The following is a 57,671-nucleotide window of genomic DNA, read 5'->3' as shown; positions in this document are numbered from 1 at the left end:
GGGGAACAATCCCTTGCCATCCGAGTGGAAGACCAAATAATCGCAATCCTTTAAATTCAAGTGGTGAGAACATCATTTGAATGGCAATGACCTTGGTTACATAACCAATAAAGCCACTGATAAAGGGGATTGAAATATATAACCAGAAATTCTGTTGAAAATCCGCAATCATTTCTTGAAACATTATTTTATTGGTCCTTCAAGTCCTAATTGTTGCTCGTGGTCGGGCAAGCGCTAGATGATAGTGAAATATTTTCGGTCATTGATGAAACACCAAGACCATTAATTTTTGAGTTACCCTTTTATTTTTCCTTTGAATCAGGACATCACAATCGTATAAAAAGGCAACGATGCCGTCGATTGAATACCTTTCCATGGTAATACATATCTTGACTCGTCATCTTAGCACCAATTTTTGCTTTGTGTTGAGCAGAATGGGCAAGAATTATTGATTTAGCGCTCCTTATTTTGTGCTTTGCTATGAAATTTTAGTTTAAATATCAGTGTTGATTCAGCTACTCAATGAAAAAACAAGATAGATGATGAATTGCGATGCGCCAAAGCGTGAAAAATGTTAGAATATGGCGCTTAATTCATTTGCCTTTATGATGAACCATGACGACCAATACTCAAATTACTGAAGATCGTATCCTTATTTTGGATTTCGGCTCTCAATATAGCCAGCTCATTGCACGTCGTGTACGTGAAGCGGGTGTCTATTCTGAAATGTATGCATTCGATATGTCTGAAGAAGACATTCGTGCGTTTAATCCGAACGGGATTATTTTGTCAGGTGGCCCTGAGAGCGTACATGAAGAAGGCAGCCCACGCGCGCCGCAAGTTGTATTTGAATTAGGCGTACCAGTGTTGGGTATTTGCTATGGTTTACAAACCATGTCTGAACAACTTGGCGGTAAAGTAGAGCCAGGTACAGTGCATGAGTTTGGTTATGCAGAAGTAGACATTCTAGTACGTGATCATTTAATTGGTAACTTGCAAGATCGCGAGAACCAGCTTCACGTATGGATGAGTCATGGCGATAAAGTAAGTGCGATTCCAGAAGGTTTCCAAGTCACAGCAAGCACACCTAGCTGTCCATTTGCTGCGGTGAGTGATGAAACACGTCGTTTCTATGGCGTTCAGTTCCATCCAGAAGTGACTCACACGGCAAAGGGTGCTGAATTACTGTCTAACTTCGTACATCAGATTTGTGGTTGTCGCGGTCTGTGGACACCAGAACACATTATCGACTTACGTGTAGAGCAGTTACGCGCACAAATTGGTGATGAAAAAGTTCTGTTAGGTTTGTCTGGTGGTGTGGATTCATCTGTGGTTGCAGCGTTATTGCATAAAGCTATTGGCGATCAGTTGACCTGCGTATTCGTAGACAATGGTTTACTTCGTTTAAACGAAGGTGATCAAGTGATGCAAATGTTTGCAGAAAACATGGGGATTCGTGTGATCCGTGCTGATGCTGAACAGCGTTTCTTGACTGCGTTGGCAGGTGAAGTTGATCCTGAGAAAAAGCGTAAAATCATTGGTCGTGAGTTCATCGCAGTTTTTGCCGAAGAAGCGCGTAAACTTGATGGCGTAAAATTCTTGGCACAAGGTACGATTTATCCAGACGTAATTGAATCTGCTGCAAGCAAACAAGGTAAAGCACACGTGATTAAATCACATCACAACGTGGGCGGTTTACCTGATGACCTAGAATTTGAATTGGTTGAACCATTACGTGACTTGTTCAAAGACGAAGTACGTAAATTAGGTACAACCATTGGCTTACCGCATAGCATGATTTACCGTCATCCGTTCCCGGGTCCAGGTTTGGGCGTACGTATTTTGGGTGAAGTGAAAAAAGAATATGCAGATATTCTTCGTCTTGCTGACGACATCTTTATGCAAGAACTGCGTGACAGCGGTTGGTATGACAAAACTGCACAAGCATTTGCAGTATTCCAACCTGTAAAATCAGTGGGTGTGGTGGGTGATGGTCGCCGTTATGCATGGGTGATTGCACTTCGTGCCGTAGAAACCGTTGACTTTATGACAGCACGTTTTGCGCACTTACCGTATGACTTGGTTGATAAAATCTCAACCCGTATCATGAACGAAATTAAAGATGTTTCACGCGTCGTCTACGACGTGTCATCTAAACCACCAGCAACGATTGAGTGGGAATAAGACCAAGGGCAGGATGAAAATCCTGCCTTTTTTTATGCGCTTGAAAAAGAGGTCAAGTATGTCCGAAACCTTGCAACTCGAACAGTTAACCGAATCTTTGCAACAGCTTTTGGGTGGATCCCTCTTCGCCATTTATCTGTATGGTTCAGCCGTTGATGGCGGGCTAGGTCCAGAAAGTGATCTGGATGTTTTGGTTGTGGTGCGTCAAGCCCTGACACTCCAGCAACGACAGCAACTGGCAGAAACCTTATTACACATTTCGCATCCGATTGGTGCTGCACAACGTGCACTTGAAGTCACCATCGTACGCAAAGACCATATTCTTTCGGGAAGTTACCCACTCAGCTACGAACTACAGTTTGGGGAATGGTTACGGGATGAATTAAGTCAAGGCGATATGCTTAGCGAACATGCAGACCCAGATCTGAGTATTTTGCTGAAGAAAGCACAAATGCATCATCGTACTTTGTTCGGGCCAAGTTTGACACAGTGGTCAGCTGAGATTCCGGTACAGCAACTCTGGCAGGCGATGGCAGACACCTATCCATCGATTGTGGCGCATTGGGATGAGGATGCCGATGAGCGTAATCAGATCTTGGCCTTATGCCGTATTTATTTTAGTTTGGTGACGAATGAGATTGCACCTAAAGATCAGGCTGCGCAATGGGTGATGACTCAGTTACAACCGCAATATCAGCCTGTTTTGCAGTGCATGGTCCAAGAATATAAAGGTGAGATTGGAAAGCAAAACTGGCAACAACAGCATCAGGCTTTAGTCCCTGTTGTTGATTTCCTCAGTATGAAAATAAAAGTGCTTTTAGAACAAAAGATACATAAATAATAAACAGTAAAGGACATTGTTTGGATTGTTGCATGGATAAGACTTAGTATTGCAATAACAGACTATTCAAGCAGGCGCGATTAGACCTAACATCAGTCTACGACTAAACCCTGATGGGGAGTGCCTTTTGAACCAGATTGTTGAAATGCAAACTTATATCGCAGTGGTTGAAGCAGGCAGTATTACCCACGCTGCGAAACGTCTGGGCATTACTAAATCGGTGGTGAGTCAACGGATTCAACAATTGGAACAGCGTTTATCGACTGCACTGATTCATCGTGGTCGGAGTGTGTTGCTCACTGAGGCTGGACAGGAATTTTATCGACAGTCGACCAAGATTCTGGCGGAGTTAAATGACTTGGAAGAGTCCATTCGTGCTCGGCATGAGCATTTAAGTGGCAGTTTTCGTTTATCGGTACCCCAAGCGTTTAACACTGAATATCTCGCTCCTTATTTGGCAGAATTCATGCAGCTGTATCCTGAACTCAAGCTGGATATTGAGTCGAGTGATCATTTCGTCAATTTGAATAATGGTCATTATGATGCAGCGATTCGGATGGGAGAATTGCCGGATTCCAACCTGATCAGTCAGACCATTGCACCGAATCATCACTATATTTGTGCAAGTCCAGACTACTTAAAAGCATATGGAAGACCAACACATCCCAATGAACTGTTGCACCATCGTGGTCTGCTGTACCTGCCTCGAGAACCGCACGGTATGTGGCAACTGCCTGTCGAAGGTAAGAAAGCATTTTTCCGAATTTCACCTTATCTACGTACAGATAGTGGCCATCAATTATTGGAAGCTGCCAAGCTGAGCTTAGGGGTTGCGATTTTACCAAGCTTTCTTGCCGCAGACGCGATTTGCCAGCAGCAACTTACGGTGATCTTGCCTGAGTTCTCACCCTCGGGAGGCAATATTTCTGTGGTTTACCGCTTGTCGAATCGAGCTTCACCTAAAATTCAAGCTTTGGTTGATTTTCTATCCACAAAAATTGGCCATCCTGCACCTTGGGATAGCCAGATTCAGAACATTTTGCGGCAGTCGTGATAAGGGAATGTTCGGAAAAAGCGAATCATAGTTTTGTTTTTTGTGGTCTAGCGAACAAAAAACATCATTTGGTAGGGTGTTTGCCTCGCTTTAACCCTTGTTGATATTGGGTGATCTCAGAAGATCGAGAATTCAATCAGCATTTACGCTAGCAATGAGTCGCCATCACAAGTCGAACCCATGAATCCAAAGTAACTTGCAAGTGTTGTTTAGAAATAGCATGGGTTGCAGTCTGACCATTGCTTAGAGTGTCGATTGTGTGAGTGAAATATGATGGTGAACATGATAGCAAACAGATATTTGATTGAGGATTCAGCCGATCTTCTCTTATTTTCATTTTAGGATGTGCAGATGAATAGACTAGCTAAAAACTGGATTAATGGTGAGTGGGTAGACTCTCATCAGCATATACAGTCGATTAATCCAGCAACATATGAAGTGATCGGGCAATATGCCAATGCGACAGTAGCGCAGGTGGAAACTGCCATATGGGCAGCAAAGACCGCATTAAAAAAAACCGATTGGAAACGTGACCGTCGTTTACGTGCAAAAGTACTCAATGAAATGGCCGATGCTTTTGAACGCCATGCAGATGAGTTGATTGAGATCCTTGCCACTGAAAATGGAAAAATTAAAGCAGAAGCCAGCTTTGAAGTGACGATGGTTCCGGCCAAATTACGTTATTACGCAGCATTAACCTTGACCGAGTATGGTCGAGCATTAGAACCAAAGCCAGGCAGCTATTCGATGGTTTTGCGTGAACCGATGGGTGTGTCTGGAATTATTGTGCCGTGGAATTCTCCAGTGGTTTTAATGATTCGTTCACTGGCACCTGCATTAGCGGCGGGCACCACAACAGTAATTAAGATGCCGGGTCAAACCGCACAAACCAATGCCGTGATCTCCCGAATTTTTTCTGAGCTTCCTTCATTACCACAAGGGGTGATCAATCTCTTTAGTGAGTCGACTGGAGGTGGATCGCGTTTACTGGTTGAATCTCCAGATGTCCCTGTGATTAGCTTTACCGGCAGCACGGCAACGGGTAAGGCCATTTCGGCAACAGGTGCACAACATCTGAAACGATTTGGCTTAGAGCTAGGGGGTAAAACCCCGATGATCGTGTTTAAAGATGCTGATCTAGATCTGGTCTTGCCGAAGTTGGAAAAAGCCTTAACCATTTTTGCAGGTCAGTTCTGTATGACTGGTTCACGTTTATTGGTGCAGCGTGAGCTGGCAGATGAGCTGAAACAGAAACTGGCTCAGCGTTTGGAAGCAGTTAAAGTTGGCCCTGCCGCTGATCCAAGTAGTGATATGGGACCATTGATCGACAAAAATAATGTAGCACGTGTAGATGCGGTGGTTGAAAAAGCGATTGCCGAAGGAGCGAAGGTCATTGTTCGTGGTGGGCCGATCACTGAAGGTGAGTTGGCCAAAGGGGCTTTCTACCGCCCAACCTTGCTCGAAGTGAATGATAATTCGATGGAAATTATTCAGGAAGAAACGTTTGGGCCAGTACTGACCTTGCAAGTATTTGATACTGAAGCGGAAGCGATTGCGCTCGCCAATGACAACCAATATGGTTTAGCCGCTTCAATCTGGAGTCGTGATGTGGATTTACCGTTGCGGGTGGCGACGGAAATGGAAGCGGGTACGGTTTGGATCAATGATTGGGCCGTGGTGTATGACGAGTTTGAGGAAGGTGGTTTCAAAAATTCTGGACTCGGCCGAATGAATGGTATGGCGGCAATGGATGACTTTATTGAATATAAGCACATTACCATTTCAACAGGTGTTTCTAGAACGGACTAGATGTTCTGTCAGCCATTGAATGAGATATCAAATAGCGCATCAATTTCGATGCGCTATTTTATTTTAACCTTGCTCAGCATTAAGCCGAGAACAGTTTAAAGCAAATCTGTCTCAACCACTGATTACTTGGGGTCTGATGGACACGTGAATGCCAGTGTTGTTTGACACTGAATTGAGGGAAATTATAAGGCGGTTCAAAAGTTTTGAGTCCACCTTGGGTCATAAAAACCTGTGCCAGATAGTGAGGGATTGTCGCAATAGTATCTGTATCTCGGACAATCAGACCAACTCCCAAATAGCTGGGTAAACGCACCAGAATATTTCGATTGACGCCGTGTTTTTGCAGCTCATGTTCCACCACATAATGTCCCCCCGTTGCCAAGATATCGACATGTAATTCCTGAGCAAACGCTGAAGCCGATAGGCTGGTTCCTGTCAGTCTTGGATGCTGTTGACTGGCAATACAGGTGTAATGCTGCTGAAACAGGGTTTGTTGGTAAAAACCAGCTTCCAACTGGGGGAGAAATCCAATGGCGAGATCAATATCCCCATTCGACATCATCGGGGCAGTTTGGCTATCAATCGGTAAGATTTCCAGTCGAATTGAGGGGGCATGCAGACGCATGTAATTCATCAGACGAGGTAAGAATACCAAATGACTGATGTCGGTCATACTGATACGGAATTGATAAGTCGAAGTTTTTGGATCAAAGTCAATATTGTAATTCTGAACCAACTTCAAGCGGTTTAAGATTTCCACCACCATTGGATAGATCTGTTGGGCAAGTTCAGTGGGCTGCATTTTATTTTCAATACGCACAAACAGCGGATCACCAAAATGAGCCCTGAGTTTATTCAGTGCAATACTCAAAGTGGGCTGACCAATACCCAGTTGTTCTGCGGCTTTAGAAATACTTTTATGCTGATAAATTTCAAAGAAAATTTTCAGCAGCCGTGTATCCAGATCAAACATTGCCATCAACCACCGTATTGATTTTATCAATACAGCCTATTGTTTTTTGTGCATAGATTCAACACATCCTGATTGTTACATTGAGCCAACACCGAATATTGATGAAATTATCGTCATTAGTATTGTGCTCCATGGGCAGAAAAAGGAATGACATATGGAACAGTTAGGCACGCTCGAAGAGCTACCAGAACGTTATCGTGAAGAACTGAATGCATCCAATTTGGTGCCGTTGTGGCCCAATTTAAGAAGCTTTATTCCACCTCATAAACCAAGACCGCAAACGGTTGCAACGGCTTGGTATTTCCAGCAGATCAAGCCACTGTTGTTAGAAGCAGGTGAGTTAACACCGATTGAAAAGGCAGAACGTCGTGTCTTGGCACTCGCCAACCCTGGTCATGGTTTGGAGAATATGAAAGTCAGCCCAGCCATGTATTTAGGTATGCAATTGCTGCTTCCGCAAGAGTGGGCGCCTGCACATCGACATGCACCGAATGCGGTGCGTCTGATTGTTGAAGGAGAAGGGGCCTATACCACGGTCGAAGGGCAAAAATGCATTATGGAACATGGAGACATGATCCTGACCCCGTCTGGGTTGTGGCATGAGCATGGACATGATGGCGATCAACCTGTGATCTGGATGGATATTCTTGATTTACCATTGGTTTATTATATGGAAGCCTCTTTTGTTGAAGAGGGGCGTCGTCAGGAAGTTGATCGGATTAATCAAGGTTCTACGCCTCAGTACGCGGCGGGTATTGTGCCAACACCACATTTTAGTCGTGAAGATGCACCTTATCCGATGATGCGTTATGCCTGGAAAGACACCAAAAAAGTACTAGATGCTTTAGCTGAAAAAACTGGCTATCAGGACCCGTTGCAAGTGGCATATATCAATCCTGAAACAGGGAAAGACTGTCAGAACATTCTGGGTTATTCAGCTTTACTCCTGCGTCCGAATGAAACGCTGTCTTTGCCTTTGCGTTCCACTGCACAGGTCTTTCATGTGATTGAAGGTGGCCTGACCATTCAGATTGATCAACAGGACTTCCATTTAACCCAAGCGGATACCGCATGTGCACCATGTTTTGCTGCTATTGATTTAATCAATACATCTGCGCAGCCATGCTATCTCTTTATTGCCGATGAGGCACCTTTGCAACGCAAATTAGGTCTGTATTCGATACGTGAGCGTCATGCGGAAGGAGTGAGTCCATGAAACTGTATGGTTTTTTCCGTAGCGGCACATCGCACCGTACCCGCATTGTCCTGAATCTCAAGGGTCTGGATTATGAGGCGAGCTATGTATCGCTGGCGAAAAATGAGCATCATCAAGCGACTTTTCAAAGGCTAAATCCACAGGGTTTTGTGCCCGTCTTGGAAACGGAGGCGGGCACGTTATTACAAAGCCCCGCCATAATCGAATGGTTAGAACAACAATACCCTGAACCAGCCCTGTTGCCAGCAGATGCACTCGGTAAAGAGAGGGTGCGCGCCATTGCTGCTTTGATCGGATGTGATATTCATCCTTTAAACAATAAGCGTGTACTGGAGTATTTACGCCAGCTTGGACTGGATCAGAACCAGATCAATGCTTGGTGTGCCAAGTGGATTCAAGATGGTTTTTCAGCCTTAGAGCACCTATTGGCTGAAGATTCAACTCGGGAAAAGTTCTGCTATGGCAAGCAAGTTAGCATTGCCGATGCGTATTTGATTCCGCAAGTGGTATCGGCACAACGCTTTCAGGTCGACCTGTCGGCGTATCCTCAAATTAATGAAATTTATCAGCATTGTATGACCCTCGACGCGTTCCAGAAAGCTGCCCCTGAACAGCAGGCAGATGCGTTTTAAGGCTCTGATTTAACCTATATCAACAAGGAATATGCCATGACTTTTATTTTCCAGCCAATGACACCAGCGGGCCTGTTTATTCATGGCTCAGATCAGCAATTTCCAGTACGCCGTGTCTATTGTGTCGGGCGTAACTACGCTGCCCACGCACGTGAAATGGGCTTTGATCCAGATCGCGAGCCACCTTTTTTCTTTTGTAAGCCAAACGATTTAGAGTCAATTGTACCTGTCAATCAGGATGCAGTAGAGATTCCTTATCCAACTGAAACCTCAAACTATCACTACGAAATCGAGTTGGTGGTGGCAATAGGACGCGATGCGAACAATGTTTCGGTCGAAGATGCTGCAAATTACATTTATGGCTATGCGGTTGGTTTGGACATGACTCGCCGCGACTTGCAAATGAGTATGCGTGAAAAAGGTCGTCCATGGGAAATTGGCAAAGCATTCGATTTTTCTGCGCCGATTGGCCCCATTCACCCGATGACTGAAACTGGTGAGATCAATCAGGCCGATATTCATTTGACCGTGAATGGTGAAACTGTACAACACAGTGATATCACCCATTTGATCTGGTCAGTTGCCGAGACTATTGCCAATCTGTCAACCTTATTTGAACTGAAAGCGGGTGACTTGATTTTTACGGGCACACCAGAAGGGGTCGGTGCTGTAGTGCGAGGTGATGTCATGCGCGCCGAGATTGCAGGTTTAACAGGCATCACCGTGAATGTGAAATAACTCACTTGATCTGAGTGGTTTAAACAGGTGCTCAAACTGAACAATAAATAGAGTTGAGCACCTTTGCTAAGGATTGCACTGGCCATGGTATTGGCAAAAGGAGTCGTTATGTCTCAGAAAACCATAGACGTACAAAGTTTCATTGATGAAATACCACTTTCAGCTTTGCAAAAGCTAATCATGTGGTTGTGCTTTTTGATTGTTGCAATTGACGGTTTTGATACCGCAGCAGTGGGTTTTATTGCTCCTGCATTGAAAGCCGAGTGGGGGCTACAACCCACTGATCTGGCACCGTTATTTGGCGCAGGCTTATTTGGCTTGATGGCAGGTGCTCTGATTTTTGGCCCTTTGTCAGATAAACTTGGGCGTAAGCCGATTCTGATCGGCTCGGTGATCATGTTTGGCTGTGCCAGCCTATTTGCTGCTTTCTCATCGGACTTGCAAACGCTGATTATTTGGCGCTTTCTCACTGGGCTGGGTTTGGGTGGTGCTTTACCTAATGCCATTACCTTAACGTCAGAATATGCACCGACATCCCGCCGCTCCAATTTGGTCACCATGATGTTTTGTGGCTTTACCATTGGCTCTGCGCTAGGTGGGATTCTGTCGGCACAACTGCTACCGCATATCGGTTGGCATGGCATTTTATTAATAGGTGGCATCGCACCTTTATGTACAGTGCCTTTCTTATATTATCTATTACCTGAATCGCTGCGTTTTCTGGTTTTGAAACAAAAAAGTGCCGAACAAATTAAAAGCATCGTCCGTCGTATGGCACCGCATATCACACAGATTCCAAGCTTAGTTCCGCCTGCAAATGAAGTGGCCAAATCAAGTCTCAAAGATTTATTTAGTAAAGGTCTTGCTTTAGGTACTTTTTTGATTTGGTTTACATTCTTTATGAGTCTGCTGATCATTTATATGATTTCAAGCTGGATGCCGACTTTACTCACCAATGCAGGTTTTAACTTATCCAATGCCTCATGGCTCACCTCGATCTTTCAGATTGGTGGAACAATCGGTGCCATCGTCTTGGGTTTGCTGATGGATAAAATGGATGCGACTAAAATTTTAAGTGCAGCCTATGCTTTTGGTGGTTTGTTCCTGATCTGTTTAGGTCTCGGGATTGAACAGTCTAATACCATATTACTGATGTTTGCCATGTTTGGTGTGGGTGTAGGAATCAGTGGCTCACAGGTTGGCGCCAATGCCTTTTCATCCAGCTTTTATCCAACACATTGTCGTGCAACTGGCGTGAGTTGGGCCAATGCGATTGGACGTGTGGGGTCTGTTGTCGGCTCTATCATGGGAGGCTGGTTGATGTCATTGAATCTTTCTAGTTTTGCCATTCTCAGCATTCTTGCCATTCCTGCTTTTTGTGCAGCAATTTCACTATTACTAATTAAACGCCTTAAAAAAGACCAGCCTGTCGTTGTGACAACGTTAGGCTGAAATCAAGCATATTCCGAATAAAAATAGATGGCTGTACCAGTGGATGGTACAGCACCTCAGCTATGGACGATTTATTCTATGTACAATTTAAACACACAAACTTTAACGCTTACCGCACTGTTCGTGATGTCAGGAAGCAGTTCGATGTTGTGGGCAGCAGATCCAACCCAAGCTATTCAAGATGAATGGAAATTTAACCTAAAGAATGCCTATCTATATCGGGATTATGACAATCCGAATGCCAAAAATTTTGGTAGTTGGTCGCAAGGTGCATCTTTATTTTATACTTCAAATTTACACGATACGCCTTTAGTGATCGCAGACAAGCCACTTCGGATTGGCGCGGACGCTTCGGTGCAATATGCCGTACGTTTAAGTGCAGATCGGCATGTCAGTGATATGGTGTTACCCTTTGACTCACAAACTCAATCCCAAGCTGCTGATTATTCAAAATATGGGGCAACCTTAAAACTGGGTTATGACAAAACCTTGCTGAGTATCGGGGAGTTATGGCTGGATTTACCTGTCACCACTTCAGATGCGAGTCGGCAGCTCATTACCTCGTATTGGGGAACGAACTTAAAGTCACAGATTTCGGATCAGCTCTATGCTGAAATTGGTCGGGTGGAAAAAGTATCTCCACGCAATGAGGAGAATTTTCATCGCTTTTCCTTTACCGCCAATGGTAAAACAGCCTATTCCGATGGCTTGAATTATCTTGACCTACGTTATCAACTGACACCTGCACTGAAAGCTGAATACTATTTTGGCAATTTAGAAGATTTATATAACAAACACTATTTAGGCTTGGAGCATACGTGGAAACAGCCGACTTTTTCCCTCAATTCCAAATTGAAATATTTTAATGCTAAAAATGATGGCAATAATTTTGAGATCGATGCGCAAAATATCGGGCTGCTGGAAATGTTGAAAGTGAACAATCAGAGCTTTGGTTTGGGTTATCAGCAAATTATTGGCGAATCGGCCTATCCTTTACCCGATGGTTTTTTGCCTGAGTTGTATTTTATTAACTGGAATGCCACAGGCTTTTTTAAGAAGAATGAAAAGTCCTATCATTTGATGTATGGCTATGATTTTAAGGATTATGTACCGGGGCTAAATGCCATGGTGAAGTATGTTTATGGTCATGATTTTAAAGCAGCCAATGGTGAGAAAAATCATGAAACTGAATCCAATGTCTTGATCAATTATGCCTTTCAGCAGCCTTATTTAAAGGGTTTTGCTGTTCAATATCTACGTGTTGATTACAAGGTCAAACATGGCAATGACTTTGGTGAAGACCGTCTATTTGTGAACTATACGAAGCGGTTTTAATTGAGATCAATGTTGTTAAAAAAAGAGCGCCTAGGTGCTCTTTTTTATTGTTTATAAACTATGTTATGTTAATTTTAGGCATTGATACTCAAGTAATTTATTGAATGCTTTTTAGGCTAATTAAAATAATTGAGTTATGCAGATATGAATGATTTAAGAGATGGATTATTGCTTCTGGAAATGGATGAAAATAGTCCACAAAAATACACATATTCATTGAAAGATATGAAGAAAGTAATCGTTTTTGCACTTTCTGAAAGCGTATCAAATTATTGGCCTGAATTAGCTTTAAATTGGCTTCAGAAAAAACCAGAGTATATAGATAGTGATGTTTTAGATTTGATTGAAACTTTGATTGGAAATAAGACTAAATATTCTCAGAAAGTTAGACATCTAGCGATAAAGATACGTAATGACTTCTTAAAAACGATATAGCACATAATAGTAAATGTTTTATCGGTGAGCTATTCAATTTAATCTATCGAGCTGTATTTAACCACTATTTTGAAATAATTGGGCTGTACTACCATCAACTGTGAACCTCGTTACCCAAAAAAGAGTGCCTATGCACTCTTTTTTATTACTTAACTTTCTTAAAGTCCTTCCTCAGAAAAAATAATTCTTTCAATATCAGAATACTAAAAATTTAAGATATAACTTAACTTGATAAAAGATATATTAAGATATATCTTAATAAGCGTAAATTAAGCAAATATAGAGAAAAATAACAGATGAAACATCAATCCGAGCATTCCCATGATGAAGCCGAAGCAGCTTTATTACATCGAGAACATCACCGAGCAGGCCGCCGTGGTCGCTTATTTGAATCAGGTCGTATGAAATTGTTGGTGCTGCATTTGATTCAGCAAAGCCCCAAACATGGCTATGAAATTATTAAAGAAATTAGTGATCTGGTAGGGGATGGCTATACCCCAAGTGCAGGAACGATTTATCCAACGCTAACCGCATTGGAAGAAATGAATTTGATTGGCGTGCTGGATGCCGAACGTAAGCAATACCAGATTACCGACTATGGCGACAGTTATTTAAAAGAACAGCAAGACATGCTGCTGGCGCTTTTACAAAAGCTGCGACTAAGACGTGAAATTCATAATAATGATCAGTTGGTTGATATCCATCGCGCGATGGAAAATCTGAAAACCGCATTGCGATTAAAGCTGAATATCGCAGATTTGCAACAAGAACAGATCCATCAAATTGCGGAAAAAATTGATCAGGCCGCCATCGCAATCGGACGCTTATAAGTTGGGAGCGAACCATGTTAGAGCTACAACAGAAAATCAAGCAGGCAGGTCTAAGAGTGACTCATCCACGTATGGCGGTATTATCTGTATTGGCGCAACAATCAGAAGAGCTTACGGTAAAGCAGATTTATCAACGGCTGAATGAACAGGAACAGCAGCTGAGTTTGGCCACGGTGTATCGGGTGGTCAGTGATCTGGTGCAGGTTGGCTTAATTGCCAGTTACCAGTTTCATCGGGCAGAGACCAAGTTTAATTTGCCTTCGATCTCTAACAGTCAAATGCTGCAAATTCGTTGTGCTGATTTAACCACCGCCAAACAGACAGCATTTTTACAGTCGTTGGCTGCGGTATTTCATCAATTTCAAGTTGACCTGATGCAGGTTGAAATTAAAGAGAGTGCTTAAGAGCACCTTGGAGCAGAAGCATGAAACAACATCAATATCATGTCACAGTACAGCATTTAAAAGATGCGAAAGGACAGGTTTCGACTTACAGCGAGCGTTTAGAGTTTTATACGGGCAACCATGACGATATCTTCGAGATTGTCGAACGGTTGAAGAAGGCCGATTTTTTTGATGATCAAACCACCAAATCATTTGCAGTGGGTTTAAAGCTGTTTAGTGAAGTAATGTTGGAAAATAAAGATCATCCTTTATTTGAGGAGTTTCTTCCGCAATTTGGTCAATTCATGAAAAATTTAAAACAACACGTGAAGAAAGACAATCCTGAGTAAGATTGTTTTAAAACAAAGTTCATGATGTATTCAGCAATAGATTGTTGCATAGATAGTACCCTGTGTATCGTTTATGGATCATGCTGATGACGTTATAAATTATTAAAATTAACTAAAGATTGTTTTTATTAAAACGAGCTAAAAATGCAAGAATTGAAAGCAAGCCCACGACTGATTGCGAAATTACCCGCGAAGTATGCAGCGTGGATCTTACCGCTGATTTTATCCTTTTTTATGAGTGGGACTTTATCACTCGTTAATCTATGGATGAGAACGGGCTTTATTTCAGGATTTACCATGATCTGGTTAGAAACATGGATGTTTTCTTGGTTGATCGCTTATCCATTGGTCTTGGTTTTATTGCCTGTGGTACGGCGTTTAACAGGCTTGATTGTGGATATGCAAGCTAAGCCATAAGCCTAATGAAGCGGTATTTTATCGAAGCATATTAGATCTATATCAAGATTGTCTCATGAATAACACTCTGTGTATTACTAAAAGACTATATTGCTGAGTGATTGTATTGTTAAGATCAAGCTATCAACTCATTGCATTAGCATAGGTAAAAGAGAGCAATATCATGAGCAATAATAACGACTACGATATTTCTGATTCAAAAGACTGCGAAACATATATTAATCAATTTATTCAAGAATTTACCATTCGTTCTGCCGAAATTGGTAAGGGAACCGTGATTAAACGTGCTCTACCGAGTCGACAAAAACGCTTGGTCGGGGCATGGTGTTTTCTAGATCATGCTGGGCCAGTGAGTTTTCCAGCGGGCGATGGTTTAGATGTGGGACCGCATCCGCATATTGGTTTGCAGACGTTTACATGGATGATTGAAGGCACCATGATGCATACCGATAGTCTGGGTTCAAAACAATTAATCCGTCCTAAGCAGGTCAATTTGATGACGGCAGGTCACGGAATTTCACATACCGAAGTTGCACCTGATACCGAAACCAAAATGCATGCCGCACAGCTTTGGATTGCTTTGCCAGATAACAAACTGAATATGTCGCCTAGGTTTGAGCACTATCCAGAATTACCAATCGTGAATAAAGATCAGGTTGAATTTACGGTACTGGTTGGGGATTTCCTCGATACAACTTCACCTGTGCAAGTGCATACACCTTTGGTTGGGGTAGATCTCACGGCACAAGCCGATACCAAAACCCGTATTCCGTTGAATCCAAAGTTTGAATATGCCTTCATGGCCTTAGAAGGTACGGCTCGCGTTAATGGACATGAATTGACTGCCGATAATATGGTGGTTTTGGAAACTGGTTTAACTGAAATTGAAGTCGAGTTAACCCAAGGTCATCGTCTGTTATTGATTGGTGGTGAACCATTTGAATCACCGATTTTACTGTGGTGGAATTTTGTAGGCCGCACCATGGAAGAGTTAAAGCAAGCGCGTGAGGATTGGATTAATCACGATGCACGTTTTGGAGAAATTCCAGATTACCAAGGTAAACGTTTGGAAGCACCTGTGTTACCTGATCAAATGAGGGCATCAAAATGAGTATTATTGCCAGTGCAACAGTCCAGACTTTGCCAGAACCTTGGAAGGGGGCAGTGAAGAGTGGTACACATCAATTTCTTACCGATAAGCCAGAACAATTTGGTGGACACGATACTGGTCCTGCACCTTATGATTTCCTCACCACAAGTCTGGCCTCCTGCACCATGATTACCTTGCGGATGTACGCGCAGCATAAGGAAATGGATTTGGGTGAATTTACAGTTGAAGTAGATTTTCATACCAATCGTGAACAACAGGAACGGATCGAACGCCGTGTAATATTTAAACAACCTGTTTCACAAGATTTAAAAGAAAAGCTTCTCAATGTCTGTAGCAAAACGCCTGTTACTAAAACTTTGTTACGTAGTTTAGACATTCAGACCATGATTCTTTAAGACTAAAGTGCTATTGTGCTTGGGCAAAACATAATTCTAAGCGTAACTGTGAGAGGGATTAAAACCATAGTTACGCAGCTAAAAAGCAGGCACAAAAATGATTACCTTACATTACCTACAATGCTCACGTTCGTTCCGTATTTTGTGGGCATTAGAAGAACTTGGTGTGGATTGCCAAGTTGAGTATTATCAAAGGTCAGCCAGTTACGCAGCGCCAGAAAGCCTTAAACAAATTCATCCTCTCGGTAAAGCACCTATTTTGGTTGATGGGGATGATGTTATTGTTGAATCTGCTGTTATTCTAGATTATTTACAACAGCAGTATGATCTTCAAAGCAAATTTAAACCTCAACAGGCATCTGATCAACGTCAATATTCGTACTGGATGCATTATGCAGAAGGTTCATTGATGCCTTTATTGGTCATGACCTTAGTCATGAACAGTGTCAGTAAACATGTTCCTTGGGTGATTCGTCCGATTGCGGAAAAAATTACCGATGGTGTTAAAGCTGGCTTTGTCCGTCCACGAGTGAAAGAACATATTTTGTATCTTGAGGATTATTTGTCAAAACATGAGTATTTTGCAGGGGATTTTTCTTTTGCTGACATTCAAATGGCCTTTCCATTGATTGCGATTCAGAACCGCTTACATGGTAAGTATCCAAACATTCAGGCTTTTGTACAACGTGTTCAGCAGCGTCCAGCTTTCCAACGTGCTGAACACGGAACTCTGCATTCTCAATGCGCCTAAATTTTTAAATATAAAAAAGGGAACCGATTGTTCCCTTTTTTATTGTGACTTTATTTTTAGCGTTTGATTACAATTGAATCAATGCCGCTATGTTGTAAGGTCTGTTGAGCAGCAAGTGCAGATTCTTGGCTGTCATAAGGCCCAGAGAACACACGATACCAAGTTTGACCATTTTCAACGCTTTTCACCACATCTGCAGATAAACCATTCAGGATGATTTCTGCACGACGTGCGTCGGCACTGTCTGGGTCAGGGTAGCTACGTACTTGTAAAATATAAGTCGCATGTGCAGGTGCTGCAGCTTGTTCACTTGGGGTGATGCCGCTTGGATCTTCTGTTGTTGTGGTCTCAGGTTTTGGTGACTCGATAATCACAACATTGCCCTGAGGTTTGGACTCTGGCACGGCTTGTTCAGGAATTGGGGTTACTTGCTGTTGCGGAAGTAAGTCATAAAAACGGTAGTCTTTATTGGTATTTTCTTCCTCATAGTGTTCAGACGTTACCTGATTTTTTGCAGGAACAGGTTGCCATGGTTGCCAAAGCATTAACATCACGGCAGCGCACAGGATCGCGAGAACTGCGACAAGCATTCCTAACCACTTCGGAATGAGTGGTTTTTTAGGCTTGTTTGGTCGTTCAGATACACCACGTTGCGTTTTTCCAAACACCAGAAATTCCTCTTGATCCTATTAGGTTATTTGTAACTTGAATCTGCTTAAAAACAAAGCATTATGTTTAAAAATAATGCTTTGTTTACCATATTGTTTAACAATCATGGTTTAAGTTTACATGTGTTTAAAGCGTTGCTTTGCTGATTACCAGTTACCGTTGGCATAGCCTTCGGTCTTGCGACGATGTGCAAAGCGTTGCTTTGCTTTTTACATCGTCTCAGGAGCGGATACGCCCAATAATTCTAAGCCATTGCGTAAAACTTGCTGTACGTTGATTGAAAGCAATAAACGTGCTTGTGTAAGCGCTACATCGTCACCCAAAACTTTATGCTCATTATACCAAGCATGGAATAGCGCAGCTAACTCTTTAAGATAGTTACCAATTTGGTGTGGCTCATAGACATTTGCCGCACGTACTAAAATATCAGGATAAGCAGCAAGCTTAGACAGAATTTCTGTTTCAGCATCAAGTTCTAAACGATTGGCTTGCTCGCGCGCTGCAACAGCATCAAAACTGATCCCTGTAGTGGCTGCTTTTTCTAACATACGACAAATACGTGCATGGGCATATTGAATGTAATACACCGCATTGTCTTTGCTTTGTGAAACGGCAAGGTCTAAGTCAAAGTCAATGTGTTGTTCAGACTTACGCATCACATAGTAGAAACGTGCGGCATCATTACCCACTTCTTTACGTAGATCACGTAAAGTCACGAACTGACCCGAACGAGATGACATTTGTACCATCTCGCCACCACGCCACAAGCTTACGAACTGAACCAAAAGCACAGTCAATTTCTTCGAATCATAGCCCATTGCATCAATCGCAGCTTTAACACGTGAAATATAACCGTGGTGGTCTGAACCCCAAATATCAATCAGGTCAGTATAGCCGCGTTGTAATTTATTTAAGTGATAAGCAATGTCAGAAGCAAAGTAAGTGGTTTGACCATTGCGACGTTTCACTACACGATCTTTTTCATCACCAAACTCAGTTGATTTGAACCAGATGTTGCCCTCTTTTTCATAGAGGTAGCCACGTTGATCTAGTGTCTCAAGTGCTTCGTCAATTTTGTCAGTTAAAGAGTCTTCGCTGAACCATTTGTCAAAGGTCACACCAAAGTCAGCCAAGTCATCTTTGATGTCATCTAAGATGGCATGTAACGCTGCTTGATGGAAAACACGGTAATCCGCACCCAAGTGTTGTTGCGAATTCGCAATCAAACCATCAATGTGCTTTTCTTTGTCGCCAGAAAGGACAACTTTGTTGCCTTCTGCATCGAGTTCTTCAGCGTATTGAACATCTTCTGGTACATCTTTATAGATGTCAGCAACAGCACGAACATGTGCATTGCCATCTTTATCAATAATTTCTTGTGCAATTTCTTTGACGTAATCGCCTTGGTATGCATTTTTAGGGAAAACTAAAGTTTGTCCCGTCAATTCTAAATAACGTAAGTAGGTCGATGTTGCCAAAATGTCCATTTGACGGCCTGCGTCGTTGACATAATATTCACGATCAACTGTTGCACCCGTTGCTTCTAACAGGTTCGCAACGGTCATGCCATAAGCTGCACCACGACCATGACCGACATGCAGGCTAGAGGTTGGGTTTGCAGAGACAAATTCGACTTGGATTTTTTTAGCTGCATTGGCTTGGCTACGACCATAGTCATTTTTTTGTGCTTGGATTTGGTCGAGTACTGCGTAGCGTTGGTCAGCATTTAAAAAGAAGTTAATAAAACCCGGACCTGCAATTTCTGCTTTGGTAATGTCAGCCACTTCAGGCAGGGCTGCCAAGATTTTTTCAGCTAAATCGCGAGGTTTCATACCTGCAACTTTTGAGCCGATCATGGCGATGTTTGAAGCAAAGTCTCCGTGACTTCGGTCTTTGGTACGGGTTAAATGGCTCGTGTTGGTCCAATCTGAAGGAAGTACACCTTGTTGTTGCAGGGTTTGTACCGCATGATCGAGAGCTGCTTGTATTGCCGTATTCATAGTTACCGAAAATAAATGTCGCGGAAAAACGACCAATATAGCAAATTTTATCGGCTTAAGGGGAGTGGGATTTGTGCGGAATTAACATATTCACATAAATCTTTTCTAAGTGATTAGAGCCTTGGAGGTAATGCAGATGCTATGCCATTGAAAAACATAGCATCTTATAGTTTTAATCTTCTAAAATTTGTTCTAATAATTCATCGCTTGGCGCGAAGTAATAAGCACCATCAATCGCAGTGGTAAAATGTAGTAAGCGATCATGAATGCCATCACCTGTAGTCCCAAACATACGTTTCAGCATCTCGTCAATAATGCTTAAATTATTGGTGTAAGCGACAAAGAATAAGCCTTGCTCACCTTTGCCATCACCATAAGGCAAGCTGTGGCGCAAGATTTCCATTTCCTCACCTTCGTCGTCTTCAACGACCGTACGTGCGACATGTGAGTTTTCTGGTTTTACATCATCATCAAGTTCAATTGACTCAAGTTTGGTACGACCAAACACATGTTCTTGTGCATCGACTTTCAGCATTTGCCATTTTGCAAGATCGTGAATATAACGCTGTGCAAAGATAAAGCTGCCATCGGCAAAGGCACCAGCTGTTTCTGGCAGTAATGCTGCTTCTGCACGGTCATCTGGAAATTGCGGATTCTCTGTTCCATCAATAAAGCCTGTCATGTCGCGGCCATCAAAGAAACGGAAACAGGCACGCTCATCCAAAACCTCAACTTTGTCTTGAATTCCTGTAAAAAAAGCTTGGCTCATGGCAAAACAAATATCTGCACGGGCGCTGGCAAGATGAATAAATACATCAGCTGGCACCACTGGCATATTAAACGCACCTTGTTGCGGATCGAGCTGTTTAAAACCTTCAGGTGTTTGCGAGTTGAGTTGTGCCCAAAGTTCGGGACCAAAAGCGATGGCTGTTTTAATCTGGTCATTGGGGTGTTGTGTGATTAAACGGTCACGGGTCGAAAGGAGAGCTTCAATCTGTGGTTTTAATTCGGCAATGCTTAAATCTTTTAAACGTAAAACAATAAAGCGGGCGTGGTCAGAAGGTAATGGAAGAATGACAGATTGCGCAGTCATTAAAAACTCCTTAGTTATTTTTAAGGGGAAAACAATAATTGTGCCTGATGTTATCAGGGCTGAGTAGCTTATTTGCTAAATTTTCTTGCCTAAAATATCAACGCGATGCGCTGATAAAACGGTATAATTCCCCTTTTATTGTTCGACGTAGTTGTTATGTCTTTGCAGATTTGGTTTGCTTTTATGTTGGCGTGTTGGGTGATTAGTATCTCACCAGGCGCAGGAGCAATTGCGTCAATGTCGAGTGGGTTAAACTATGGGTTTCGACATGGTTATTGGAACGTCATAGGTCTGCAAGTCGCGTTACTGATACAAATTCTAATTGTGGCAGCCGGTGTTGGTGTGCTGTTTGCGACAACACCTTGGGCTTTTCAGGTAGTGAAATGGTTTGGTGTCGCTTATTTGGTCTATTTGGCATATAAGCAGTGGACTGCACCGATTCAGGCGATTGAGATTCGACAGGAACAGCATCAATCCGCTTTAGCCTTAATATTGAAAGGCTTTGTGGTGAATATGAGTAATCCTAAGGCGATTGTATTCTTGTTGGCTGTTTTGCCACAATTTCTAGATTTGGGTCAACCGCAATGGCTGCAATACTTAATTATGGCGGCCACGATGGTAATGATCGACTTGATTGTCATGGCGGGCTATACCGGACTAGCTTCGAAAGTATTGAGACTGCTTCGCTCACCGACACAGCAAAAATATTTAAATCGTGGTTTTGCGGTGATGTTTAGTGGTGCAGCACTTTTGTTAAGTGCGATCCAGCAGTCAAGCTGACTGCCGTTTTAGGCAGATTGAGCTTGGCTTTTGAGTTTTTGCGTGATGAAAATAGCGGCAAAGCAAAGTGCCATACACAGAACAATACTTAAGCCTGTAGAAATATTCAGTGCAGCACTCGACCATAGGCCAACCGTAACACCGAGCTGTGCCAACACAAATGCCCAAACCACCATTTGTTTTGGTGAGTGCGCCAATAAGCGTGCACTCAGGGCTGGAATCACTAGTAAAGCACCCATCAATAATGAACCGACCGCACGTAACGCCAATACGGTAAACAATGCCAATAACAACATGAAGATCAAGCGTTGCCAGTTGGCACTGACACCTTCACTCATGGCGATATCTGGATCAATCGCAATTTGAATCTGCGCTGACCACGAACGATAAAGTACGATTAATGCACCTGCAATCACCACGGCAAACATTGGTAAATCAGACCATTCAATACTGAGTAAATCACCGAATAAATAGCTAAGCAATTCAGGACGCAAACTTGGTACTTGCTGAATCAGTAGCAGACCAGAGCAGAGTAGGGTGGCAGAGCTTAATGCGAGTAATGCATCATTGGGTAGGCGAGAATCGTGTAAAACCCAAAGAAGAGCAACCAGCAACAGCGCAAGGCAAGCGACACCCAGCCAAAAAGGTAAATTCAGAATCCCTGCAACCGCGACCCCGAGTAAGGTACCGTGCGCCATAGTGTCTGCAAAAAAAGACATTCTGCGCCAAAGCATCAAGCAGCCGAGAGGAGCCGTTAGAAAAACCAGTAATGACCCCATGATCCAAGCAGGGAGGAGGAGTTGTAACCATTCCATCATGGCTTAGACCTTTGGCTCAGGGTGAATGTGTGGCCGTGGATCGTGCGAACATGGTTCGGCATGATCACTATGCCCACAGTGATTGTGATGATGCTGATAGAACATCCGTTGGGTGCCAAAAATCGCTTGGTATTCGGGATGCTGTTGAATACTTTCAGGTAAGCCACTGCAACAAATATGCTTGTTGAGGCAGACCACGCGATGTGTACCTTGCATCACCCATTGTAGATCATGTGACACCATCAACACAGCACAGCCATAGCGCTCAGGCAAACTGCGTACATATTCATACAGCTCAGCTTCGGACTGAATATCCAAGCCTTGCATCGGTTCATCCAGTACTAAAATATCTGGCTGACGTAATAAAGCACGCGCCAGTAAAACCCGTTGCCGTTCACCACCTGAAAGCTGCTGTACTTTGGATGACTGTAATTTTTGAATGCCGGTGTCGCGAATAATCTCTTCACGTAAAGCCTGTTCGCAAACTTCTAGATCAAGCAAATCTTGTACACGTAAAGGGAGACTTGCAGAAGGGTTAAACTTCTGTGGAACATAGGCCATTTTTAATTTTTTAGAAAAGCGAATTTTGCCTTTATTCGGTGGCATGATACCCAACAGCACCTTGATCAATGTAGATTTACCTGCGCCATTGGGACCAATCAACGTCACAATTTCTTTTGCTTGCAAGGCAAAATCTACATTTCTTAAAATATCCAGCTCATCACGACGAACTGAGATTTTCTCCAGCTGAATAAGTGGAGTGCTTACTGGCGTGTGCTGCACTGATGACATTTTCCAGAGATTTCAATAATGCTATGTTGTGCTAAAAACTGGTCTGATGATGCAAGTTGATCGAGTTGCTGGATCAAACCTTGTGCTGATGCTTCTTTGACAGAATGACATTCCGTACAGATCAGAAAAGCCGCTTGATGACCTTCACGTGGATGGCAGCAAGGTATATAGGCATTAATAGACGTGAGTCTGTGGATTAAGCCTTTTTCTAATAAAAAGTCTAAAGTACGGTAAACCGTAGGAGGCGCAGCAGGGCGGTCTGCTTGGCCTTTAATTTTAGCCAATAAATCATAAGCACCCATCGGTGCCGATGCATTTAAAATGAGTTCAAGTACTTCTTTACGTAAAGGTGTCAGACGAGCGCCAGTCGCAGTGCATAAAATTTCTGCTTCGGCAAGGCGCGCTTTAATATCGTGATGACCGTGAACACCATGTAAAGCATTGTCATGTTCATGTGAACAAGAACTCATAGATTGACCTCATTGTTTTTGTAGAGCCTATTGAATTTTCACTGACATGAAGTGTCTGAATAGTGTCGCAATAGCCCCGCTATCATAACATGCAATTTATGATAACTATCTATATAAGTTAAATGCACGACGGATAGTGCAGCGAATCTAAAAATAGACATAGGCATTTTTTAACTTTTGTTATATTATAACATGATTCGCTAAATTGAGTAATGTTGTGATGTCTCGCCTATTTGTCTTGGTCTTGTTTTCGATGTTAAGCACATGGGGCTGGACACAAAGCTTGGTGGTTTCAACACACCCAATTTATCTGATTGCCAAAGAAGTAACAGACGGAGTAGAAGAACCAATCCTGTTATTAAAAGATCAAAGTGGTCATGACGTACAACTCACACCAGCACACCGTAAAGCGATTCAAGATGCCTCTTTGGTGATTTGGCTTGGGAAAGCGCATGAGGCACCGCTTGAAAAGATGCTAAATCAGAACCGTAAAGCTATTGCGCTATTGGATTCAGGCATTTTAACGACTTTACCGCTGCGTAATTTACGTGGTGCATCTATGGCGAACACGGTTGATAGTCATGTTTGGTTAGATCCAAATAACGCGGTGCGTATCGCTTTCTTTATTGCAACTTTGCGTTCGCAGCAATATCCAGAAAATAAAGCTAAATATATGGCCAATGCGAAAGAGTTTTCGCAACAAATGTTACAAGCTTCTCAACAGTATGAAAGCTCAAACAAGGCAAAAAACTATTGGTCTTATCATGATGCCTATCAATATCTAGAAAGAGCATTGAACCTGAAATTTGCAGGTGCGCTGACCGATGATCCGCATATTGCACCGACGGCAGCTCAAATTAAGTACTTAAGAGACAATCGTCCGCAAAATAAAATGTGCTTATTGGCCGAAACGACAGCAAGTGCCAGTCAGTACCAAAAAATGAACCCAGTAGTTTTCCAATCGGTCGATGAAAGCATGCGTGGGGAAGACAATTTTGTAACAGCATGGCAAAAATTGGCTTTAAAAACCGATAAATGCGTAATAAGTGCACAAAATTGATCAAAAAAATAAAAATCAATTGACTCTAACGTCAGAAAATATGGTAACGAAAAAAGCAGACTTAAGTCGAGAAAAGATTGCATGTTCAGGGGTGTAACTCTATAATGCCTGCGATTCGAAATGATCATGATTAAAACTTGTCAAGCAGTTCTGCTGTAAGTGGGTAAAAAATGAGCCAAACTAGTCGCATGATTGACCGACGATTAGCAAAAGCTTTGGTCTTCTTACAAGCATGTATGATTCCTGTTGCCGCTTTGCTGGCATGGGCAATGAAAGATACAACTGCTGCTTTGAGTGCTGTGCTTGGGGCTTTGGTATGTTGGTTGGCACATTGTTATTTTGCTTGGCAGTCGTTTAGAACGGCAGGCGCAAGAGCATCAAAACAAGTCATGCTGAATATGTACCGAGGAATGCTCGGTAAGTTTGCGATTGTGATCGTGGGTTTTATATTAATTTTGAGCAATGTTAAACCGCTGTCACCGGTTGCATTGTTTTGTGGATTTATTCTCGTACAAGCGATGTCGTGGGTCGCGCCATTTTGGGTGGCACGTCTACAAAAACGAGGGTAAAACACATTTTGAGATTTTTGGAAGTAGAGGCGGGATCTTTGCCATCCGCTTGATTCGTTTCTACTTCTTTTTAATGATTGACATTGACCAGGTGTGATTTATGGCTGCTGAAGAACATGCCCTGACTTCGACCGAGTATATCAAGCATCACTTGACCAATATGACCAATGGCAAAATGCCTGACGGTACATGGAAATTGGCTGAGACTGCTGAAGAAGCTCATTCGATGGGGTTCACTGCAATTCACTTGGATTCAATGGGTTGGTCTATCGGACTTGGTGTGATTTTCTGTTTGTTGTTTTGGACAGTTGCGAGAGCTGCGAATGCAGGTGTTCCAACTAAATTCCAATCAGCGATTGAAATGATTATCGAGTTTGTAGACTCAAGTGTTCGTGATACTTTCCACGGCAAATCACGTTTAATTGCACCATTGGCATTAACCATTTTCGTGTGGATTTTCCTCATGAACGCAATGGACTTAATCCCTGTTGACTGGATCCCGTATACAGCTCAATTGATTGGTGCAAACGTATTTGGTATGGACCCTCACCACGTTTACTTCAAAGTTGTTCCATCTACTGACCCGAACATTACCCTTGGTATGTCGTTGTCTGTATTTGTTTTAATTTTGTTCTATAGTATTCGTGAAAAAGGGATCGGCGGTTTCGTCGGTGAATTGGCACTTAACCCATTCAACCCAAGTAACAAATTTGCAAAAGCGTTATTGATTCCAGTGAACTTAATTTTGGAATTAGTAACTTTCCTTGCTCGTCCAGTTTCGTTAGCTCTACGACTGTTCGGTAACATGTATGCGGGTGAGTTGATCTTCATCTTAATCGCATTATTGCCGTTCTGGATCCAGTGGGCGTTATCTGTGCCTTGGGCTATTTTCCACATTCTTGTAATTACGCTGCAAGCATTTATCTTTATGATGCTGACCATCGTTTACTTGAGCATGGCAAGCGAAAAGCATTAATGGTATTGCCTAACTATCACCTGATCGTTGGGCTTAAATTTTAGTTTAATTTGGTAATAACCTAACCTCTGAGGAATTTTTCATGGAACTCACTTTAGGTCTAGTTGCAATTGCATCTGCTATCTTGATCGCTTTCGGTGCTTTAGGTACTGCGATTGGTTTTGGTCTTTTAGGCGGTCGCTTCTTAGAAGCTGTTGCTCGTCAACCAGAATTGGCTCCACAACTTCAAACTCGTATGTTCTTAATTGCGGGTCTTCTTGATGCTGTGCCTATGATCGGTGTTGGTATTGGCTTGTTCTTCATCTTCGCTAATCCATTTGTAGGTTAATAGCTTAATTCCTAAATCCACATATTGAGGAATAGCGAAATGAATATCAACCTCACATTGATTGGCCAAGCAATTGCATTTGCGATCTTTGTCGCATTCTGCATGAAGTTTGTTTGGCCTCCACTAATCAATGCGATTAGTGAGCGTCAGCGTAAAATCGCTGATGGCTTAAATGCTGCTGAAAAAGCAAAAGCTGACCTTGCTGATGCGCAAGCACAAGTAAAGGCAGAATTAGACGCAGCAAAAGCACAAGCGGCTCAATTGATCGAACAAGCGAACCGTCGTTCAGCACAATTGATCGAAGAAGCGCGTACCCAAGCATCTGCTGAAGGTGAGCGTATTCGTCAACAGGCGAAAGAAACTGTTGATCAAGACATCAATTCTGCTCGCGAAGAATTACGTCAACAAGTTGCTGCTTTGGCAGTTGCTGGTGCAGAAAAAATTCTGAACCAACAAGTTGACGCAGAAGCTCATAATGCCATGCTGAATCAGCTGGCTGCTAAACTTTAAGCGAGGCGAATATGGCTGAACTCTTGACGTTAGCACGCCCGTACGGCAAAGCAGCATTTGCTTATGCATCTGAGCAGAATGCAACTGACGCTTGGTCAAATGCGTTACAACTGCTCAGTGCTGCGGTGCAAGATGAAGCATTTTCCGCTTATTTAAATCGCCCTGAGCTGACTCCTGCGGAACAAGTAGGTCTTTTTGCCAAGGTTTTAGGTGAAGATCAAACTCAATCATTGTCTAACTTTTTGACATTGCTTGCAGATAACGATCGTCTAGTTTTATTGCCTGAAATCGCAACAGAATACGAACTACTTAAATCGCAGAACAACAACACATTGGAAGTAGAAATTGAATCTGCTTTTCCAATGGATGCGACACAAGAGCATATTTTAGCTCATGCGCTTGAAAAACGTTTTAACAGAACAGTTCATGTCACTGTTAACGTTAATCCAGCGTTAATCGCAGGTGTTGTGATTCGTGCAGGCGACCAAGTGATAGATGACTCTGCGCTTAACAAGCTTGAAAAAATGCGGACTCGTCTTCTTGCGTAATAGCAAAAAGACTGAACTTAAAAAAGATTGAGGAATAGCGCAATGCAACAACTGAATCCATCCGAGATCAGTGCGCTCATTAAACAGCGTATCGGCGATCTGGACACCAGCGCGACCGCGAAGAATGAAGGTACCATCGTCATGGTATCTGACGGTATCGTGCGCATTCACGGTCTTGCAGATGCAATGTACGGTGAAATGATCGAATTCGACGGCGGCTTATTTGGTATGGCACTGAACCTAGAACAGGATTCAGTGGGTGCCGTTGTTTTAGGTAACTACCTAAGCCTTCAAGAAGGTCAAAAAGCTCGTTGTACAGGTCGTGTATTAGAAGTTCCGGTTGGTCCTGAACTTCTTGGCCGTGTCGTAGACGCTTTGGGTAATCCAATTGATGGTAAAGGCCCAATTGATGCAAAATTAACTGATGCTGTTGAAAAAGTAGCACCAGGTGTAATTTGGCGTCAGTCTGTCGACGAACCTGTTCAAACTGGTTATAAATCAGTTGATACCATGATCCCTGTAGGTCGTGGTCAGCGTGAGTTGATTATTGGTGACCGTCAAACTGGTAAAACAGCAATGGCGATCGATGCGATCATCGCTCAGAAAAATTCTGGCATTAAATGTGTATACGTTGCGATTGGTCAAAAACAATCAACAATTGCAAACGTGGTACGTAAGCTAGAAGAAACTGGCGCTATGGCGTATACAACTGTTGTCGCAGCTGCGGCCGCTGATCCTGCAGCAATGCAGTATTTAGCTCCGTACTCTGGCTGTACAATGGGCGAATACTTCCGTGATCGTGGTGAAGACGCGTTAATCATTTATGATGATTTGTCTAAGCAAGCTGTTGCTTACCGTCAAATTTCATTACTTTTACGTCGTCCACCAGGTCGTGAAGCGTATCCAGGTGACGTATTCTATCTTCACTCGCGTCTTCTTGAACGTGCTTCGCGCGTTTCTGCTGACTATGTTGAGAAGTTCACGAACGGTGCAGTAACTGGTCAAACTGGTTCTTTAACTGCGTTACCGATCATTGAAACTCAAGCTGGTGACGTATCTGCATTCGTACCAACCAACGTAATTTCGATTACTGACGGTCAGATCTTCTTAGAAACATCATTATTCAACGCAGGTATTCGTCCTGCTGTGAACGCGGGTATCTCTGTATCACGTGTTGGTGGTTCTGCTCAAACGAAGATCATCAAAAAATTGTCTGGTGGTATCCGTACTGCTTTAGCGCAATACCGTGAATTGGCTGCGTTTGCTCAGTTCGCTTCTGATCTTGATGAAGCAACTCGTAAGCAACTTGAGCATGGTCAACGTGTAACTGAGTTAATGAAGCAAAAACAATATGCTCCTTACTCAATTGCTGACCAAGCTGTTTCTGTTTATGCATCTAACGAAGGCTATATGGCTGACGTAGAAGTGAAGAAAATCGTAGACTTTGATGCTGCGTTAATTTCTTACTTCCGTTCTGAACAAGCTGCGTTAATGCAACAGATCGATGAAACTGGTGATTACAACAAAGACATCGAAGCAGCAATCAAATCAGGTATTGAAAGCTTCAAAGCGACTCAAACTTACTAATTTTAGCAATAGCTAGAACTTTAGTTAAGTTTGGTTCACGGATCAACCTTCGGAAGCTCGCAAGAGCTTTCGAATACTAGGTTAAGCGTATGGCAAATTTAAAAGAAATTCGCGCCAAAGTAGCTAGTATCAAGAGCACGCAAAAGATTACTCGCGCGATGCAAATGGTAGCTGCTTCTAAAATGCGTCGTGCGCAAGAGCGCATGGCTCAGGGCCGTCCGTATGCCGATAATATGCGCCGTGTAATTGCTCACTTAGTCCAAGCAAACCCTGAATACAAACACCGTTATATGGTTGAGCGCCCTGTTAAGCGCGTTGGCTATATTGTGGTGTCTTCAGATCGTGGTTTGGCAGGCGGCTTAAACATTAACTTGTTTAAGAAAGTTGTGCAGCATGTCAAAGCACAACAAGAGCAGTCAATTGAAGTTGAATTTGCTTTGATTGGTCAAAAAGCGGTTTCGTTTTTTAAGAGCTACGGCGGTAAAGTGCTCGGTGTGACCACTCAGTTGGGTGATACACCAAGTTTGGAACAGTTAACGGGCTCAGTGCAAATTATGCTTGATGCATTTGATAAGGGCGAATTAGATCGTATCTACCTCGTATCAAATGGCTTCATCAATGCAATGACACAACAGCCTAAAGTAGAACAACTCGTTCCTTTAGCACCAGCAGAAGAGAGTGATGACCTTAACCGTACTTATGGTTGGGATTACCTCTATGAACCAGAAGCAGAAGAATTGTTAAATGGTTTGTTGGTCCGCTATATCGAGTCTATGGTTTATCAAGGTGTGATTGAAAACATCGCCTGTGAGCAATCTGCACGTATGGTCGCTATGAAAGCAGCGACTGACAATGCAGGCGATCTCATCAAGAGCCTACAACTCATTTATAACAAGCTGCGTCAAGCCGCGATTACTCAGGAAATTTCCGAGATCGTTGGTGGTGCCGCTGCCGTTTAACATTATTTTTGAATTGAGGAGACAGCAATGAGTAGCGGTCGTATCATTCAGATCATCGGCGCGGTTATCGACGTCGAGTTTGAACGTAATAGCGTTCCTAAGATCTATGAAGCTCTCCAAGTTGATGGTACTGAAACGACTTTGGAAGTTCAGCAACAGCTTGGTGATGGTGTAGTTCGTACTATCGCAATGGGTTCTACTGAAGGCCTTAAACGCGGTCTTAACGTGACTAGCACTGGCGCACCGATTTCTGTTCCAGTTGGCCCAGCTACGCTTGGTCGTATTATGGACGTTTTGGGTCGCCCGATTGATGAAGCGGGTCCTGTCGCGACTGAAGAGCGTTTGCCGATTCACCGTCAAGCACCTTCTTATGCTGAACAAGCAGCTTCTACTGATCTTTTGGAAACTGGTATCAAAGTCATCGACTTACTTTGCCCGTTTGCGAAAGGTGGTAAAGTTGGTTTATTCGGTGGTGCGGGTGTTGGTAAAACCGTTAACATGATGGAGTTGATCAACAACATCGCGAAAGCACACTCAGGTTTATCTGTGTTTGCTGGTGTTGGTGAGCGTACTCGTGAAGGTAACGACTTCTATCACGAAATGAAAGATTCTAACGTTCTTGACAAAGTAGCAATGGTCTACGGTCAGATGAATGAGCCACCAGGTAACCGTTTACGCGTAGCGTTAACTGGTTTGACCATGGCTGAATATTTCCGTGATCAAAAAGACGAAAACGGTAAAGGTCGTGACGTATTATTATTCGTCGACAACATCTACCGTTATACACTTGCGGGTACTGAAGTATCAGCATTGTTAGGTCGTATGCCATCTGCAGTAGGTTACCAACCGACACTTGCAGAAGAAATGGGTGTTCTTCAAGAGCGTATTACATCTACTAAGTCTGGCTCGATCACTTCGATCCAAGCAGTATATGTACCTGCCGATGACTTAACAGACCCATCGCCTGCGACAACGTTTGCTCACTTAGACGCAACAGTTGTATTGAGCCGTGATATCGCATCTTCTGGTATTTATCCAGCGATCGATCCACTTGACTCAACTTCACGTCAGTTAGATCCATTGGTTGTTGGTGCTGAGCATTATGAAATTGCACGTTCTGTACAGAACGTATTGCAACGTTATAAAGAGCTTAAAGACATCATCGCAATCTTGGGTATGGATGAGTTAGCTGAAGAAGACAAATTGGTTGTTTACCGTGCGCGTAAAATCCAACGTTTCTTCTCTCAACCATTCCACGTAGCTGAAGTGTTTACTGGCGCGCCTGGTAAATTAGTACCGCTTAAAGAAACGATTCGTGGCTTTAAAGGTCTATTAGCTGGTGAATACGATCACATCCCAGAACAAGCGTTCTATATGGTTGGTGGTATTGACGAAGTGATTGCTAAAGCTGAGAAACTCTAATTTAAGGAGATCATCTCATGGCGACTATGCAATGTGATGTCGTAAGTGTTAAAGAGTCAATTTACTCTGGGCAAGTTACGATGTTAATCGCAAAAGGTGCGGGCGGTGAACTTGGTATTTTACCAGGGCATGCACCACTCGTAACTTTACTCCAACCGGGCCCGATTCGTGTTCAGTTGGAAAATGGTACAGAAGAAATCGTTTATGTATCTGGCGGTGTGTTAGAAGTTCAACCTCATGTTGTTACCGTACTTGCAGATACTGCAGTTCGTGCTGACAATTTAGATGAAGCTGCAATTATGGATGCTCGTAAACAAGCTGAAGCATTGTTGGCAAATCAAAAGAGTGACTTGGACTCTGCTGCTGCACTTGCATCTCTATCTGAGATTGCAGGTCAGCTCGAAACGATTCGTAAGATGAAAAACCGCGCATTGTAATTTGCAGGTTTGACATAAAAAAGCCACCGTAAGGTGGCTTTTTTATGTCTCATCTATTTTGAAACCTCAACTTGAAGTTAAACAATCGATGCTTTTAAGTATTTGATTCGTCTTTATTTCCTAAAACCAATGTTGCCAGCTTTACCATATCCATTTGAATGGTATTCAACTGCTTTTCTATCTTGGCAAAATCAATTTTTGAAAGATCGGTTTGACCATGCAATAGCGGCATATTCAGCAACTGTTGATTTGCACTCAATAAGCTTTGGCGAATTTGATCTACTTCCGTACTCTTTAAGTTGAGTGCCAGCAAGGCATCATGTAAACCATTCAATTCTTGGCTTAAAGCACCTGTTGTCTGTTGTAGGCTCTGCACATTTTTATCTTGAATCGCTTGTTCAAGGTTGCTTTGTGATTGCTTAAGCAGCGTGACGTAGTCATCAGTCTCGATTTGCAACTTGGCAATATCACGGGCGATGTTCAACATATTGCCACGACTTAAAGATTGGGTTTCCTGAGGGACTGTTGTTGCGCTTTCTTCATTTTCAGAAGTTGTGTCTGTCTGTTCAAACGCAGTTGTTTGATCAGCTTGTTCATTCTCTTGAGGGACTTGGTCACAACCAGTGAGCGTTAATGCCGCCGCAAGTGTAGATACAGAGAGAATGGCTTTGAGAGATAGATTTTCCATCATGGCTGAACGACACCAGATTATAAGAAGATGGTCACTATAATGAGAAAGTGTGGAGAAAGAAGTGATTTTTGCAATTCAGCAACAGTTTGATGAAAGCAGAGGGATGAAGGGGTTTTTAGGTTTGGAATAGAAAAGAACAGATCAACTGCTCTTTTCTACTTAATTTTTAGGGTTATTTTGCTAATTCAGCTTCAATCGCGCTGACAATACGCTCGTCATCCGCAGTAATATCTGGTGCAAAACGAGCAACAATTTCACCATTCTTATTCACTAAGAATTTTTCAAAATTCCATAACACTTCTGGTGGATTGTTTGGGGTTAAACCATAATCGACCAAGTCTTTCCACCATGGACCTTCACCTTGACGCTCTGGAATTGCTTGAGTCAGGGTTTGATATAAGGCATGTTTATCCTCACCCGCAACAGAGATTTTTGCGAACAGAGGGAAGTGCACGTCATAGTTCAGTGAGCAGAACTGCTGGATTTCATCATTTGATCCTGGCTCTTGTTCTAAGAAGTTATTCGCAGGGAAACCAAGAATTTCTAAACCTTGATCTTTTTTGGCCTGATACAGTCTTTCCAAACCTTCATATTGCGGTGTTAAACCGCACTTTGATGCAACGTTAACGATCAACAGGACTTTGCCTTGATATTGATCTAGATCAACTTCTTGACCTTTGATGTCTTTAACTGGAATGTGATAAACCGATTGGCTCATGGAATACGTCCTAATTTGTTGTTGTGACAATACCCGTTTGTTTTAACTGCTATTGCCACAGAGTGCAATGCTCTTGATATGAATCCATACAAATAATCAGAAAAACCAAGCCTTTATTTTAGAGGGAAGCATTTTTAAGTTGAATCGGTGTTTGTCCCGTATAGCGCTTAAAGAACTCAATAAAGCTGGAACTGTGGTGATAACCCAAAGCAAAGGCCAACTGTTTAATGGTCATACCTTGGCGAATTTGGTTGATGGCAAAAATAATCTTGGCGCGATTGCGCCATTCTGATAGCGACAGTTGTAATTCTTGTTGGCTCAGACGAAGGACATGCCGCTCGCTCACCGTAAAGTTCTGTAATACTTGCTGTAGACTGCTATTAAATAACTCAGGATCAGACAGCTTCTCTAAGATTGGCGATAAAGTGGGATGGCTGCTTTGGGGTAAGTAATGTGAATAAGCGGGCGCTTGTTTGAGCTGATCGAACAGCACTTGTAGCAGGTGTTCGAGATATTCAGGGGGCGCGGCTTGTTTTTGTTGTTCTAAGATTTGTAGTACCAATGCCCGAAAGAAAGGCTCGATACTAAAACAACGACAAGTATTCCCTAAAAAATCGCCAAACTTCGGATGTAGGCGGATACAAATATAATGAATTTCATGCTCAACGGGGAGTGATTGATGTTCGGTTCGTGAGGGTAACCACAATCCATAACTCGGTGGTGATAGGTAGTATTTACCTTCAATATCAAACTCTAAAGTCCCATTTAAACTGAAATTGAAATCACCCCAAAGTGAAGAATGAGGTGTGACAATATCGTCTTTTTGATATAGAAATTCATGCACTTCTATACCGTGTAAAAAGGGAAATTGTTCAGTAACATCATGCTTCATTTGAGGGGCTCATTTTAGTTTTCGTAAGTCACTTTAGGATTGTTTAGACCTTTGGCTAAAGTAAAAATACTAATCAAAGCTAAGGCAACAAAACTAATTACACCATAAATTAAGATATTTTCATTGAAATGATCAACCACATAACCACCGAGTAGTGAACCTGTGGCAATCATGACTTGGAACATGCCCACAAACAGTGGCATACCCTTTTCCACGGCATGTGGTGCGTGCACAAACATCCAGATATTGGCTGAGGTCGGGAAAGCGCCGAAGGCAAAACCCCATAAGGCTGTCAGTACAATTGCGCCAAACTCATGAATGGCAAAAATTGGGAAGCCAAAGAAGACGATTGCAAAACAGATCCCGACAAAGGCAAGGGTATAGCGCACATTTAAATTGCCACTATAGCCTGCAAAGGCATTCCCAAAAACACCTGCAATGCCATAAAGCAACAGCAGTGAGCTAATGGTAGTCCCGTTAAAACCTGCAATATTTTTAAAGAAGGGTGCCAAGTAACTATAAGCACAGAAGTGAGCAAGACCAATCAGTAATACGATCAACATACCACTACGTGCTTTTGGTGTACGCAATAATGCAGGTAGGTCACGTAAATGAATGGCAGACTCAGGTTTCAGTTTAGGTAAGAAAATCACTTGTAGAACTAAAACAAGCAGTCCAATGACTGCAGTAATCCCAAAAGCACTTCGCCAACCATAGAATTCACTAAGCCAAGTCCCGATTGGAACACCTAGGACAGTTGCAAAAGTAACACCCGCCATCACAATCGCAGTGGCTTTGGCGATGGGCAAATGTGGTGGTGCAAGCTTACCGCTGAGCGCGATTGCTGTTGCCCAGAAGCCTCCAATTGAAACACCCAACACTAAACGGCTGAGCAATAACACATTAAAGCTATCTGCGAATGCAGTAATGGTATTGGCAATGACCATAATTGCGGTCAGTAAGATCAATACATAACGACGATCAAGCTGCTTGACCCAAATGGGTAATAGCGGTGCAGCAATTGCTGCCATCACACCGGGTAAGGTAATGATTAAACCTGCAGTCCCGACAGAAATATTTAAGTCAGCCGCGACACTATTTAGTACACCGACAGGTAGGAACTCGCTGGTTACCAATGCAAAAGCACCAATGGCAACAGCTAAAATTGCGTACCAACTACCTTGTGTGGTTTCAATGGGTCGTGCATCTGAGGAGGTGGGTTGTTCCATAGGAATTTCCTTATTTGTCAATTTTATGACAAAAGATTTAAGAATAAATTAGTTTTTTATAACGATCGTTATGAAATAAAATAGTAGATAAATGCAAGGTCGTCAATTAATTTAATAATGATCGTTATAAAAATATTTGTAAGGCTTATGATAAATATGCATAGTTTGGGAAAGTCACGCGGAAACGGAAATGAATCAATAGGGGCGCCTTAACAGGTTGTGTAGAGGCGACCAGTCATGATGTGGATAGAAGAAATATCTAAGCATGGGGTATTTAGTTTGATCTCTGCATCTATTCTTGCTTTTGATAATGGATTTTAGGGTTGTTCAGACCACGTGCCAGCGTAAAGATCAATACCAGAGAACAGAGGACCAATGGCAGCATGGCGAAAAATAAGACCGTACCATTAAAATAATCAACGATAATGCTGCCAAACATACTGCCCAACGCAATCAGGATTAAAAAGGTCAATGTCACCATTGGCATACCTTTTTCAACAGCTTCAGGTGCATGCGTAAACATCCAGATGTTGACTGCGGTTGGGATAATGCCATAAGCGAAGCCCCATAAAGCAGTCAATATGATTGCAGAGCTGACATGTGCTCCAGACAAGGGAAGGCACAGAAAGGCAAAGAAGAAGGTGATACCGCTGACTGCGAAGGTATAACGGATATTCCTCTGGCCGAGGTAGCCCGCAAAAATATTGCCAAAAATCCCTGCAATCCCATAGACCAGCAGTAAACGACTAATCAAACCGTCAGAGAAGTCCAGCTGGTGTTTAAAAAAGGCAGAGAAATAACTATAAGCCGCAAAATGTGCAAAGCCCATAAAAATAAAGATGATCAGACCTTTACGCGCTGCAGGATGTTGCAACAGGATCGGGAGTTCTTTCCAGCGCAATGAAGAGGCGGGTTTGAGTTGGGGTAGATACAGATACTGGAAGATAAACAGGAGTACCCCCATCAATGAAATCGCCGTGAAAGAGGTTTGCCAACCATTATACTGAGCCAGCCATGTGCCCATCGGCACGCCCAATACACTGGCCAAGGTGACTCCGAAGGCCACCCAAGCCGTTGCTTTGGCAATGGGTAAATGAGGTGGCGCAAGACGACCACTTAAAGCAACCGCAGTGGCCCAGAATCCACCAACAGCAATGCCCAGAATGATACGTCCGAATAACAGCAGGATAAAGTTAGGTGCAAATGCTGTGAGCAGATTGGCAACAATCATTAACAGGGTGAGCATCAGTAACAGAGTACGTCGATCCAGTGTCTTCGCTGAAATAGGAATTAGCACTGCAGCAAACATACCGACGATTGCGGTCAATGAAACAGTTAGACCTGCTGTTCCAACCGAGACTTGAAAGTCCCGTGCGATGTCATTGAGTACCCCAATCGCAAGAAACTCACCTGTGACCAAGGCAAAAGCGCTGAATGTAACAGAGAGCAATGCGAGCCAGTTCCCTTGCGAGGGGTTTGACTCCAGTGAGCTGAGGTCAGTTGCAGATGGGTTTTCCATATAAATTCCCTTTATTGTTAGTTAGATAACAATAAAATTGAAAAATAGTAATTTTTTATAACGATCGATATAAAATAAAATAGTTGATTAATGTTGCTGCGTCAATTAGTTTGATAGTGATCGTTATGAAAATACCTGTGACTGTTATGACAAATGCACCTGATCCTCTGCCAACACCGTGTGATGACAGCTTGAAAAAAAAGCGTGGCCGTCCAAAGTGTTTTGACGAGCAGCAGGCTTTGGAAAAAGCCATGTTGCTATTTTGGGAGCATGGTTATGAAGCCACGTCGATCAGTGATTTAACACAAGCGCTAGAGCTGACTGCACCGAGCTTATATAGTAGCTTTGGTGATAAAGCTGGGCTGTTTTATAAGTGCATCGATTATTATTTGGCACATGAAGCTTGTCCGATTGTTCCTATTTTTTTAGAAGCTAAAACCGCCAAAGTTGCATTTGAGCTTTATCTATATGACAACGTTAAACGTTTGGCTCAACCCAATAAACCAGCAGGTTGTATGTTGGTTGTTGCGACCATGAACTGCTCGGACAATGCACAGGCGGTGCAACACAATATTCTGGAAAAACGTTTGCAGACCAAGCAAAAACTGTTTGAGCGTTTAGAGCAGGGAGTTGCCAACGGTGATTTGCCAGCAACAGCGCCTTTACAGGAAATGACAGACTTCTATGCAACGGTTGTGCAGGGTTTGACCATTCAAGCACGAGATGGGGCGACTGTTGAACAACTTCATAAGGTAGTTGAACACGCGATGCGCGGGTGGGAGCTGTTCTAAGCCACGATGTCGTGACTGCGATATAAATGTCTGAAATACGATATTTCAATTATTTTGGACATCTTCCACAATACTCCCATTGCTGAGATATGGTGAGAAAATGATGGGTCAGTTAAGTAAGTACCAAAAATGGGCCTTCGTATTGCCCTTGATTGCGGTTTTGATTTGGTCGTTGAATATTGCTGTGACACGCTATGTGGCTGACTATATTTCGCCCGTGAGTATTAGTTTTTATCGTTGGTTTGTTGCCTTTATTATTTTGACACCGTTTATGTTGCCGAAAGTATGGCGACAACGCGCTGTAATTCGTCCATTGATTCCTAAATTAGCCGTACTCAGTGCTTTTGGTATGGTGTTGTACCAAGGTTTATCTTATACCGCTGCCCACTATACGACTGCGACTAATATGGGCATTGTGAATGCCTTTGTCCCAATCTTTACCATCTTTATCTCTTATTTTATTTTAAAAGATGCACCGAATCGTTTTGCCATTTTTGGCAGTCTCTTATCTTTTGCAGGCTTGATTTATGTGATGAGTCAAGGTCACCTGTCAAACCTATTTGATCAAGGCGGGCACTGGGGCGATGCAGTCATGGTATTGGCTGTAGGTTTCTATGCGTTTTATGGCGTGTTCTTGAAAAAATGGCAGCTACAGCTTCCTTTATTAAGCAGCTTGTATGTACAAATTGGTTTTGCGTTGCTGTATCACGTCCCATTCTTGCTCTGGTTTGGCCTAGATGGGATTAATGCACAGAATGCTGCGAGTGTTCTGTATGCGGGCATGTTCCCTTCATTAATTGCCCCGTTATTATGGATGGTTGCAGTACAGGCGATTGGCCCAAATCGTACCAGTATTTTCATGAATCTAATGCCAGTATTTACTGCGATTATTGCCAGTTCCTGGTTATCAGAGCACTGGACGATTTATCATACCATTGGCGGTCTGATGATCCTGATGGGGATCATTATGGCGCAGAAGAAAACGGTGAAAGTATCGGCTCCATTGGCTGAGTCTGCATCCTAAATATGAAAGTTGGTGGTGCGTTTGTTTAAAATATCAACAAACGCACCAAAAATATTTTTTGATGACTGTGCTTTCTATATGATTTGCAAATATATTTTTAAGATTTACTAAATTTATGATCAAAAAAAAGCTGAATAAAAATATCAATATAATTTTATTAGAAATGAGGAAGTGACAAAATTGGTACGCTTTTCACACTTTTTGTTAGATAAATAATATATTTGTATAAATGGGACGATTCCCTCATAATACCAACCACAGCAAGATGATTCATTTTTAGAATGAATAAGTTGCTCACCAAATTTACGAACCCTCTGGATGTGATTATACACATCCTTTTTATGCTCAGTTATCCCTATATAACTGAGCTTTTTTTTGTCCGCTATTCACCTAATTAGGCACGAACAACTTCACCTGTCAGTGCATTCAAAATGCGACTTGGTTCTCGGCTCAACCCTAAATCACCTTCGAGATAATGTAATGAAGTGCTGAAGTAATGTTGCGCTTCTTCTAAGCTTTGTGCTGGTGTAAGGCCTGCAGGGTTGGCGCTGGTAGAGACAATAAAGCCCCCAAATTGCTGGCATAGCTGCATGCACAGCGGATGAGTGGTGACACGAACTGCGACCAAAGGATGTTGGCCCTTGATCCATGTTGGAATACTCTGATCAGCAGGGAGTAGCCACGTTGTGGCACGTTCTGTCTCAAGGCGATTCGACCAACTGGCGATCACTTGCTGACGCAGGTTAGCACTCAAGCCTTGCAGTAAATGTTCGACTTGGTCTAAATGCCCAGCCAATAAAATCACACCTTTTTCAACGGGACGATGCTTCAGTTCTAGAATTTCCTGAAATGCCTGCTCATTGAAGGGATCACAACCCAGGCCCCAAACTGCTTCTGTCGGATAAGCTAGAACTTGTCCTTGTTTTAAAAGTTGAGCTGCTTCAGAAATAGAGGAAGTAATCATGGGATTTATGTGAAAACAGGAGAGAGTATGGCTAGTTTAATGCATTGGGCGACAACGTAAATAGCGTCCTGCTTGTTGTAGGCATAAACCCAGTAATTCCAATTCCATTAGTTGGGCGGTCAGCTCTGCAATTGTGATTGGATGGCACTGAGCCAGTTGGTCCAAATCTTGTCCAATCCAGTCCAGACTCTGATACAACACAATCAAATGTGCGGGCAAGCTTGGCGGAGGAGTGGTACTGGCTTCATCTGTTGAGTGTTGTTGGGCTTGCCATTGCGTTGGTAGCGCTAAATCTTCGATGACCTGTTCGGGATGATCGACCAGAATCGCACCTTCGCGAATCAGTTGATGACAGCCTTGATGGTGTTCACTATAAATATGTCCAGGAATTGCAAATACCATTTTACCTTGATTGGCTGCTTCATTCGCGGTAATGAGAGAACCACTCTTCAGTGCAGCCTCAACCACCAATACACCCAGACTCAGGCCGCTGACAATTCGATTACGTCTTGGGAAGTGTTGTTGTAAGGGCATCGTGGTCGGCAGAAACTCGGTCACGATGGCTCCAGACTGGGTAATTTGTTGTGCCAGTTGTTTGTGCTGAGCAGGGTAGACGCTATCGAGGCCTGTACCCGTCACTGCAATGGTCCGCTGATGTGCCAATCCACCCTGATGTGCGGCTTGATCAATACCGTGTGCCAAACCACTGCTGATATAAAAGCCTTTTTCACTTAAATAATAGGCAAAATCATAAGCGACTTGGCGTCCATGTGGACTCGGTTTACGGCTGCCCACCATGGCAATCTGTGGTTGTAATAAGGCTTGTGCCTGACCTTGTCCAAATAAAATGGGAGGACGATCTGCATAAGGCAGTAGCTGAGTTGGGTAGCCAATATCATCAGGCGTTAAAATAAAGTCGCTATATTTGCAAACCAGATCAAGTAGTTGTTGGAATTGTTGTTGACCCTGAGGGCTTTGAAATTCTGCTAAACGTTTTAAGTGATTGGCGTGTAAGCCCAGTTGAGACCATTCTGAGAAACGATGAGGCTGTGTTGCTTGTTCACAATCACCAAAGTGCTGCTGAATTTTGCTGAAACTCGACAGCGAATGCTGAACCAAGTACCACACCAACACAGTGTGATAGTGATGAGGTGATAATTGATTCAACATAGGCGTTTACTTAGTCATCTAAACGAGGTGGTTTAATATCCGAGCCAAGCTTGATCGGCAGCTCGCTTTCAAGGATATAGGCGTAGCTGATACGATCAAAACTCTTAAAGATCATGGCACTACCTAGGTATTGTCCAGGGAGTTTCACTTTCTCTTTGGTCTTTGGATCTCTGACTACTTCGCCATCTTGATAGACACTGAACACTTGACCAATTTCAACGCCATCAGCGGTGCCACGATCAACGGTGACCACGCCATTTTTGGCTGCTGTGCCAATTGAACCCATCACGCGAATGATTTTGCCGCCGTCTTTTACCTGATTGGCATCAATTGGGTAGAATAAAGTCGGTAGCATGGCATCTTGTTCAGCCATAACTCGATCGCCACGACGAACTTCACCGTTATAACTATCGGTGAGCTCAACCGTGGTGATGTCATTCTCATTGCGAATCGCAACAGCCGAAGCCACTTGGGTCAGTTCAACCCCAAGATTCTGTTTCTTGCCATTTTGGTCCAATACAATGTACGGTTCACCTTCACGGAATACGCCATAACGTTGACCATTTTCAAGGCCTTTACCACGCACATAAACACTTTGACCTTTACCTGCAAGTACGCGGTTGTCTGCTGTACCCAAGATATAAGGCGTATTGGCAATCGCGTCTGCTGGCAGGACCGAAGTACGCTCTAACCATTGTTGAATATGTGCCAAAGGAATGACAGGAACACTATTGTTCAAGGCCTCAACACGGACTTGAGGACGTAAATTTGAGGTATTGCCTGTATAGCGACGAATAATCCCATCACAACCATCACCTTCATCTTTACCAATCAATGGTTTACCATTCAAGCTACACAGCAGTAAGCGATCGCCTGGATAAATCCAGTGCGGGTTTTTCACATGTTTATTGCTTGCCCATATTTCTGGCCAGCGCCAAGGCTTACTTAAAAATTTCCCTGAGATATCCCAAAGCGTATCGCCTTTTTTCACCACATAAACATGTGGCGCACCGACTTTCACTGATGGTGGGCTGACATTTGGGCTGGCTGCGTGGGCGAAATTAATGCTCATGCCTAATCCCGCACAAATTGCAGCGGCAATCAGTTGTTTTTTTAACCCCAAGGCATGAAATGAGTGTATGCCGTTTAAAACCTTTTTCATTATCATAATTCCTAAAAATTATGTGTGTAGTTGCGTTATAATAACGACTTTACACACAATTTTTTGATCAAGTATTCCCTTTAGTTGGTTTTTTGATCAATGGCATAAGTGAGGACGACTGTATGGCCTTATTACCTATTCTAAGTTTTCCTGATCCCCGCCTTCGTACCATCGCCAAACCAGTCGAAGAAGTCACTGATGATATTCGTCAGCTTGCAGCAGATATGTTTGAAACCATGTACGAGGCGCCGGGTATAGGTTTAGCGGCAACTCAGGTTGATCATCATATTCAGCTTATTGTTATGGACATCTCTGAAGAGAAAAACCAACCAATGGTGTTCATTAACCCCAAAGTCATTCCACTGACCGAAGATACTCAGCCGTATGAAGAAGGCTGTCTCTCTGTGCCTCAAATATACGACAAAGTTGAGCGTCCGTCACGCGTAAAAATCGAGGCAATTAACCTTGAAGGTCAAGCATTTGTGTTAGAAGCTGACGAACTTCTCGCTGTTTGTATCCAACATGAAATGGATCACTTAAATGGCAAACTTTTTGTTGATTATTTATCGCCATTAAAGCGTCAACGTGCACGTGAGAAAGTGGAAAAAGTGGTTCGCCAACGTGAAAAAGAAAAAGTAACCGTTAAGCGATAGACACTTTTTTAAGATGTTCTCTTTGTTTCGTTGTGGCTTGCTGCTTGCTTTAACCGCGGTCTGTTTGCAGATTGCGGTTTTCTTGCAGCCGCTACTTCCGAAGCAATATCAAATCGCGCCTGTATGTGAAACCATTACTCAGGCGTTGCTGTTGCCTAAGCTACAAGCTTCGCATAGCCATTCGGTTCATGCATCTCTGCGGCATGAGCATCAACTTGAACATGTTCAAGTATCCATACCACAACATGATCATCACGATCCTAACCACCAATGTCAGTACTGTACGGTCTATGCCAATCTGGTATTGCCGCCTGAATTGGGGGTGAAAGAAGTTCTGGTCCGTATCCAAATCCGTTTAGTTGCGTATCAACAAGCCTTTAAGCATGTTTATTTTGCACTGCAACGGTTGTTCTTATTGCCTCAAGGGCGGGCTCCGCCACTCTTTGCATAAATTAAGACTTTCTTTTCGTTAGGGTTTTTTGGAACTCTGACTCTGTTTTATCTATGTTTTAAGAGAGACCGATCATGGCTCAACCTAAATTTTTATTACAACCGCTGACGGTTGCGATCTTGGCTGCTTCAAATACCGCAATGGCGTGGGCAGAACCTGTTCAGCATGAGCAGGCACATGTCTCACTGGCACCGATTGTGGTCACTGCACAACAACCGAATGAGAGCAATGGTTTAGTGGTGCAAGCCGACCCTAAGAAACCGATTCAACCCATCCCTGCGACAGATGGTGCCGACTATCTACAAAGTATTATGGGGTTTAACTCAATACAAAGCGGTGGTACCAATGGAGATGTGACTTTCCGCGGTATGTTTGGCTCCCGCATCAAGATTTTAACCGATGGTACGGAGAATCTTGGTGCATGTCCTGCACGTATGGATGCACCGACCTCTTATATTTCTCCTGAAAGCTATGATCGGATTTCAGTGATTAAAGGGCCACAAACGGTTCAATATGCTAATACTGGTTCAGCAGCAACAGTGATTTTTGAACGTGAACCTGAAAAGCTCACGCAAGAAAAACCATATCGTGGACAGGCGAGTGTATTGTGGGGTTCATTTGGGCGTTTAGATCAGAATGTTGAAGCGGCGATTGGTGACGAGAAAAAATATATCCGCTTAAATGCCAACCGTTCTGAATCGAATAGTTATCGAGATGGGGATGGCAACACCATACCGTCTTCATGGGAACGCTGGAATGCCGATGTTGCATTGGGCTGGACACCAGATGAAAACACTTGGCTTGAGTTGACAGGTGGTAAAGCGGATGGTGAGGCTGAATATGCTGGGCGTGGAATGGATGGTGCACAATTCGCCCGTGAAAGTTTAGGTCTGCGTTTTGAAAAGAAGAATGTCACTGATGTAATCAAGAAAATTGAAGCTCAGGTGAACTACAGCTATAACGACCATATCATGGATAACTATAGTTTGCGCACACCACCATTGGTTGAAATGCAACATGGTGGACACAGCATGTTGATGCCAAACCCGATGGCCATGCAAGTGACACGCCGTACCTTGAACTCGCGTTTGGCTATGACTTCTGAATGGGATCAATGGAGTTTAATGACTGGGGTCGATTCTCAGTTTAATAAACATGGCGGCAGTATGTTCTCGCCGACCATGCCATCGATGAATGTACCCTTCCGTCAGGATATGCGCTTCCAGTCTTATGGTGCTTTTGGTGAGTTGACTTATCAATTGAATCCGCAGAATAAGATCGTGACAGGTGCTCGCGTAGACCAAGTCACTGTTGATGATGAGCGTGCTGATTCTAAAAATAAGGGCTTCAATACCCAGCTTGAAAAAACTTTACCCAGTGCTTTTGTTCGTTTGGAAAATCAAAATGCCGAGCATGGCTTGAACAGTTATGTGGGTTTGGGTTATGTCGAACGTATGCCAGATTATTGGGAGTTATTCAGTCCTGAACATGGTAATGCTGGTTCAAGCAATACCTTTAATGGGGTACGCCCAGAGAAAACCTTGCAGTTAGATCTGGGTTTCACTCAGCAGCAGGGGGCATTTAACTCATGGGTGTCGGCATACGCAGGGCTGATTGATGACTATATTCTGATGAATTATCACGATCATAGCCATATGCATGCAGGTGGACATGGCGGGCATGGTAGCAGTGGCATTACTGCTGGCGCGAAGAATGTGGATGCAACCATTGCGGGTGCTGAGGCAGGGATTGGTTATCAATTTACTGATCACATTCAAGCGGATGTAAGTGCGATGTATGCGTGGGGGAAAAATACCACGGATAATACTCCGTTGCCACAAATTGCACCCTTAGAAGGGCGTGTAAATCTACGTTATGTCGCTGATAAATATACGCTCGGTATGTTGTGGCGCGTGGTGGATCAGCAAAATCGCATTAGTTTGCATCAAGGTAACATCGTCGGTTATGACTTGAAACCAAGTGCAGGTTTCTCAACGGTTTCATTGAATGGTAGTTATAGTCTTAATAAAAATGTCGATCTTTCTGTAGGAATAGATAACGTTTTGGATAAGACCTATACCGAGCACCTCAATAAGGCCGGTAGTTCGGGTTTTGGTTATGCCAGTGAAGAGCAATTCAATAATACGGGTCGAAATTACTGGATGCGTATGAGCATGAAGTTCTAATTAACAAAAACAAGGTGGCTGAGCCACCTTGTTTTTTCTGAGCTTAAGCCAAACAGTCTTGTTTTGGCATTAAGCTATCGCAATACAATGGATTTAAAGCACATTGCAAGTCATCGATTTGTTCTTGGGTCACATAGCCTTTGGTTTTGAGATATTCGGCCACACGATCATCACGCAGACTTAAAAATGCAGCATCATAAACGCCTAAATCAACAAATAAAGCGGCTGTTTCCAAGCTATTAAAATGGTCTAAGAACACATCATTTTCATACATTAAGAAAATGTGCGTCAAAGCGGCATTGGCATCGACTTTTAAGCGTTGTGCTAATTGTTCAGGACGTGTTTTGATAAACAGTAAATCTGAAAGTTCATCAAACTGGGTTTTATCCAGTTGGTTTTCGCCACCTTTGACATGACCTAACCATGCTTTGAACACCAGTACCGCACCACCGCGCAACAACATACTCCAGATTTGATGGCGGCTTTCATGGTCGAGATGAGCCGATTCAGTTTCGAGAGCGTCTAGAAACTTTTCTTCCTGTTGTGCCAGTTTTTCAAATAAACCTAAGCCTTGTGGGTGATAAGCAGCGGGTGCAAACACATCAAAATTGAGTTGATTAAATACATTGAGTGCCAGCGGAACAGCGGCTTGGTAAAGCGTATTCAATGCGCGTAAATGTGTTTCATCCAGTTTGCTGTGCACAAAGATGGTTTGCCAGTCCAGTTCAGGTAACAGGGCATTCGCACTGTATTGGCGATAAAACTGTTGTGAGCTATGGTCAGTTGAAGGGTGACTGTTATTCATGATCAATGTCCTTTTTGACAATTTGTAATGAGAAACCCAACAAGCCGAGGTCTAGGTTTCGTTTAACTTGATCAATTTATGCGGTATCGAGAAAACAAGTAGAATACGACTAAAGTTGTAGATGTAATTTTAAGGGTAAAATTTAATAATAAAAACAGGCACTTGTTAAATTGTAAGTAAGTGTACAAACGTTCACTAATGTAAGTGAACGTTTTTGCCATAGCCAATAATGATTTGAGCACTTTGGTCAATTGATCATCGACCAAAATGCATTGTTTTGATCATTTTGGCCTATGTTGCAAAATATTTTGCTAGTTATTGCATGGGCATGATTTTTAAACCAGATAGCCACGCACGTAAGCCTGCAGGTTTAAGTGGCTTTCTCAACAACACAATATTCTGCTGTTTTAAGTATTGTGGCAGTTCTTGGTCAGAATCTGCGGTAATCAATGCGACTGGAATATGCGCCAGTCGATGTTGTTCGATAAAGTCTAGACCACGTTGATCATGGTTTAAGTGCTGGTCGATCAGCCAGACCTGAATATCCTCTTGTTCAATCAGTCGTAGTGCTTGCTCAGGTTCTGTTGCAGTAAAAATCTGATAGCCCCATTTGCTGAGTAAAGTCCGCATTCCTTCTAAAATGGTTTCGTCATTGTCCAAGCACAACACTTTATAGGCGGTATGTTGCAGTGCTGGAACATGCGGTATTGCCATTTGAGTTTTGGGTGCTTCAGCGAGTGGTACTTCAATCATGAAGCAGGAGCCCTTACCCAGTTCCGAATAGACATGCACAGGAAAATCAAGCAGGCTGGTCATACGTTGTACGATGGCAAGTCCGAGACCAAGACCTTGTTCTCCCCAAGGCGAAGTATGGCCACAGCGTTCAAATTCTTGGAATAGTTTGAGGCGTTGTTGTTCATGAATACCGGGTCCCGTGTCCCAAACCCCGATACGAATATAGTTCGGGCGTTGTGCAGAACGTAACACGCCAACCACCACACGACCTTGTGCCGTATAACGCAATGCATTGCTGACAAAGTTCTGGATAATACGTCGCATCCATTGCGGATCGGTATCGACCCAAAATTTAGTGTCGTGAACAGACAGATGAATATTGCGTTGAGCAGCAATCGATTTGAACTGTAATTCTAGATCATTTAATAAGTCATGCAGCGCATAAGCTTGGCGCTTTGGCTGAATCGTACCACCTTCCAAACGGGCAATATCCAGTAATGCAGAGAGCATACTTTCTGCGCCATAGAGTGCGCGATCCAGTTGTTGCAAGGTCTGTTGGTCTTCCGTTGAATGCACACTTTGCTCTAAAGCGGTACTAAATAAACGGGCAGCATGCATCGGCTGTAATAAGTCATGACTGGCTGCGGCAAGGAAGCGGCTTTTCGATTGATTGGCTTTATCGGCTTGTTCTAGTGCCAGTTGTTGCTCGGTCAATGCATTGGCAAGTTGCTGAGTTCGATCACTGACCCGTTCTTCCAGCACGGCTTCATTTTCACGGAAGGCGGTAATATCAGCGAAAGTTGTGACGAAACCACCGCCCTCAATGGGATTACCACGCATCTGAATAACCAAACCATCTTTACGGATCCGCTCGAACTCATGCGCACTACCGACTTTCATCCAGTGCAGTCGTTTACGCACATGTTCCTCGACAGGACCCGGACCACATTCACCACGTTCGGCGTTATAACGAATCAGATCGGCAATCGGACAGCCGACGTAGACCAGATCCTTAGGATAATCAAATAGCTTGAGATATTGATTGTTCCATGCCACCAGACACATATTTTTATCCACCACACTGACGCCTTGGGTCATATGATCGATCATGGTCATGAGTAAGTTTTGGTTAAAGCGTTGCCACTGTGAGGCTTGGTCAAGAATATTGGCGACTTGCCCAAGTGCCAAACCATTGTTAATCATGGCAGTGGTCAATAAGGTACGGGCAGAAGCGGCACCAATAATCCCTGCCAGATACTGCTCAGTGAAACGCCACCACATACCATTGGCAACGTGATTTTCATTTAACACCACATGGTTTTGTTCACAAAACTGTTGGAAGGCTTGAAGTGTTGGCTTATCGCCCGTGACTCGTTTGGCCAGAGCCAGTAAATCACCGACTTTCAGGCGTGCGGCATTGAGGTGTAGATCAGTTAGATCGGTATTGGATTGAGCTGATGGCAACGGTTTGCTTTCATAATAGAAAAAGCTTTCCGCCTGAATTTGCTCAGCAACACTTGGACGATAGAGGCGTGAAACCCAGATATACAACACCACGTTAAGACCCAGTGACCACAACACGCCGTGGGTGAGGGGAGCAAAGGATTCAAATCCGAGTAGGGCCTCAGGACGTAGACCATTGATATCAAATGGACCAAATAATAATAGGTGTTGCGCAAATTCTTGATAGTGATCTGGCAGGCTGCGCAATACCGTTGGAAATAGTAGCGTGTAGCTCCACATGGCAAAGCCCATGAGTAAGCCGACATAAACCCCTTGGCGACTTGCACCACGCCAGTATAGTCCACCAATCAGGGCTGGAGAAAACTGTGCCACCGCACTAAAAGCCAATAAGCCAAAGACTGAAAGCTGATTGATATCGTTAAAGAAATGGAAGAATAAGAAGCCCAATAGCATCACACTGACGATACTGATGCGACGCGTCAATTTGAGCACGCGAGGTAGGTGCTGATCATGGCGAGAAATGATTTTAAAGCGCCATAATGCAGGCATGATCAGGTCATTACTAAGCATGATCGACAGTGCCACTGAAGCCACCAATAGCATGCCTGTCGAAGCTGAAAAGCCGCCTAAAAAGGCCAATAAAGCCAACCATTCTTGTTGATAGCTTAAAGGTAGAGCCAATACTGCAATATCAGGTGTACCAAGTGATTCAGGTAAAGAGTGTAAAGCCCAACTGGCAATCGGAATAATCGCAATCACAGTGAGAATGAGATAGGCCGCGAACCAGCGTCGTGCGCCACGAATATGCTTTTCATCCCGTAATTCGACGACCGCCACATGAAATTGACGCGGCAAGCAAATCATCGCTAAGCCTGCGAGCAAGGTTTGTACCCAAAAGGTTTCAGGCACACCCAGTTGTTGTAGGTCATGGAAATGCTGACTGACATCGCTACTGACCTGTTTGATATTGTCAGGTGATTGTAATAAGAAAAAAGCAGCGACACAGAGCAAAGCAAATAGTTTAACAAAGGACTCAAATGCGACGGCCAACATTAAACCGCCATGCTGTTCAGTATGTGCAATATGGCGTGTGCCAAAAATCATTGCCAAGATCGCCAGTACCGCAGTCAGCACTAACACACTATTGGTGGTGGTATGGATATGCGCATTTTGCTCAAGAATAACCGATGCACTAAGAGCAATGGCACGCAGTTGCAAAGCCAGATAAGGCACGATCGCAATCACGGCAAGAATCGTTACCAGTGCGGCCAAGCTACCACTTTTGCCATAACGCGCTGCGACAAAATCGGCAATCGAAGAAATCGCATGATGTTGACGAATCCGACCTAAGCGTTTCCAGATGTCATAACCAAACCAGATGAACAGCAAGGGACCAAGATAAATCGGTAGAAAAATAACCCCCTGACGTACCGCAGCACCCGTCGCGCCGTAAAAGGTCCATGATGAGCAATAGACGCCTAAAGTCAAACTAAACAGTAGCATACGGCCGCGGGTACTTAAACGGCTGGCATGTTTTTCACCAAAAAAAGCGCAGCCGAATAACAGCACAATATACAGGGCAAGCACACCAAGAATAAGCCAACTGTTCATATTGCTCACGTGATCAAATTCCATTTTTTATCATACCCGAAGTGCAGGTATAGCAAGGAGCAGAGATTGTCATTTAGAGACCAAAGTCTAAGTTACGAGTCAAGCATAATCTTGTTACTTTGGATAATGAAAAATCCCATGTGAAAAAGGGGTCCACGGTTGGACACAAAAATAAGGAGTCAATTATGGATGATTCACAGGTAGATCGAATTCTACATAATCCAAAGTTTCAAGAGATGGTCAGCAAAAAGCGCACATTAAGTTGGACATTAACAGCAATCATGCTGTTTATCTACGTTGGGTTTATGCTTTTGGTTGGCTATAACAAAGAATTTTTAGCAAGTTCATTTAGCGGTGGTGTGACCACATGGGGAATTCCCCTTGGTTTAGGCATTATTGTATTGTCATTTATCTTATGTGGTGTGTATTCCTATATTGCCAATACTAAACTTGACCAACTGAATGAAGCAGCCCTCAAGGAAGTTGAGGCCATTGCACATGAAAAAGGGATGCACTGAGATGAAAGGGACATCATTTAAAGCGATACTGTTCACGCTGCTCAGTTTTTGCTGCTCAAGTATTGCATTCGCGAGTCCAGACCTAGGTGCTGCTGAACAGCAGGCGACCAACTGGCACGCGATCATTATGTTTACGATCTTTGTCGGTTTCACATTGTTCATTACCAAATGGGCGGCAAAGCAAACTCAATCTGCACAAGACTTTTATACAGCTGGTGGTGGAATCAGTGGTTTCCAAAATGGTTTGGCGATTGCGGGTGACTATATGTCAGCGGCATCATTTTTGGGTATTTCAGCATTAGTTTTTAGCTCAGGCTTTGATGGCTTACTTTACTCACTTGGTTTTATGGTGGGTTGGCCAATTGTACTTTTCCTGGTTGCGGAACGCTTACGTAACTTGGGTAAATATAACTTGTCAGATGTGGTGTCATTCCGTTTGGAAGAAAAGCCAGTCCGTACTTTGGCAGCATTTAGCTCATTGGTTGTGGTTGCGTTCTACCTGATTGCACAGATGGTGGGTGCAGGTCAGTTGATCAAATTGCTATTCGGTTTGAACTACAACATCGCAGTTGTGATCGTCGGTCTATTGATGATGGCTTATGTGATCTTCGGTGGTATGTTGGCAACGACTTGGGTACAGATCATCAAAGCGGTGATGTTACTCAGTGGCGCGACTTTCATGGCCTTTATGGTGATGAAAGCAGTTGGCTTTAGCTTCACCAATATGTTTAACCAAGCCATTGGTGTGTATAGCCAAGCGCATAGCATGAGCTGGGAGGAAGCATCCAAAATCATGGGGCCGGGTAAACTCGCGGCAAACCCAATTGATGCGTTATCACTTGGTCTTGCTTTGATGTTTGGTACGGCAGGTTTACCTCATATCCTTATGCGTTTCTTTACAGTAAAAGATGCGAAAGAAGCACGTAAATCAGTTGTGGTTGCAACAGGCTTTATTGGTTACTTCTATCTGCTCACCTTCATTATCGGTTTCGGTGCAATCCTGTTTGTTGCGAACAACCCACAATTCCTTGATGTTGCAAAAGCGGCAGTAACAGGAAAATTAGAGTTGGTTGGTGGTAACAACATGGCTGCCGTGCATTTAAGTGATGCAGTGGGTGGTGACTTGTTCATGGGCTTTATTTCAGCAGTCGCATTCGCAACAATTCTTGCGGTGGTAGCTGGTTTGACCCTGTCAGGTGCTTCAGCGATTTCACATGACTTATATGCCAACGTGTTCAAAAAAGGCAAAACGACTCCTGAATCTGAATTGAAGATGTCAAAAATTGCAACTTTAGGTTTAGCAATCTTTGCCATGATCTTGGGTATTTTGTTTGAGAAGCAAAACGTTGCCTTCATGGTGGGTTTAGCATTCTCAGTCGCATGTTGTGCAAACTTCCCAATCCTCGTGTTATCAATGTTCTGGAAAGGCTTGACCACACGTGGTGCAGTGATTGGTGGTGTAGTTGGTTTGGTTGGTGCGGTGAGCCTAATCATTCTGTCTAAAGCAGTTTGGGTGGATACTTTGGCAATTTCTGAAACTGCGCCAAACCCATTCAATGGTCCAGCATTATTTGCAATGCCACTCTCATTCTTCTGCTGCTGGTTCTTCTCTGTAACAGACAAGTCAGCACGTGCGGAGAAAGAGCGTAAGGCCTTTGATGCTCAGTTTGTTCGTTCAATGACAGGGATCGGTGCGTCTGGCGCGTCAGATCACTAATTAAAACCAAACATAAAATAAAAGCCCTCATTGATTGAGGGCTTTTTTTATGGCTTATTGATGCATACTGGCCAGTTGCTGTGCTTGGTTGCGGTATAACGATAAGCCAATGCGTTGTAAATGCCGTCCATTTTGTTCAAGGAAGCTATTTAATTTTGGAATATGTTTAGCACCTGTATACAGTGCGAGATTGCGACCAATCAGATAATAAGCAAACCATGATGCCGATTGTGGAGCTAAGCCGAGCTTCTGCATTTTCTTACGGCCAATAAAAAATTGAGTAATCTCGAGATGCTGCTTATACGCCAGTTTTTGTTGGAAAGAACGTAGATAACGATATTTACGTTCAAAGGGTTCTTTGGAAAGACTGGAACCCAATGAAACGCTGCTGGCATCAGATTGAGGGTGCGCGAAGTGCATCCAGTAAATCAGTTTCCAGCCATCGGCTTCTTGATCGACTAACCATTTTTCTTCAACGCCCATTAGCCAGCCTGCATATTTCCAAAAATGTAAAAAACTATCAACTTCTTGTTTACTCGGAAAAATGCCTAAAGCCCGTATCCCAAGCAATACCACACCACTAAAAGCGATATTGGTCATCGCCTGATCATATTGATTGATCGGAATTCCCCAAGTTTCGGCATCCCATTTTTCTGATTTTTGTAGTTGATGACGCACGAGTGAATGAATAAAACGCACAAAAATGGTTGAGGTGAAACCTTTGCTAAAACGTTCAAAACCATTTTGTTCGGTGATGTCTACCCACCATTTGGTGGTTTCAGCCAAACGTGTACCTGCTTGTTTTTTTAATGCGCCTGTCAGTACCAAGGGTTGATTAAAACCAGGGTACATATAGCCTGTCATTAGGGATAAATCTCGGAGGATGAGACCGTTGTTGATCCCCAAACGATAGGTAAATTTCAGTGCAGCATCAATTTTGTTTTGATCATACCAAGCAGGTTTTTGTTCAACGAATTGGAAGAAGGCGGTGAGTTCAGGAATTTCATGTGGCAGTTTATCGAGGCCTTGATATAGCGCGGTTTCAAAGTATTTACGATGCTGTTTTGGATTCTGAAGCACCCATAGCAGCAGTTGATCCATCGGCGCATCACCACTTTGCAGAGCGGTATTCAGCGCCTGATATTCTTCATAACTGGGTTGTACCTGTTGATGGGTTATATAACTCAGAATTCTGGTTTTGAGATTGGATTGATTCATATCTTCAAACGCAGCCAAGCGTTTAGGTTTAACGATGCTTTGCATTGCATAAAGCCTGTGATTGTTATTTAATCAAAGCTTAATATGAATAATTATTCGCATTCAATTCGCATTCCAGTCGAGTCTGTTTATGAGAAAACGACCACAGCAGCAACGTGCCAAAATGATTGTCGAAAGCATTTTGGAAGGAGCGCAGAAATGTATTTCTGAATATGGGGTTTTACAGGTAACCACACCTAAAATCTCTGAAAAATCAGGCGTTAGTGTTGGATCGATTTATCAGTATTTTGAAAATAAAGAACAAATCATCGCAGAACTCTTATTGCGTAAAAGTGAAAGTTTGGGGCAAGCTGTAAAACAGTTGGTGATGCTACAACAACAAACCTCTATTCAAGACATCATCACATTAAGTATTGCTTTTGGCTTTGAATCTTTGAAATCCGATCAAGGTTTTTTTATCGAGATCTTAAAAAACTGGCATGCCTATAGTGACTCGGAAGCGGCGCAGGTGTTGGAGCAACACTTCTTGGAAATCGGCATGTATTTGTTTGGGCGTTATTATCCGCATTGGGATTTTGAGACTTTAAAGCACAAGTCTTTTGTGGTTATTAACAGTACCTTATTTACCATGATGCGTTATGCCAGTAAAAATACTTTTCTCATTGAAGAACAACGACTGCAACAAGAACTGTCTAAAATGATCGTTTCTTTTTTAGATGCAGTATGATGCACTCAACAAAAATGAAAACCATAACAAGATTCAGGAAAACAACATGCAAACGTTAAAACAATTTTGGCAGGGCTTTCGTTTACTTCCATCTGCATGGTTATTGCTGGTTCAATTGGCCTTGTTAATTTTGGCGATGCTCACCTATGGCGATAGCGAATTTCGTGCCTTAACTTGGTCATTGGGGGTATTGGCTTTACTGATCATCGCTAAAGTGATTCGGCAAACGCCTGTATTTACCTTTTGGGGACTGGTTTTTGTGAGTGGTGCTTTTTTATTTTCGATCCTGATTTTTATTGGCTATAGCAATTTGATGATTCAGATCGTCGCACATAGTTTTGAAGCATTGGCTTATTTCTATGCAGCATATGGTTTGTTGCGCTATATGTTTGCGGATCGTTATCTCACCAAAGATGAATTGTTTGCGGCGGGGGCAGTATTTACCCTCATCGCTTGGGGTTTTGCCTTTTTATATAGTATCTGTCAGTTAATCCTGCCAAATAGTTTTCAAAATCCCAACCAACCTCAAGCCTTACAACATTGGCTCGATTTATTGTTTTTGAGTTTTAGCCTACAGTCCGCAACTGGATTATCGGATTTAATCCCGATCAGCCCTGCGGCAAGAGTACTTGCGATGCTGCAAATGTTTGGTGGGGTGATGTATTTGGCTGTGGTAGTGTCTCGTCTAATCGCGTTGCAGTATATTGCGCATGCGCCGAAACACTCGAATGATAAAGAATAGCTTTGTTACAGCATTACAACTGCTTTATTTTTCACATTTTTTATAATTAGTATCGAGTTTTTCATGCTTTAAGCTCGCTTTTATTCACATTGTGAATGTCTTCTTTGGCCGTCATGGCTTGTCCATTATCATTAGAATAACGTGGGGGAATTATGCCTTCCAAGCCATCTTCGCATTTTGAGAATGTGAACCCAAACGTGTTTTTAAGCACGGTGATTATCATTGCGATTTTTCTGGCAATTGTCATTATCGCACCGAGTTCATTTGAATTTTTGACTCAACAATTAAAGCAGTGGATCACGGACTCGTTTAGCTGGTTCTATGTCCTATCAGTTGCGGTGTTTTTGATTTTACTGATTTATATTGCCTGTTCGGCCAGTGGGAAAATTAAATTAGGCCCTGATCACAGCCAACCCGAATATAGCAATGGCTCATGGTTTGCCATGCTGTTTACCGCAGGGATGGGGATCGGGTTAATGTTCTTCGGTGTGGCTGAACCTGTGATGCACTATGTCAGCCCACCCAGCGGTGACCCTGAAAGTGTAGCTTCTGCACAACAAGCCTTGAGGATCACTTTTTTCCATTGGGGCTTGCATGCATGGGCAATCTACGCCGTGGTCGGATTAGCTTTAGCCTATTTTGCTTATCGGCATAATCTACCGTTAAAAACCCGTTCAGCCTTATACCCAATTATTGGTAAGAAAATTTATGGCCCTTGGGGCGACAGCATTGATACCTTTGCCACCATTGGTACGGTTTTTGGGGTGGCGACCTCTCTAGGTTTTGGTGTGACGCAAATCAACTCGGGTCTGCATTATCTGTTTGGTATTGAGCAAAGTAGTCAAGTTCAAGTTGGCTTAATTGTCTTTGTGAGTATTCTTGCTTCAATGTCAGTATTTTTAGGTCTGGATAAAGGGGTGAAACGCCTTTCTGAACTAAATCTGATCTTGGCTTTGGTATTGTTAGCCTTTGTATTTATTGCTGGCCCAAGTATCTACTTGCTGCAAACCACCATTCAAAATATGGGTTCGTATATGTCGAACCTATTTGGCATGACCTTTAACCTCTACGCCTATCAACCAAATGGTTGGATTGGAGGGTGGACCATTATGTATTGGGCATGGTGGATTTCATGGTCACCATTTGTGGGGATGTTCATTGCACGTGTATCACGCGGTCGAACTATCCGTGAATTTATTGTTGGTGTGTTACTGATTCCAACAGGCTTTACCATTATCTGGATGGGCTTCCTAGGCAATGCAGCGCTGTTTAGCATTTTGCAAGAGCATAATGTGTCCTTGATTCAGGCGGTACAAAACGATTCTTCAGTCGCTTTATTTGAATTCCTCAATCATTTACCGTTTTCTGGTGTAATGAGCTTGTTGGCAACGGTGTTGGTGATGCTCTTTTTTGTGACATCGGCCGATTCAGGTGCTTTGGTTACCGATTATCTGACATCTAAAACTGAAAACTCACCAACATGGCAGCGTCTGTTCTGGACGGTATTGATGGCAGCGTTAGCAATCGTCCTATTATTGGTAGGCGGTTTATCGGCGCTACAATCTTCCATCATTATGAGTGCATTGCCTTTTACTTTTATTATGTTGCTAATGAGTTGGGGATTACTCAAAGCCTTGAAGCTAGATGTCATCAAGATGCAAGCGATTCAGGAAGCACGAATTACACCACGAGCGATTAATAACCCAAGGAGTTGGCAGCAACGTTTGGGGTTGATTATGCATTATCCGCATACTGAGGAAGAAGTTCAGCAGTATATCGATACGCAAGTCCGTAAGGCTTTCGAAAGTATTCAACGTGAATTTAAACGCCGTCACTTGGAAGTGGAGATACGCGAAATTGAAAATGGTCTGCAACTGCATGTCGATCATCATCATGAAATTAACTTCACTTATAAAGTGATTTCACATGCCACAGTTCCACCAAGTTTTATGTTGGGACGAGCAGAGGAAGATGAGGCCAATTACTTCCAAGCAGAAGTCTTCTTAAGAGAGGGTGGGCAGAACTATGATGTGATGGATTGGACACAAGAAGATTTAATCCAAGACATTATTGATCAATATGAGCGTCATCTTTACTTCTTAAATATTGTGAGAGGTAGTACTTCTTAAGAGAAAGCACTTATTACAATACTGAAAACAACGGTTTTGAGCGATCAAAGCCGTTGTTTTTATTTTGGATGATGGAATTTTAAACATGAAGAGGGTGCTAGACAGATACTCGAATGAAATGTTGTGTTCAAAATGAAGGCCAAATATAAGAATAAAGCTGCTTTTTTGCTGATAATAGAAGCAAATTTTAAATAAAAATATTAAAATACAAATACTTAGTTTGTTTAAATTCACTTTTAAGATAATTAATAAATTTTAAATTATATAAATCAGTTAATTAGATGAGTTAGAGTTTAAAAATAAAACAACCGAATAATTTAATTTTTAAAAGCACTTGCACCTGACCTGAAATGCTGTAGAATGCACATCCATCGGCGGTGATGCAGATAAAAACTTGTTGAGAAACAAGGATTTGGCTAGAGAGGTTAGATTCTTGGATTGGTTGATAAGTTTGCTAAATATCTAAATTACCTGTTGACTTTTAAGAAATTGAGAGTAATATAGCCGACCTAGCTTGATGATGACGAATCATCGAGAAGATCATTAAGAGAATAGAAGAACAACTTGTGTGGATTTTTACTGGTTGATCAATCGAAAATATTTCATTGATTGAATGGTAAAAATTTCTCGA

The 57,671-nt window shown here is 42.9% G+C and carries 57 protein-coding genes (1 of these 57 running past the window's edge); 38 read left to right on the top strand and 19 right to left on the bottom strand.

The window, feature by feature from the left end:
* Positions 1-172, bottom strand: partial view of a DUF445 family protein gene (locus tag F896_RS02960; RefSeq protein WP_171069726.1) — the 5' end (the start) only. 1,055 nt of this gene lie to the left of the window's left edge; only the first 172 of its 1,227 coding nucleotides appear in the window; it begins with the start codon at positions 170-172; its stop codon lies off the left edge, out of view.
* A 443-nt stretch (positions 173-615) separates the two neighbouring features.
* On the opposite strand from F896_RS02960, the gene guaA reads away from it, so the two are divergent.
* The 4 genes from guaA to F896_RS02980 all read left to right on the top strand — a co-directional run bounded on the left by guaA (position 616) and on the right by F896_RS02980 (position 5,888).
* Entirely contained in the window at positions 616-2,184 is a 1,569-nt protein-coding gene (gene guaA, locus F896_RS02965) for a glutamine-hydrolyzing GMP synthase (RefSeq protein ID WP_016164850.1), read from the top strand.
* Between the two features lie 58 nt (positions 2,185-2,242).
* A complete protein-coding gene (locus F896_RS02970; RefSeq protein WP_016164849.1) occupies positions 2,243-3,025 on the top strand; it encodes an ANT(3'')-II family aminoglycoside nucleotidyltransferase in 783 nt (260 codons plus the stop codon).
* Between the two features lie 127 nt (positions 3,026-3,152).
* Positions 3,153-4,079 carry a LysR family transcriptional regulator gene (locus F896_RS02975; protein WP_016164848.1) on the top strand — a complete coding sequence of 309 codons (927 nt, stop codon included), beginning with the start codon at positions 3,153-3,155 and terminating at the stop codon, positions 4,077-4,079.
* A 351-nt stretch (positions 4,080-4,430) separates the two neighbouring features.
* Positions 4,431-5,888 (top strand): aldehyde dehydrogenase family protein, encoded by a 1,458-nt coding sequence (locus tag F896_RS02980; RefSeq protein ID WP_016164847.1) that lies wholly within the window; start codon positions 4,431-4,433, stop codon positions 5,886-5,888.
* A 79-nt stretch (positions 5,889-5,967) separates the two neighbouring features.
* Here F896_RS02980 and F896_RS02985 read toward each other — a convergent pair whose 3' ends face one another.
* A complete protein-coding gene (locus F896_RS02985; RefSeq protein WP_032882538.1) occupies positions 5,968-6,861 on the bottom strand; it encodes a LysR family transcriptional regulator in 894 nt (297 codons plus the stop codon).
* A gap of 154 nt (positions 6,862-7,015) precedes the next feature.
* Between F896_RS02985 and F896_RS02990 the strand changes: the two genes are divergently transcribed.
* From F896_RS02990 to F896_RS03050, 13 genes are all read left to right on the top strand, one after another.
* Positions 7,016-8,077 carry a cupin domain-containing protein gene (locus tag F896_RS02990; RefSeq protein WP_016164845.1) on the top strand — a complete coding sequence of 354 codons (1,062 nt, stop codon included), beginning with the start codon at positions 7,016-7,018 and terminating at the stop codon, positions 8,075-8,077.
* Entirely contained in the window at positions 8,074-8,709 is a 636-nt protein-coding gene (gene maiA / locus F896_RS02995) for a maleylacetoacetate isomerase (protein WP_016164844.1), read from the top strand. The genes F896_RS02990 and maiA overlap by 4 nt, the downstream gene beginning before the upstream one ends.
* Positions 8,710-8,745: 36 nt before the next feature.
* The gene (locus F896_RS03000; protein WP_016164843.1) at positions 8,746-9,447 is read left to right on the top strand and encodes a fumarylacetoacetate hydrolase family protein; all 702 of its coding nucleotides are present in this window, start codon (positions 8,746-8,748) and stop codon (positions 9,445-9,447) included.
* 108 nt (positions 9,448-9,555) lie between these two features.
* Entirely contained in the window at positions 9,556-10,899 is a 1,344-nt protein-coding gene (locus F896_RS03005) for an MFS transporter (protein ID WP_016164842.1), read from the top strand.
* A gap of 126 nt (positions 10,900-11,025) precedes the next feature.
* Positions 11,026-12,234 (top strand): OprD family outer membrane porin, encoded by a 1,209-nt coding sequence (locus tag F896_RS03010; RefSeq protein ID WP_416201944.1) that lies wholly within the window; start codon positions 11,026-11,028, stop codon positions 12,232-12,234.
* 144 nt (positions 12,235-12,378) lie between these two features.
* The gene (locus tag F896_RS03015; protein ID WP_016164840.1) at positions 12,379-12,669 is read left to right on the top strand and encodes a hypothetical protein; all 291 of its coding nucleotides are present in this window, start codon (positions 12,379-12,381) and stop codon (positions 12,667-12,669) included.
* Between the two features lie 296 nt (positions 12,670-12,965).
* Positions 12,966-13,499: a PadR family transcriptional regulator gene (locus F896_RS03020; RefSeq protein ID WP_016164839.1), complete on the top strand. Its 534-nt coding sequence runs from the start codon at positions 12,966-12,968 to the stop codon at positions 13,497-13,499.
* Between the two features lie 14 nt (positions 13,500-13,513).
* Positions 13,514-13,903 carry a Fur family transcriptional regulator gene (locus F896_RS03025; RefSeq protein ID WP_016164838.1) on the top strand — a complete coding sequence of 130 codons (390 nt, stop codon included), beginning with the start codon at positions 13,514-13,516 and terminating at the stop codon, positions 13,901-13,903.
* Positions 13,904-13,923: 20 nt separating this feature from the next.
* The gene (locus F896_RS03030) at positions 13,924-14,232 is read left to right on the top strand and encodes a DUF3861 domain-containing protein (protein WP_016164837.1); all 309 of its coding nucleotides are present in this window, start codon (positions 13,924-13,926) and stop codon (positions 14,230-14,232) included.
* A 144-nt stretch (positions 14,233-14,376) separates the two neighbouring features.
* Positions 14,377-14,649, top strand: coding sequence for a DUF2798 domain-containing protein (locus F896_RS03035; protein WP_004801944.1), 273 nt, complete (start codon positions 14,377-14,379; stop codon positions 14,647-14,649).
* Positions 14,650-14,812: 163 nt separating this feature from the next.
* Positions 14,813-15,760: a pirin family protein gene (locus tag F896_RS03040; protein ID WP_016164836.1), complete on the top strand. Its 948-nt coding sequence runs from the start codon at positions 14,813-14,815 to the stop codon at positions 15,758-15,760.
* Positions 15,757-16,155 (top strand): OsmC family protein, encoded by a 399-nt coding sequence (locus F896_RS03045; RefSeq protein ID WP_016164835.1) that lies wholly within the window; start codon positions 15,757-15,759, stop codon positions 16,153-16,155. The genes F896_RS03040 and F896_RS03045 overlap by 4 nt, the downstream gene beginning before the upstream one ends.
* Positions 16,156-16,252: 97 nt before the next feature.
* Positions 16,253-16,906, top strand: coding sequence for a glutathione S-transferase family protein (locus tag F896_RS03050; RefSeq protein WP_016164834.1), 654 nt, complete (start codon positions 16,253-16,255; stop codon positions 16,904-16,906).
* 56 nt (positions 16,907-16,962) lie between these two features.
* Here the strand turns inward: F896_RS03050 and F896_RS03055 are convergent, their stop codons facing one another.
* From F896_RS03055 to F896_RS03065, 3 genes are all read right to left on the bottom strand, one after another.
* Complete coding sequence (locus F896_RS03055; RefSeq protein ID WP_004801958.1) at positions 16,963-17,574, bottom strand: SPOR domain-containing protein; 612 nt, start codon at positions 17,572-17,574, stop codon at positions 16,963-16,965.
* A 210-nt stretch (positions 17,575-17,784) separates the two neighbouring features.
* The gene (argS, locus tag F896_RS03060; RefSeq protein ID WP_016164833.1) at positions 17,785-19,575 is read right to left on the bottom strand and encodes an arginine--tRNA ligase; all 1,791 of its coding nucleotides are present in this window, start codon (positions 19,573-19,575) and stop codon (positions 17,785-17,787) included.
* 172 nt (positions 19,576-19,747) lie between these two features.
* The gene (locus tag F896_RS03065; RefSeq protein ID WP_016164832.1) at positions 19,748-20,668 is read right to left on the bottom strand and encodes a Dyp-type peroxidase; all 921 of its coding nucleotides are present in this window, start codon (positions 20,666-20,668) and stop codon (positions 19,748-19,750) included.
* Positions 20,669-20,824: 156 nt separating this feature from the next.
* Here F896_RS03065 and F896_RS03070 point away from each other — a divergent pair, with 156 nt between their 5' ends.
* Positions 20,825-21,448 carry a LysE family transporter gene (locus tag F896_RS03070; RefSeq protein ID WP_016164831.1) on the top strand — a complete coding sequence of 208 codons (624 nt, stop codon included), beginning with the start codon at positions 20,825-20,827 and terminating at the stop codon, positions 21,446-21,448.
* Positions 21,449-21,456: 8 nt separating this feature from the next.
* Here the strand turns inward: F896_RS03070 and znuB are convergent, their stop codons facing one another.
* The 3 genes from znuB to F896_RS03085 are packed head-to-tail and all read right to left on the bottom strand — an operon-like array spanning position 21,457 to position 23,528.
* The gene (znuB, locus tag F896_RS03075; RefSeq protein ID WP_016164830.1) at positions 21,457-22,266 is read right to left on the bottom strand and encodes a zinc ABC transporter permease subunit ZnuB; all 810 of its coding nucleotides are present in this window, start codon (positions 22,264-22,266) and stop codon (positions 21,457-21,459) included.
* 3 nt (positions 22,267-22,269) lie between these two features.
* Positions 22,270-23,058, bottom strand: coding sequence for a zinc ABC transporter ATP-binding protein ZnuC (gene znuC / locus F896_RS03080; RefSeq protein ID WP_016164829.1), 789 nt, complete (start codon positions 23,056-23,058; stop codon positions 22,270-22,272).
* Positions 23,031-23,528, bottom strand: a complete 498-nt coding sequence (locus tag F896_RS03085) for a transcriptional repressor (RefSeq protein ID WP_004801969.1) — start codon at positions 23,526-23,528, stop codon at positions 23,031-23,033. The genes znuC and F896_RS03085 overlap by 28 nt, the downstream gene beginning before the upstream one ends.
* A 220-nt stretch (positions 23,529-23,748) precedes the next feature.
* Between F896_RS03085 and F896_RS03090 the strand changes: the two genes are divergently transcribed.
* The 10 genes from F896_RS03090 (at position 23,749) to F896_RS03135 (ending at position 31,924) form a co-directional block, all read left to right on the top strand.
* Positions 23,749-24,588: a metal ABC transporter substrate-binding protein gene (locus F896_RS03090; RefSeq protein ID WP_005200703.1), complete on the top strand. Its 840-nt coding sequence runs from the start codon at positions 23,749-23,751 to the stop codon at positions 24,586-24,588.
* 170 nt (positions 24,589-24,758) lie between these two features.
* Positions 24,759-25,157, top strand: coding sequence for an ATP synthase subunit I (locus tag F896_RS03095; protein WP_016164828.1), 399 nt, complete (start codon positions 24,759-24,761; stop codon positions 25,155-25,157).
* 100 nt (positions 25,158-25,257) lie between these two features.
* Positions 25,258-26,133, top strand: coding sequence for a F0F1 ATP synthase subunit A (atpB, locus tag F896_RS03100; RefSeq protein WP_016164827.1), 876 nt, complete (start codon positions 25,258-25,260; stop codon positions 26,131-26,133).
* Positions 26,134-26,215: 82 nt separating this feature from the next.
* The gene (atpE, locus tag F896_RS03105) at positions 26,216-26,461 is read left to right on the top strand and encodes a F0F1 ATP synthase subunit C (protein WP_000424060.1); all 246 of its coding nucleotides are present in this window, start codon (positions 26,216-26,218) and stop codon (positions 26,459-26,461) included.
* A gap of 39 nt (positions 26,462-26,500) precedes the next feature.
* Positions 26,501-26,971: a F0F1 ATP synthase subunit B gene (locus F896_RS03110; RefSeq protein ID WP_004801977.1), complete on the top strand. Its 471-nt coding sequence runs from the start codon at positions 26,501-26,503 to the stop codon at positions 26,969-26,971.
* A gap of 11 nt (positions 26,972-26,982) precedes the next feature.
* Positions 26,983-27,519 carry a F0F1 ATP synthase subunit delta gene (locus tag F896_RS03115; protein WP_016164826.1) on the top strand — a complete coding sequence of 179 codons (537 nt, stop codon included), beginning with the start codon at positions 26,983-26,985 and terminating at the stop codon, positions 27,517-27,519.
* A gap of 42 nt (positions 27,520-27,561) precedes the next feature.
* Positions 27,562-29,106 carry a F0F1 ATP synthase subunit alpha gene (atpA, locus tag F896_RS03120; protein WP_004801981.1) on the top strand — a complete coding sequence of 515 codons (1,545 nt, stop codon included), beginning with the start codon at positions 27,562-27,564 and terminating at the stop codon, positions 29,104-29,106.
* An 89-nt stretch (positions 29,107-29,195) separates the two neighbouring features.
* Complete coding sequence (atpG, locus tag F896_RS03125; protein ID WP_004801983.1) at positions 29,196-30,065, top strand: F0F1 ATP synthase subunit gamma; 870 nt, start codon at positions 29,196-29,198, stop codon at positions 30,063-30,065.
* 27 nt (positions 30,066-30,092) lie between these two features.
* Positions 30,093-31,487, top strand: a complete 1,395-nt coding sequence (gene atpD / locus F896_RS03130; protein WP_004801985.1) for a F0F1 ATP synthase subunit beta — start codon at positions 30,093-30,095, stop codon at positions 31,485-31,487.
* Positions 31,488-31,504: 17 nt separating this feature from the next.
* Entirely contained in the window at positions 31,505-31,924 is a 420-nt protein-coding gene (locus tag F896_RS03135; protein ID WP_016164825.1) for a F0F1 ATP synthase subunit epsilon, read from the top strand.
* Positions 31,925-32,018: 94 nt separating this feature from the next.
* Here the strand turns inward: F896_RS03135 and F896_RS03140 are convergent, their stop codons facing one another.
* The 5 genes from F896_RS03140 to F896_RS03160 all read right to left on the bottom strand — a co-directional run bounded on the left by F896_RS03140 (position 32,019) and on the right by F896_RS03160 (position 36,973).
* Positions 32,019-32,615: a hypothetical protein gene (locus tag F896_RS03140; RefSeq protein ID WP_016164824.1), complete on the bottom strand. Its 597-nt coding sequence runs from the start codon at positions 32,613-32,615 to the stop codon at positions 32,019-32,021.
* Between the two features lie 172 nt (positions 32,616-32,787).
* Positions 32,788-33,333, bottom strand: coding sequence for a glutathione peroxidase (locus F896_RS03145; protein ID WP_016164823.1), 546 nt, complete (start codon positions 33,331-33,333; stop codon positions 32,788-32,790).
* A 118-nt stretch (positions 33,334-33,451) separates the two neighbouring features.
* Entirely contained in the window at positions 33,452-34,225 is a 774-nt protein-coding gene (locus F896_RS03150) for an AraC family transcriptional regulator (RefSeq protein WP_016164822.1), read from the bottom strand.
* A gap of 14 nt (positions 34,226-34,239) precedes the next feature.
* Positions 34,240-35,454, bottom strand: a complete 1,215-nt coding sequence (locus F896_RS03155) for an MFS transporter (RefSeq protein WP_016164821.1) — start codon at positions 35,452-35,454, stop codon at positions 34,240-34,242.
* A 292-nt stretch (positions 35,455-35,746) separates the two neighbouring features.
* Positions 35,747-36,973: an MFS transporter gene (locus tag F896_RS03160; RefSeq protein WP_016164820.1), complete on the bottom strand. Its 1,227-nt coding sequence runs from the start codon at positions 36,971-36,973 to the stop codon at positions 35,747-35,749.
* A 137-nt stretch (positions 36,974-37,110) separates the two neighbouring features.
* On the opposite strand from F896_RS03160, the gene F896_RS03165 reads away from it, so the two are divergent.
* Both F896_RS03165 and F896_RS03170 read left to right on the top strand, forming a co-directional pair.
* Complete coding sequence (locus tag F896_RS03165) at positions 37,111-37,764, top strand: TetR/AcrR family transcriptional regulator (protein ID WP_416201943.1); 654 nt, start codon at positions 37,111-37,113, stop codon at positions 37,762-37,764.
* Between the two features lie 103 nt (positions 37,765-37,867).
* Positions 37,868-38,788 carry a DMT family transporter gene (locus F896_RS03170; RefSeq protein WP_016164818.1) on the top strand — a complete coding sequence of 307 codons (921 nt, stop codon included), beginning with the start codon at positions 37,868-37,870 and terminating at the stop codon, positions 38,786-38,788.
* A 394-nt stretch (positions 38,789-39,182) separates the two neighbouring features.
* Here F896_RS03170 and F896_RS03175 read toward each other — a convergent pair whose 3' ends face one another.
* Genes F896_RS03175 through F896_RS03185 form a run of 3 tightly spaced genes read right to left on the bottom strand, consistent with a single transcriptional unit; the run spans position 39,183 to position 42,084 of the window.
* Positions 39,183-39,752, bottom strand: coding sequence for an L-threonylcarbamoyladenylate synthase type 1 TsaC (locus tag F896_RS03175; protein ID WP_016164817.1), 570 nt, complete (start codon positions 39,750-39,752; stop codon positions 39,183-39,185).
* A gap of 36 nt (positions 39,753-39,788) precedes the next feature.
* On the bottom strand, positions 39,789-40,922 hold the full coding sequence (gene dprA / locus F896_RS03180; RefSeq protein WP_016164816.1) for a DNA-processing protein DprA: 1,134 nt from the start codon (positions 40,920-40,922) through the stop codon (positions 39,789-39,791).
* Positions 40,923-40,932: 10 nt separating this feature from the next.
* Positions 40,933-42,084 (bottom strand): LysM peptidoglycan-binding domain-containing protein, encoded by a 1,152-nt coding sequence (locus tag F896_RS03185; RefSeq protein ID WP_004802007.1) that lies wholly within the window; start codon positions 42,082-42,084, stop codon positions 40,933-40,935.
* 122 nt (positions 42,085-42,206) lie between these two features.
* On the opposite strand from F896_RS03185, the gene def reads away from it, so the two are divergent.
* The 3 genes from def (at position 42,207) to F896_RS03200 (ending at position 45,374) form a co-directional block, all read left to right on the top strand.
* The gene (gene def, locus F896_RS03190; RefSeq protein WP_005319693.1) at positions 42,207-42,737 is read left to right on the top strand and encodes a peptide deformylase; all 531 of its coding nucleotides are present in this window, start codon (positions 42,207-42,209) and stop codon (positions 42,735-42,737) included.
* Positions 42,738-42,750: 13 nt separating this feature from the next.
* On the top strand, positions 42,751-43,188 hold the full coding sequence (locus tag F896_RS03195; RefSeq protein WP_016164815.1) for a DUF2946 family protein: 438 nt from the start codon (positions 42,751-42,753) through the stop codon (positions 43,186-43,188).
* Positions 43,189-43,262: 74 nt separating this feature from the next.
* Positions 43,263-45,374 (top strand): TonB-dependent copper receptor, encoded by a 2,112-nt coding sequence (locus F896_RS03200; protein WP_016164814.1) that lies wholly within the window; start codon positions 43,263-43,265, stop codon positions 45,372-45,374.
* 43 nt (positions 45,375-45,417) lie between these two features.
* On the opposite strand, the gene F896_RS03205 is transcribed toward F896_RS03200, so the two are convergent.
* Together F896_RS03205 and F896_RS03210 are read right to left on the bottom strand one after the other, a co-directional pair.
* Positions 45,418-46,179 carry a hypothetical protein gene (locus tag F896_RS03205; protein ID WP_016164813.1) on the bottom strand — a complete coding sequence of 254 codons (762 nt, stop codon included), beginning with the start codon at positions 46,177-46,179 and terminating at the stop codon, positions 45,418-45,420.
* A gap of 315 nt (positions 46,180-46,494) precedes the next feature.
* On the bottom strand, positions 46,495-49,989 hold the full coding sequence (locus tag F896_RS03210; RefSeq protein WP_171069722.1) for a hybrid sensor histidine kinase/response regulator: 3,495 nt from the start codon (positions 49,987-49,989) through the stop codon (positions 46,495-46,497).
* A 185-nt stretch (positions 49,990-50,174) separates the two neighbouring features.
* On the opposite strand from F896_RS03210, the gene F896_RS03215 reads away from it, so the two are divergent.
* Together F896_RS03215 and F896_RS03220 are read left to right on the top strand one after the other, a co-directional pair.
* The gene (locus F896_RS03215; protein WP_016164811.1) at positions 50,175-50,507 is read left to right on the top strand and encodes a DUF485 domain-containing protein; all 333 of its coding nucleotides are present in this window, start codon (positions 50,175-50,177) and stop codon (positions 50,505-50,507) included.
* 1 nt (position 50,508) lies between these two features.
* Positions 50,509-52,224 (top strand): cation acetate symporter, encoded by a 1,716-nt coding sequence (locus F896_RS03220; protein ID WP_032882521.1) that lies wholly within the window; start codon positions 50,509-50,511, stop codon positions 52,222-52,224.
* Between the two features lie 54 nt (positions 52,225-52,278).
* On the opposite strand, the gene F896_RS03225 is transcribed toward F896_RS03220, so the two are convergent.
* Entirely contained in the window at positions 52,279-53,487 is a 1,209-nt protein-coding gene (locus F896_RS03225) for an oxygenase MpaB family protein (protein ID WP_016164809.1), read from the bottom strand.
* Between the two features lie 85 nt (positions 53,488-53,572).
* Between F896_RS03225 and F896_RS03230 the strand changes: the two genes are divergently transcribed.
* The 3 genes from F896_RS03230 (at position 53,573) to F896_RS03240 (ending at position 57,040) form a co-directional block, all read left to right on the top strand.
* On the top strand, positions 53,573-54,169 hold the full coding sequence (locus tag F896_RS03230) for a TetR/AcrR family transcriptional regulator (RefSeq protein WP_016164808.1): 597 nt from the start codon (positions 53,573-53,575) through the stop codon (positions 54,167-54,169).
* 46 nt (positions 54,170-54,215) lie between these two features.
* Complete coding sequence (locus F896_RS03235; protein WP_016164807.1) at positions 54,216-54,911, top strand: ion channel; 696 nt, start codon at positions 54,216-54,218, stop codon at positions 54,909-54,911.
* A 152-nt stretch (positions 54,912-55,063) separates the two neighbouring features.
* Positions 55,064-57,040, top strand: coding sequence for a BCCT family transporter (locus F896_RS03240; RefSeq protein ID WP_016164806.1), 1,977 nt, complete (start codon positions 55,064-55,066; stop codon positions 57,038-57,040).
* Positions 57,041-57,671: the final 631 nt, after the last annotated feature.

Source organism: Acinetobacter genomosp. 15BJ, assembly GCF_000400715.1.
Classification (GTDB): Bacteria; Pseudomonadota; Gammaproteobacteria; order Pseudomonadales; family Moraxellaceae; genus Acinetobacter.
Note: the sequence above shows the minus strand (reverse complement) of the source record. Positions and strands in the feature narration are given on the sequence as shown.

Excerpts from the sequence above, each read along its gene's own strand:
- F896_RS02980 (WP_016164847.1), top strand. The coding sequence starts at position 4,431 with ATGAATAGACTAGCTAAAAACTGGATTAATGGTGAGTGGGTAGACTCT.
- F896_RS03135 (WP_016164825.1), top strand. The coding sequence starts at position 31,505 with ATGGCGACTATGCAATGTGATGTCGTAAGTGTTAAAGAGTCAATTTAC.
- F896_RS03170 (WP_016164818.1), top strand. The coding sequence starts at position 37,868 with ATGGGTCAGTTAAGTAAGTACCAAAAATGGGCCTTCGTATTGCCCTTG.
- F896_RS03235 (WP_016164807.1), top strand. The coding sequence starts at position 54,216 with ATGCAAACGTTAAAACAATTTTGGCAGGGCTTTCGTTTACTTCCATCT.
- F896_RS03155 (WP_016164821.1), bottom strand. The coding sequence starts at position 35,454 with ATGGAACAACCCACCTCCTCAGATGCACGACCCATTGAAACCACACAA.
- F896_RS03065 (WP_016164832.1), bottom strand. The coding sequence starts at position 20,668 with ATGACTGCGCAATCTGTCATTCTTCCATTACCTTCTGACCACGCCCGC.
- atpA (WP_004801981.1), top strand. The coding sequence starts at position 27,562 with ATGCAACAACTGAATCCATCCGAGATCAGTGCGCTCATTAAACAGCGT.
- F896_RS03025 (WP_016164838.1), top strand. The coding sequence starts at position 13,514 with ATGTTAGAGCTACAACAGAAAATCAAGCAGGCAGGTCTAAGAGTGACT.
- F896_RS02990 (WP_016164845.1), top strand. The coding sequence starts at position 7,016 with ATGGAACAGTTAGGCACGCTCGAAGAGCTACCAGAACGTTATCGTGAA.
- znuB (WP_016164830.1), bottom strand. The coding sequence starts at position 22,266 with ATGATGGAATGGTTACAACTCCTCCTCCCTGCTTGGATCATGGGGTCA.
- F896_RS03200 (WP_016164814.1), top strand. The coding sequence starts at position 43,263 with ATGGCTCAACCTAAATTTTTATTACAACCGCTGACGGTTGCGATCTTG.
- F896_RS03045 (WP_016164835.1), top strand. The coding sequence starts at position 15,757 with ATGAGTATTATTGCCAGTGCAACAGTCCAGACTTTGCCAGAACCTTGG.
- F896_RS03035 (WP_004801944.1), top strand. The coding sequence starts at position 14,377 with ATGCAAGAATTGAAAGCAAGCCCACGACTGATTGCGAAATTACCCGCG.
- F896_RS03010 (WP_416201944.1), top strand. The coding sequence starts at position 11,026 with ATGTCAGGAAGCAGTTCGATGTTGTGGGCAGCAGATCCAACCCAAGCT.
- argS (WP_016164833.1), bottom strand. The coding sequence starts at position 19,575 with ATGAATACGGCAATACAAGCAGCTCTCGATCATGCGGTACAAACCCTG.
- F896_RS03070 (WP_016164831.1), top strand. The coding sequence starts at position 20,825 with ATGTCTTTGCAGATTTGGTTTGCTTTTATGTTGGCGTGTTGGGTGATT.
- F896_RS03095 (WP_016164828.1), top strand. The coding sequence starts at position 24,759 with ATGAGCCAAACTAGTCGCATGATTGACCGACGATTAGCAAAAGCTTTG.
- dprA (WP_016164816.1), bottom strand. The coding sequence starts at position 40,922 with ATGTTGAATCAATTATCACCTCATCACTATCACACTGTGTTGGTGTGG.
- F896_RS03110 (WP_004801977.1), top strand. The coding sequence starts at position 26,501 with ATGAATATCAACCTCACATTGATTGGCCAAGCAATTGCATTTGCGATC.
- znuC (WP_016164829.1), bottom strand. The coding sequence starts at position 23,058 with ATGTCATCAGTGCAGCACACGCCAGTAAGCACTCCACTTATTCAGCTG.
- atpB (WP_016164827.1), top strand. The coding sequence starts at position 25,258 with ATGGCTGCTGAAGAACATGCCCTGACTTCGACCGAGTATATCAAGCAT.
- F896_RS03030 (WP_016164837.1), top strand. The coding sequence starts at position 13,924 with ATGAAACAACATCAATATCATGTCACAGTACAGCATTTAAAAGATGCG.
- F896_RS03205 (WP_016164813.1), bottom strand. The coding sequence starts at position 46,179 with ATGAATAACAGTCACCCTTCAACTGACCATAGCTCACAACAGTTTTAT.
- F896_RS03175 (WP_016164817.1), bottom strand. The coding sequence starts at position 39,752 with ATGATTACTTCCTCTATTTCTGAAGCAGCTCAACTTTTAAAACAAGGA.
- F896_RS03020 (WP_016164839.1), top strand. The coding sequence starts at position 12,966 with ATGAAACATCAATCCGAGCATTCCCATGATGAAGCCGAAGCAGCTTTA.
- F896_RS02970 (WP_016164849.1), top strand. The coding sequence starts at position 2,243 with ATGTCCGAAACCTTGCAACTCGAACAGTTAACCGAATCTTTGCAACAG.
- F896_RS03015 (WP_016164840.1), top strand. The coding sequence starts at position 12,379 with ATGAATGATTTAAGAGATGGATTATTGCTTCTGGAAATGGATGAAAAT.
- F896_RS03220 (WP_032882521.1), top strand. The coding sequence starts at position 50,509 with ATGAAAGGGACATCATTTAAAGCGATACTGTTCACGCTGCTCAGTTTT.
- F896_RS03050 (WP_016164834.1), top strand. The coding sequence starts at position 16,253 with ATGATTACCTTACATTACCTACAATGCTCACGTTCGTTCCGTATTTTG.
- F896_RS03230 (WP_016164808.1), top strand. The coding sequence starts at position 53,573 with ATGAGAAAACGACCACAGCAGCAACGTGCCAAAATGATTGTCGAAAGC.
- F896_RS03240 (WP_016164806.1), top strand. The coding sequence starts at position 55,064 with ATGCCTTCCAAGCCATCTTCGCATTTTGAGAATGTGAACCCAAACGTG.
- maiA (WP_016164844.1), top strand. The coding sequence starts at position 8,074 with ATGAAACTGTATGGTTTTTTCCGTAGCGGCACATCGCACCGTACCCGC.
- F896_RS03090 (WP_005200703.1), top strand. The coding sequence starts at position 23,749 with ATGTCTCGCCTATTTGTCTTGGTCTTGTTTTCGATGTTAAGCACATGG.
- F896_RS03115 (WP_016164826.1), top strand. The coding sequence starts at position 26,983 with ATGGCTGAACTCTTGACGTTAGCACGCCCGTACGGCAAAGCAGCATTT.
- F896_RS03160 (WP_016164820.1), bottom strand. The coding sequence starts at position 36,973 with ATGGAAAACCCATCTGCAACTGACCTCAGCTCACTGGAGTCAAACCCC.
- atpE (WP_000424060.1), top strand. The coding sequence starts at position 26,216 with ATGGAACTCACTTTAGGTCTAGTTGCAATTGCATCTGCTATCTTGATC.
- F896_RS03210 (WP_171069722.1), bottom strand. The coding sequence starts at position 49,989 with ATGAACAGTTGGCTTATTCTTGGTGTGCTTGCCCTGTATATTGTGCTG.
- F896_RS03005 (WP_016164842.1), top strand. The coding sequence starts at position 9,556 with ATGTCTCAGAAAACCATAGACGTACAAAGTTTCATTGATGAAATACCA.
- F896_RS03000 (WP_016164843.1), top strand. The coding sequence starts at position 8,746 with ATGACTTTTATTTTCCAGCCAATGACACCAGCGGGCCTGTTTATTCAT.
- F896_RS03140 (WP_016164824.1), bottom strand. The coding sequence starts at position 32,615 with ATGATGGAAAATCTATCTCTCAAAGCCATTCTCTCTGTATCTACACTT.
- guaA (WP_016164850.1), top strand. The coding sequence starts at position 616 with ATGACGACCAATACTCAAATTACTGAAGATCGTATCCTTATTTTGGAT.
- F896_RS03150 (WP_016164822.1), bottom strand. The coding sequence starts at position 34,225 with ATGAAGCATGATGTTACTGAACAATTTCCCTTTTTACACGGTATAGAA.
- F896_RS03195 (WP_016164815.1), top strand. The coding sequence starts at position 42,751 with ATGTTCTCTTTGTTTCGTTGTGGCTTGCTGCTTGCTTTAACCGCGGTC.
- F896_RS03215 (WP_016164811.1), top strand. The coding sequence starts at position 50,175 with ATGGATGATTCACAGGTAGATCGAATTCTACATAATCCAAAGTTTCAA.
- F896_RS03225 (WP_016164809.1), bottom strand. The coding sequence starts at position 53,487 with ATGCAAAGCATCGTTAAACCTAAACGCTTGGCTGCGTTTGAAGATATG.
- F896_RS03085 (WP_004801969.1), bottom strand. The coding sequence starts at position 23,528 with ATGAGTTCTTGTTCACATGAACATGACAATGCTTTACATGGTGTTCAC.
- F896_RS03145 (WP_016164823.1), bottom strand. The coding sequence starts at position 33,333 with ATGAGCCAATCGGTTTATCACATTCCAGTTAAAGACATCAAAGGTCAA.
- F896_RS03040 (WP_016164836.1), top strand. The coding sequence starts at position 14,813 with ATGAGCAATAATAACGACTACGATATTTCTGATTCAAAAGACTGCGAA.
- F896_RS03185 (WP_004802007.1), bottom strand. The coding sequence starts at position 42,084 with ATGAAAAAGGTTTTAAACGGCATACACTCATTTCATGCCTTGGGGTTA.
- atpD (WP_004801985.1), top strand. The coding sequence starts at position 30,093 with ATGAGTAGCGGTCGTATCATTCAGATCATCGGCGCGGTTATCGACGTC.
- F896_RS02985 (WP_032882538.1), bottom strand. The coding sequence starts at position 6,861 with ATGTTTGATCTGGATACACGGCTGCTGAAAATTTTCTTTGAAATTTAT.
- def (WP_005319693.1), top strand. The coding sequence starts at position 42,207 with ATGGCCTTATTACCTATTCTAAGTTTTCCTGATCCCCGCCTTCGTACC.
- atpG (WP_004801983.1), top strand. The coding sequence starts at position 29,196 with ATGGCAAATTTAAAAGAAATTCGCGCCAAAGTAGCTAGTATCAAGAGC.